This is a genomic window from Leucobacter faecis, assembly GCF_054456695.2.
In genome coordinates this window covers 228,843-286,513 of record NZ_JBTJER020000002.1, presented here as the reverse complement: position 1 = coordinate 286,513, position 57,671 = coordinate 228,843, and the positions used below count along the sequence as shown (strand labels likewise).

At 63.5% G+C, this 57,671-nt stretch carries 49 protein-coding genes, 2 tRNA genes and 1 pseudogene (2 of these 52 cut by a window edge); 30 read left to right on the top strand and 22 right to left on the bottom strand.

Annotation, left to right across the window (positions count from 1 at the left end; all coding sequences use genetic code 11):
- The 3 genes from secA to ACXR2W_RS03330 all read left to right on the top strand — a co-directional run.
- Positions 1-539, top strand: partial view of a preprotein translocase subunit SecA gene (gene secA / locus ACXR2W_RS03340; RefSeq protein WP_458811943.1) — the end only. Its footprint begins 2,197 nt before the window's first position; only the last 539 of its 2,736 coding nucleotides appear in the window; its start codon lies off the left edge, out of view; its stop codon occupies positions 537-539.
- A gap of 54 nt (positions 540-593) precedes the next feature.
- A complete protein-coding gene (locus tag ACXR2W_RS03335; RefSeq protein WP_458811941.1) occupies positions 594-1,577 on the top strand; it encodes a DsbA family protein in 984 nt (327 codons plus the stop codon).
- A 36-nt stretch (positions 1,578-1,613) separates the two neighbouring features.
- Positions 1,614-1,689, top strand: a tRNA-Thr gene (locus tag ACXR2W_RS03330).
- A 313-nt stretch (positions 1,690-2,002) separates the two neighbouring features.
- Here ACXR2W_RS03330 and ACXR2W_RS03325 read toward each other — a convergent pair.
- The gene (locus tag ACXR2W_RS03325; RefSeq protein ID WP_458811938.1) at positions 2,003-2,551 is read right to left on the bottom strand and encodes a nitroreductase family protein; all 549 of its coding nucleotides are present in this window, start codon (positions 2,549-2,551) and stop codon (positions 2,003-2,005) included.
- Entirely contained in the window at positions 2,548-2,979 is a 432-nt protein-coding gene (msrB, locus tag ACXR2W_RS03320) for a peptide-methionine (R)-S-oxide reductase MsrB (protein ID WP_458811935.1), read from the bottom strand. Before msrB ends, ACXR2W_RS03325 begins: the two co-directional genes overlap by 4 nt.
- Positions 2,980-3,291: 312 nt before the next feature.
- On the opposite strand from msrB, the gene ACXR2W_RS03315 reads away from it, so the two are divergent.
- The 3 genes from ACXR2W_RS03315 to ACXR2W_RS03305 all read left to right on the top strand — a co-directional run bounded on the left by ACXR2W_RS03315 (position 3,292) and on the right by ACXR2W_RS03305 (position 9,596).
- On the top strand, positions 3,292-5,298 hold the full coding sequence (locus tag ACXR2W_RS03315; protein ID WP_458811932.1) for an S-layer homology domain-containing protein: 2,007 nt from the start codon (positions 3,292-3,294) through the stop codon (positions 5,296-5,298).
- A gap of 105 nt (positions 5,299-5,403) precedes the next feature.
- Positions 5,404-8,625, top strand: a complete 3,222-nt coding sequence (locus ACXR2W_RS03310) for an HtaA domain-containing protein (protein ID WP_458811929.1) — start codon at positions 5,404-5,406, stop codon at positions 8,623-8,625.
- Between the two features lie 86 nt (positions 8,626-8,711).
- Positions 8,712-9,596 carry an HtaA domain-containing protein gene (locus tag ACXR2W_RS03305; protein ID WP_458811926.1) on the top strand — a complete coding sequence of 295 codons (885 nt, stop codon included), beginning with the start codon at positions 8,712-8,714 and terminating at the stop codon, positions 9,594-9,596.
- 102 nt (positions 9,597-9,698) lie between these two features.
- Here ACXR2W_RS03305 and ACXR2W_RS03300 read toward each other — a convergent pair whose 3' ends face one another.
- Both ACXR2W_RS03300 and ACXR2W_RS03295 read right to left on the bottom strand, forming a co-directional pair.
- Positions 9,699-10,514 carry a heme ABC transporter ATP-binding protein gene (locus ACXR2W_RS03300; RefSeq protein ID WP_458811923.1) on the bottom strand — a complete coding sequence of 272 codons (816 nt, stop codon included), beginning with the start codon at positions 10,512-10,514 and terminating at the stop codon, positions 9,699-9,701.
- On the bottom strand, positions 10,511-11,578 hold the full coding sequence (locus ACXR2W_RS03295) for a FecCD family ABC transporter permease (protein ID WP_458812203.1): 1,068 nt from the start codon (positions 11,576-11,578) through the stop codon (positions 10,511-10,513). The genes ACXR2W_RS03300 and ACXR2W_RS03295 overlap by 4 nt, the downstream gene beginning before the upstream one ends.
- A gap of 222 nt (positions 11,579-11,800) precedes the next feature.
- Between ACXR2W_RS03295 and ACXR2W_RS03290 the strand changes: the two genes are divergently transcribed.
- The 5 genes from ACXR2W_RS03290 (at position 11,801) to ACXR2W_RS03270 (ending at position 18,896) form a co-directional block, all read left to right on the top strand.
- Positions 11,801-12,940, top strand: a complete 1,140-nt coding sequence (locus tag ACXR2W_RS03290) for a heme/hemin ABC transporter substrate-binding protein (protein WP_458811920.1) — start codon at positions 11,801-11,803, stop codon at positions 12,938-12,940.
- A gap of 134 nt (positions 12,941-13,074) precedes the next feature.
- A complete protein-coding gene (locus ACXR2W_RS03285; RefSeq protein WP_458811917.1) occupies positions 13,075-13,758 on the top strand; it encodes a LytR C-terminal domain-containing protein in 684 nt (227 codons plus the stop codon).
- A gap of 195 nt (positions 13,759-13,953) precedes the next feature.
- Positions 13,954-15,573: a chaperonin GroEL gene (groL, locus tag ACXR2W_RS03280; RefSeq protein WP_458811915.1), complete on the top strand. Its 1,620-nt coding sequence runs from the start codon at positions 13,954-13,956 to the stop codon at positions 15,571-15,573.
- Positions 15,574-15,729: 156 nt separating this feature from the next.
- Positions 15,730-16,575, top strand: coding sequence for an FHA domain-containing protein (locus ACXR2W_RS03275; RefSeq protein WP_458811912.1), 846 nt, complete (start codon positions 15,730-15,732; stop codon positions 16,573-16,575).
- Complete coding sequence (locus ACXR2W_RS03270) at positions 16,572-18,896, top strand: ATP-binding cassette domain-containing protein (RefSeq protein ID WP_458811909.1); 2,325 nt, start codon at positions 16,572-16,574, stop codon at positions 18,894-18,896. Before ACXR2W_RS03275 ends, ACXR2W_RS03270 begins: the two co-directional genes overlap by 4 nt.
- A gap of 1,050 nt (positions 18,897-19,946) precedes the next feature.
- On the opposite strand, the gene ACXR2W_RS03265 is transcribed toward ACXR2W_RS03270, so the two are convergent.
- The 5 genes from ACXR2W_RS03265 to ACXR2W_RS03245 form a co-directional block, all read right to left on the bottom strand.
- A complete protein-coding gene (locus ACXR2W_RS03265; protein WP_458811906.1) occupies positions 19,947-21,479 on the bottom strand; it encodes a sensor histidine kinase in 1,533 nt (510 codons plus the stop codon).
- A gap of 8 nt (positions 21,480-21,487) precedes the next feature.
- The gene (locus ACXR2W_RS03260) at positions 21,488-22,189 is read right to left on the bottom strand and encodes a response regulator transcription factor (protein ID WP_458811903.1); all 702 of its coding nucleotides are present in this window, start codon (positions 22,187-22,189) and stop codon (positions 21,488-21,490) included.
- Positions 22,190-22,258: 69 nt separating this feature from the next.
- Entirely contained in the window at positions 22,259-23,953 is a 1,695-nt protein-coding gene (locus tag ACXR2W_RS03255) for a DNA repair helicase XPB (RefSeq protein ID WP_458811902.1), read from the bottom strand.
- A gap of 11 nt (positions 23,954-23,964) precedes the next feature.
- The gene (locus ACXR2W_RS03250; protein ID WP_458811900.1) at positions 23,965-25,893 is read right to left on the bottom strand and encodes a helicase-associated domain-containing protein; all 1,929 of its coding nucleotides are present in this window, start codon (positions 25,891-25,893) and stop codon (positions 23,965-23,967) included.
- A 4-nt stretch (positions 25,894-25,897) separates the two neighbouring features.
- Positions 25,898-26,221 (bottom strand): hypothetical protein, encoded by a 324-nt coding sequence (locus tag ACXR2W_RS03245; RefSeq protein WP_458811897.1) that lies wholly within the window; start codon positions 26,219-26,221, stop codon positions 25,898-25,900.
- 134 nt (positions 26,222-26,355) lie between these two features.
- On the opposite strand from ACXR2W_RS03245, the gene ACXR2W_RS03240 reads away from it, so the two are divergent.
- Both ACXR2W_RS03240 and ACXR2W_RS03235 read left to right on the top strand, forming a co-directional pair.
- Positions 26,356-26,745 carry a cold-shock protein gene (locus tag ACXR2W_RS03240; RefSeq protein ID WP_458811894.1) on the top strand — a complete coding sequence of 130 codons (390 nt, stop codon included), beginning with the start codon at positions 26,356-26,358 and terminating at the stop codon, positions 26,743-26,745.
- A gap of 25 nt (positions 26,746-26,770) precedes the next feature.
- Positions 26,771-27,394: a DUF3027 domain-containing protein gene (locus ACXR2W_RS03235; RefSeq protein WP_458811891.1), complete on the top strand. Its 624-nt coding sequence runs from the start codon at positions 26,771-26,773 to the stop codon at positions 27,392-27,394.
- A 121-nt stretch (positions 27,395-27,515) separates the two neighbouring features.
- Here ACXR2W_RS03235 and serC read toward each other — a convergent pair whose 3' ends face one another.
- Positions 27,516-28,628: a phosphoserine transaminase gene (gene serC, locus ACXR2W_RS03230; RefSeq protein ID WP_458811888.1), complete on the bottom strand. Its 1,113-nt coding sequence runs from the start codon at positions 28,626-28,628 to the stop codon at positions 27,516-27,518.
- 104 nt (positions 28,629-28,732) lie between these two features.
- Between serC and ACXR2W_RS03225 the strand changes: the two genes are divergently transcribed.
- The 7 genes and pseudogenes from ACXR2W_RS03225 to ACXR2W_RS03195 all read left to right on the top strand — a co-directional run bounded on the left by ACXR2W_RS03225 (position 28,733) and on the right by ACXR2W_RS03195 (position 36,114).
- Positions 28,733-29,425: an iron-dependent transcriptional repressor DtxR gene (locus ACXR2W_RS03225; protein WP_458811885.1), complete on the top strand. Its 693-nt coding sequence runs from the start codon at positions 28,733-28,735 to the stop codon at positions 29,423-29,425.
- Positions 29,426-29,528: 103 nt separating this feature from the next.
- Positions 29,529-30,881 carry an NADP-specific glutamate dehydrogenase gene (gene gdhA, locus ACXR2W_RS03220; protein ID WP_458811882.1) on the top strand — a complete coding sequence of 451 codons (1,353 nt, stop codon included), beginning with the start codon at positions 29,529-29,531 and terminating at the stop codon, positions 30,879-30,881.
- Between the two features lie 184 nt (positions 30,882-31,065).
- Entirely contained in the window at positions 31,066-31,776 is a 711-nt protein-coding gene (locus tag ACXR2W_RS03215; RefSeq protein ID WP_458811879.1) for an NlpC/P60 family protein, read from the top strand.
- 122 nt (positions 31,777-31,898) lie between these two features.
- Complete coding sequence (locus tag ACXR2W_RS03210) at positions 31,899-32,486, top strand: hypothetical protein (protein WP_458811876.1); 588 nt, start codon at positions 31,899-31,901, stop codon at positions 32,484-32,486.
- Between the two features lie 115 nt (positions 32,487-32,601).
- A tRNA-Arg gene (locus tag ACXR2W_RS03205) sits at positions 32,602-32,674 on the top strand.
- Between the two features lie 346 nt (positions 32,675-33,020).
- Positions 33,021-34,453 (top strand): annotated as a pseudogene (locus ACXR2W_RS03200) (integrase core domain-containing protein).
- A gap of 665 nt (positions 34,454-35,118) precedes the next feature.
- On the top strand, positions 35,119-36,114 hold the full coding sequence (locus ACXR2W_RS03195) for a hypothetical protein (protein WP_458811870.1): 996 nt from the start codon (positions 35,119-35,121) through the stop codon (positions 36,112-36,114).
- Positions 36,115-36,676: 562 nt separating this feature from the next.
- Here the strand turns inward: ACXR2W_RS03195 and ACXR2W_RS03190 are convergent.
- From ACXR2W_RS03190 to ACXR2W_RS03170, 5 genes are all read right to left on the bottom strand, one after another.
- A complete protein-coding gene (locus ACXR2W_RS03190; protein ID WP_458811867.1) occupies positions 36,677-36,979 on the bottom strand; it encodes a hypothetical protein in 303 nt (100 codons plus the stop codon).
- Entirely contained in the window at positions 36,976-37,587 is a 612-nt protein-coding gene (locus ACXR2W_RS03185) for a hypothetical protein (protein WP_458811864.1), read from the bottom strand. The genes ACXR2W_RS03190 and ACXR2W_RS03185 overlap by 4 nt, the downstream gene beginning before the upstream one ends.
- A gap of 651 nt (positions 37,588-38,238) precedes the next feature.
- Positions 38,239-39,156, bottom strand: coding sequence for a type II toxin-antitoxin system HipA family toxin (locus ACXR2W_RS03180; protein WP_458812200.1), 918 nt, complete (start codon positions 39,154-39,156; stop codon positions 38,239-38,241).
- A 449-nt stretch (positions 39,157-39,605) separates the two neighbouring features.
- The gene (locus tag ACXR2W_RS03175; RefSeq protein WP_458812197.1) at positions 39,606-39,833 is read right to left on the bottom strand and encodes a helix-turn-helix domain-containing protein; all 228 of its coding nucleotides are present in this window, start codon (positions 39,831-39,833) and stop codon (positions 39,606-39,608) included.
- A 188-nt stretch (positions 39,834-40,021) separates the two neighbouring features.
- Positions 40,022-40,633 (bottom strand): hypothetical protein, encoded by a 612-nt coding sequence (locus tag ACXR2W_RS03170; protein ID WP_458811861.1) that lies wholly within the window; start codon positions 40,631-40,633, stop codon positions 40,022-40,024.
- Between the two features lie 62 nt (positions 40,634-40,695).
- On the opposite strand from ACXR2W_RS03170, the gene ACXR2W_RS03165 reads away from it, so the two are divergent.
- From ACXR2W_RS03165 to ilvA, 6 genes are all read left to right on the top strand, one after another.
- Complete coding sequence (locus ACXR2W_RS03165) at positions 40,696-41,508, top strand: CYTH domain-containing protein (protein WP_458811858.1); 813 nt, start codon at positions 40,696-40,698, stop codon at positions 41,506-41,508.
- The gene (locus ACXR2W_RS03160) at positions 41,505-41,723 is read left to right on the top strand and encodes an HPP family protein (protein WP_458811855.1); all 219 of its coding nucleotides are present in this window, start codon (positions 41,505-41,507) and stop codon (positions 41,721-41,723) included. Before ACXR2W_RS03165 ends, ACXR2W_RS03160 begins: the two co-directional genes overlap by 4 nt.
- Positions 41,724-41,831: 108 nt before the next feature.
- Positions 41,832-43,253 carry an NAD(P)/FAD-dependent oxidoreductase gene (locus ACXR2W_RS03155; protein ID WP_458811851.1) on the top strand — a complete coding sequence of 474 codons (1,422 nt, stop codon included), beginning with the start codon at positions 41,832-41,834 and terminating at the stop codon, positions 43,251-43,253.
- Complete coding sequence (locus ACXR2W_RS03150; RefSeq protein ID WP_458811848.1) at positions 43,250-43,624, top strand: cupin domain-containing protein; 375 nt, start codon at positions 43,250-43,252, stop codon at positions 43,622-43,624. The genes ACXR2W_RS03155 and ACXR2W_RS03150 overlap by 4 nt, the downstream gene beginning before the upstream one ends.
- Before the next feature lie 76 nt (positions 43,625-43,700).
- Positions 43,701-44,891 (top strand): AI-2E family transporter, encoded by a 1,191-nt coding sequence (locus tag ACXR2W_RS03145; protein ID WP_458811845.1) that lies wholly within the window; start codon positions 43,701-43,703, stop codon positions 44,889-44,891.
- Positions 44,888-46,135 carry a threonine ammonia-lyase gene (gene ilvA / locus ACXR2W_RS03140; RefSeq protein WP_458811842.1) on the top strand — a complete coding sequence of 416 codons (1,248 nt, stop codon included), beginning with the start codon at positions 44,888-44,890 and terminating at the stop codon, positions 46,133-46,135. Before ACXR2W_RS03145 ends, ilvA begins: the two co-directional genes overlap by 4 nt.
- Here ilvA and ACXR2W_RS03135 read toward each other — a convergent pair.
- The 3 genes from ACXR2W_RS03135 to ACXR2W_RS03125 are packed head-to-tail and all read right to left on the bottom strand — an operon-like array spanning position 46,132 to position 49,156.
- Entirely contained in the window at positions 46,132-48,066 is a 1,935-nt protein-coding gene (locus tag ACXR2W_RS03135; RefSeq protein ID WP_458811839.1) for a DUF6541 family protein, read from the bottom strand. The genes ilvA and ACXR2W_RS03135 overlap by 4 nt on opposite strands.
- Before the next feature lie 2 nt (positions 48,067-48,068).
- Positions 48,069-48,449 carry a DUF2304 domain-containing protein gene (locus ACXR2W_RS03130; RefSeq protein ID WP_458811836.1) on the bottom strand — a complete coding sequence of 127 codons (381 nt, stop codon included), beginning with the start codon at positions 48,447-48,449 and terminating at the stop codon, positions 48,069-48,071.
- Positions 48,450-48,460: 11 nt separating this feature from the next.
- Entirely contained in the window at positions 48,461-49,156 is a 696-nt protein-coding gene (locus ACXR2W_RS03125; RefSeq protein WP_458811833.1) for a glycosyltransferase family 2 protein, read from the bottom strand.
- A gap of 69 nt (positions 49,157-49,225) precedes the next feature.
- On the opposite strand from ACXR2W_RS03125, the gene ACXR2W_RS03120 reads away from it, so the two are divergent.
- Together ACXR2W_RS03120 and ACXR2W_RS03115 are read left to right on the top strand one after the other, a co-directional pair.
- Positions 49,226-50,338, top strand: coding sequence for a DegT/DnrJ/EryC1/StrS family aminotransferase (locus tag ACXR2W_RS03120; RefSeq protein WP_458811830.1), 1,113 nt, complete (start codon positions 49,226-49,228; stop codon positions 50,336-50,338).
- Between the two features lie 73 nt (positions 50,339-50,411).
- A complete protein-coding gene (locus ACXR2W_RS03115) occupies positions 50,412-52,175 on the top strand; it encodes an ABC transporter ATP-binding protein (protein ID WP_458811827.1) in 1,764 nt (587 codons plus the stop codon).
- Positions 52,176-52,337: 162 nt separating this feature from the next.
- Here ACXR2W_RS03115 and ACXR2W_RS03110 read toward each other — a convergent pair whose 3' ends face one another.
- Positions 52,338-53,420: a glycosyltransferase gene (locus ACXR2W_RS03110; RefSeq protein WP_458811824.1), complete on the bottom strand. Its 1,083-nt coding sequence runs from the start codon at positions 53,418-53,420 to the stop codon at positions 52,338-52,340.
- A 154-nt stretch (positions 53,421-53,574) separates the two neighbouring features.
- Here ACXR2W_RS03110 and ACXR2W_RS03105 point away from each other — a divergent pair, with 154 nt between their 5' ends.
- Both ACXR2W_RS03105 and ACXR2W_RS03100 read left to right on the top strand, forming a co-directional pair.
- Positions 53,575-54,006, top strand: coding sequence for an acyltransferase family protein (locus tag ACXR2W_RS03105; RefSeq protein ID WP_458811821.1), 432 nt, complete (start codon positions 53,575-53,577; stop codon positions 54,004-54,006).
- On the top strand, positions 53,993-54,730 hold the full coding sequence (locus tag ACXR2W_RS03100; protein WP_458811819.1) for an acyltransferase family protein: 738 nt from the start codon (positions 53,993-53,995) through the stop codon (positions 54,728-54,730). Before ACXR2W_RS03105 ends, ACXR2W_RS03100 begins: the two co-directional genes overlap by 14 nt.
- Here the strand turns inward: ACXR2W_RS03100 and ACXR2W_RS03095 are convergent.
- The 3 genes in view from ACXR2W_RS03095 to ACXR2W_RS03085 are tightly spaced (each overlapping or abutting the next) and all read right to left on the bottom strand, a layout consistent with a single transcriptional unit that may run on beyond the window.
- Positions 54,699-55,925 (bottom strand): glycosyltransferase family protein, encoded by a 1,227-nt coding sequence (locus tag ACXR2W_RS03095; protein WP_458811817.1) that lies wholly within the window; start codon positions 55,923-55,925, stop codon positions 54,699-54,701. The genes ACXR2W_RS03100 and ACXR2W_RS03095 overlap by 32 nt on opposite strands.
- A complete protein-coding gene (locus ACXR2W_RS03090; protein ID WP_458811815.1) occupies positions 55,922-57,130 on the bottom strand; it encodes a glycosyltransferase in 1,209 nt (402 codons plus the stop codon). Before ACXR2W_RS03090 ends, ACXR2W_RS03095 begins: the two co-directional genes overlap by 4 nt.
- Positions 57,130-57,671: the final stretch of a glycosyltransferase gene (locus tag ACXR2W_RS03085; RefSeq protein WP_458811813.1), read on the bottom strand. Its footprint extends 631 nt past the window's final position; only the last 542 of its 1,173 coding nucleotides appear in the window; the start codon falls outside the window, past its right edge; it ends in the stop codon at positions 57,130-57,132. Before ACXR2W_RS03085 ends, ACXR2W_RS03090 begins: the two co-directional genes overlap by 1 nt.

The following is a 57,671-nucleotide window of genomic DNA, read 5'->3' as shown; positions in this document are numbered from 1 at the left end:
AGATCATGTCTGACGCCGAGGTCGCATACGCGAACCGCGAAGAGGCGCTGGGTACCGAAGCGATGCGTGAGCTTGAACGTCGCGTGGTACTCGCCACGATCGACCGCCGCTGGCGCGATCACCTCTACGAGATGGAGTACCTCAAGGAGGGCATCGGACTGCGCGCGATGGCGCAGCGTGACCCCCTCGTCGAATACCAACGTGAAGGCTTCAACATGTTCGAGGGCATGATGGGTCAGATCAAGGAAGAGTCGATGGGCATGCTCTACAACCTTGAGGTGAAGGTACGCCCCGCAGAAGGTCCCCAGGATCACGTGCACTTGGAGGGTGGCGGACTCGAAGATCAGTCTGCGCCTGATAAGTCCAAGCTCAGTTACACGGCCCCCGATGAAGACGGTGCACCCGCTGAGAGCGGTGCTGAGGCCGGGAAGAAGAAGGCCGCTCCCGCACAGCGAGGCGCCTTTGGGCAGCAGGTTGCTGGCGATGATGCGGCCGAGCCGCAGAACCGCGCAGAACGCCGCGCTAACAAGAAGAAGTAGTAGGCATCGGCTTAACCGCAGTCTCCGCGCGAGCGGGCTGAACTGGAGAATTTTATGGCAAACGAATCTAATACGCGCCTGACGAAGAACGAGCGGCGCGAACAAGCACGCGAGCAGGCTCGCCAGGCACGCGAACAAGAGAAGAAGCGTCAGAAGCGCAACCGGCTCTTCTTGCAGGGCGGTATTGTGCTTGGCGTGCTCGCGGTGCTCGCGGTCGTGGCCCTCGTGGTCATGACGAGCATGAAGCCCGCGGGCCCCGGCCCGGCGAACATGGCGTCGGGCGGTGCGGTGTTCACGAAGGACCTTAAGGTCGTTGAAGGGCCGGCGCTGCCCGCAGACGCTCAGCGTGAAGCCCCCGAGGTGGACCGTAAGAAGCTGCCCCTCGATGTCACCGCGTACGTTGACTACATGTGCCCCGCGTGCGGCAACTTCGAGCAGCAGTACGGCACGATGCTCGAGAACTACGTCGGCACCGGCGACGTGAACCTGCAGGTGTACCCGATCAACTTCCTCGATGGGCAGTCGCTGGGTACGAAGTACTCGACGCGCGCCGCCAACGCCTTTAGCTGCGTGGTCGACCAGCAGCCCGAGGTGGCGTTCAAGCTGCACAACCGACTGCTGAGCGCAGAGGTGCAGCCGGCCGAAGGCACGACGGGTCTCACCGATGATCAGCTGCTTGATCAGGCTAAGGAGGCTGGCGCCGAGCTGACCACTGAGCTGAAGCAGTGCGTCAAGAACAAGGAATTCGCGAGCTTCATCGACGGTAACTGGAAGCAGGTGAGCGAGACCGGCGTGCTGGGGCTTGCGAAGGGCGAGTTCATGCTCAGCTCTGACGGTGTGACGCCGCAGCCCGAGGGCCCGCAGCGCCTCGTGTCGACGCCCACCGTGATCGTCAACGGTAAGCAGTGGAACCAGGCCCGCGACGGTGACCTGGAGTCGTACCTGCTGAAGGTTAAGGGCGAGTTCGAGCAGAAGGATGACGCGAAGAAGGCCGACACGAACAAGGCCGATTCGAAGAAATCGACTGACTCAGAGTAGAATCTCTAAGGGCGGTCACGCAGTGACCGCCCACATGCCGCCTTAGCTCATCTGGTAGAGCAGCAGCCTTGTAAACTGCAGGTGATCGGTTCGAGTCCGATAGGCGGCTCCAAGAAGAAGTCGAAGCGTTTTTCGCCGGAGCCGCGCGCTCACAAGCGCGTATCTCCCCACGTCATCCTGCGCAGCACCTCCCGCGTCATCCTGCGCGACGAAGGAGTCGCAGGATCCACTCTGCTGGTCAACGGGATGTGGATTCTGCGACTCGCAAGCTCGCTCAGAATGACGGGAATGGGCGGATTGCGCAGAATGACGGGAGTGGGCGGATTGCGCAGAATGACGGGAGCGGGCGGCTCGCGCAGAATGACGGGAGTGGGCGGCTCGCGCAGAATGACGCGAACGAGCAGCCTGGGGACTGCGGGGCAGGCCTAGAGCGCCGAGAGGTGCTGGCCCATGTCGAGGGGTTTGCGCGGCTTGGAGGGCTTGCCCTGATCCGGAGCTGTGCCAATGTACAGCCAGCCGAGCAGATACTCGGCCTCGCCCAGCAGGTGCGCCGCGTGCACAGCTGGGTCGCGGGTGTACGGCCCGGTGCGCCAGATAACGCCCCAGCCCGCCTCGTCGAGCAGCAGCGAGAGTAAGTGCGCGACGCCCGAGGCGACTGCCTCCTGTTCCCAGAGCGGCACCTTGTCGCTCTTGCGCGGGCTTACGACAAGCGCGAGCACGAGCGGGGCGCGCTGCGCCTTCGCGATGAGCTTGTCGCGCTTGTCTGGCTTGCCCGCGGCCTCTGCGAGCGCCTCGCCCAAGACGCTGCGCGCGTCGCCACGCAGCTCAATAAGGCGCCAGGGTCGCAGACCCGAATGATCAGCGACGCTCGTCATAGCTGCGACGAGGCTCGCGAGCTCTTCGGGCGAGGGCGCCGGATCAGTGAGCTTGGAGCGAGATCTGCGTCGCTGCAGCGCCTCAAGGGCGGTCGTCACGCGTCCGCCTCAGGCGTGAAACCGAGCGCGACCGAGTTCATGCAGTAGCGGTCGCCGGTGGGCGTGCCGAAGCCGTCGGGAAACACGTGGCCGAGGTGTGAACCACAGTTGGCGCAACGCACTTCGGTGCGCACCGTGCCCATTGAGGTGTCTTCGAGGTACTGCACTGCGCCCGCGCGCACGCTCTCGTAGAAGCTGGGCCAGCCGCATCCGGCGTCGAACTTGGTGCCGGCGAGAAAGAGCTCGTTACCGCACGCGCGGCAGGTGTAGAGACCCGCGCGTTCTTCGTCGAGCAGCTCGCCGGTGCCGGGGCGTTCGGTGCCGGCCTGGCGCAAAACCTGGTATTCGGCCGGGCTGAGGCGTGCTCGCCACTCGTCGTCTGACAGCTGGAAGGGGTAGGGGTGATTGGTATCGGGGTGCTGCGTCATGGGGTTCCTCCTGTGCGACGGTCTGCGCCCAGTGTACGCGCGCATGCCACGCGAACACACAGGCTTGACCGCGATGCTCGCGGCCTGAGTGTTAAGCGCGCTTGTCGTGTCTGTACTACGAATTGTGCGATTTGTAGTGGAGACCAGTGAGGTGAGGCTGCGTGCGAAGCCAATGTTTGCCTACGACTTGCATCATCAGATGATATTCGTCAGACTATACAACGGCCTGCCTCAGTAAGGGCAACCTAAGTTAAGTCGGATGAGCGGCAAGTGTTGATAAGTCGCTCAAGAATACAAAGGAGTGCGCTCGGAATGAGTACACAAAAGAGCGTGAGGAACCGGTTTACCTCCGTGCTCGCGACGGCTACAACTGCGCTGGTAGTGGCCAGCGGGTTGGCGCTCGCGCCAACCGCGGCGATGGCAGCGCCGGTGGGTGCTTTCGGGGCCGTAGTTGAAGGTGCTTCAGCAGAAGCAGCGGCTACGACGCTTACGGCTAGTGTTACCGAGGCCACGAGCACTGGCCTCACTATTTCGGGCGCGCTTACGGGCATTACGGGCGCCAACGGTGCGTACGTCGCGCTCATCGAAGAAGGCACATCGTCTGAGCTCAGCCAGTCCAACATGGGCATCGCAGTTGACTGGGTGACCAAATCTCGCTTGCCCGATGGGGCTGGCACGGCAACGTTCAACGCGAAAGCTGCAGATCTCGACCGCACCAAGTCGTATGAGTTGATTTCGTGGCAGGGACACACGCTTCCATCGAGCGAAACGATCTTTAATGTTGCACCGCTGACGGTCACCGCTGCGCAGTGGGAGCAGGTGTTCGGGCCGGTCACCGAAGTACAGCCGACTGTCACAGTGACTTCGAGTGTCACTGACCTCGACCCGACGGTTGCGCACGAGGTAACGGTGAAGGGCGCAGGTTTCTTGCCCAAGGACCCCGAGACCACGGGTAAGCGTCAGCCGCTGCAGGGTAAGTTCACCGGCGCGTACATCGCTTTTGGTTCGTACCTGAACACCTGGAAGCCGAGCGAGAGCGCGCCTGCAAACGCTCGTAAGAACCTCGATGTGAAGTGGGGCGTGCACGCCTCAGAATTGCCTATCATCTCGACACAGCCCGGAGCGATCGAGCTCGCGGCAGATGGCACCTTCGAAACCACGCTTACAGTTGAGGCCAACGCTACCGAAGCGCTCGAGGGTGGACAGTACGGCATCGTTACCTATCCCGGTGGCGGTGCTACATACGCGCCGTTTGAGACCTTCACGCCCGTCACCTTCGCGTCAACCGACGAAACTCCTGATCCGGAGCCGGCGGTAGACCCGGCAGTAACTGCAACCGTCACCAGCGCTACCGAGGCCGGTATCAAGTTTGAAGCCACGGTTGAGGGCATCACACTGCGCGAAGCAGCAGATGTCACCGACACAGGCAAGGCTGATGCCGGGGTGTACCTTGCGCTTATCGAGCGTGATAACGTAGCGGCTCTGAGTGAGGGCGCAGACGCTGCCGCAGCCGTAGACTTCGCGTACAAGACGTTCATCGCCAATGGCGCGGTGACGCGCACGATTTCGGCTGAGGCTAAGAAACTCGATCGTAACGAGAAGTACGCGGTCGTTTCGTGGCGCGCGCACGGCAATCTGAATGACGATCGCTTCCTGGCCCAGACCGACCTAGAGATCACCGACGCACAGTGGGACGCAGTCTTCAAGAAGGACGAGACGAAGCCCGAGGTCACCATCCCCTTCACTGACATGAAGAAGGGTGACAAGTTCTACAAAGAGATCGCCTGGATGTTCACCGAGGGTATCTCGACCGGCACGAAGCAGCCAGACAACTCTGTGAAGTACCTCCCCAAAGAGTCCGTGACGCGTGAAGCGATGGCCGCCTTCCTCTTCCGTCAGTACGCGCCAGCGAATTACAAGGAACCAAGCTCAGTGAACTTCACCGACGTGAAGAAGGGCGACAAGTTCTTCAAGGAGATTGCTTGGATGGCCGCGTCTGGCATTTCAACAGGCACGAAGCAGGCGAATAACACCTACAAGTTCGATCCCAAGAGCGAGATCAGCCGCGAGGCGATGGCCGCCTTCTTGTACCGCGCCGATGAGACGACGAAGCCCAAGCCGCTCACCGCGTCTCCCTTCGCAGACATGAAGAAGGGCGACAAGTTCTACAAGGAGATCCTCTGGATGAGCCAGATGAACATCTCGACGGGTAACGCGAACGGCACGAAGAAGCCGAATTACCTACCCAAGGCCGACGTGACCCGCGAGGCGATGGCCGCCTTCCTCTACCGCGCGCCGAAGCCCGACGCCGCAAAGTAACTCGCGACGCAGAAACACGCGCACGAGGTGCGTGCGCGAGCCAGCTCAGGCTCGCGCACGCACCGTTTCACCGCTGTACCCACACACTTTCTAGGGGAGTCCCGCATGTCTGCACGATCACGCCTGGCCCGGCTCGGATCTGCCGCCCTCAACTCTGCGCTCATCGCTGCTCTCATCGCGAGCGGGGCGCTGCTGGCGGCCCCCGCCGCCCACGCAGTGGGCGACGCACCAGGCACGGTGCAGGCGGCCGAGACCGCGCAGCCTCAGGTCGATGCTTCGCTCGCTCCGGATCAGGCCGTGCCCAGCGACCAGGCCGAGACTCCCACTGAGCACACCCAGGCAGCCCCCGAAGCGCAGGCCACTGAATCGCCCGCGCCCGAGGCCCCCGCGCCTGAGACTTTCGAAGAACTAGCGGGCGCTGGTGAACACGCGGCGCAAGAGGAGAGTGACCAGGCAGGCCCAGCTGCGCCTGCACAGGAGACGGCGCAAAGCGCGGCGCAGGCCCGTGCAACAGAGCCCAGCGCAGCTCAGTCTGAGGTGCAGGTTGCGGCGGGGTCGCTGACGTGGGGCGTGAAGAGCTCCTTCCGCAACTACATCTACAACTTTGCGGCATTCGAGGGGCGCAGTGAGCTGCTCGGCGGGGCGGTCGCGCAGCCGACGGCGAAGGGTGAGTTCGTCTGGTCGGCCGGTACCGGCACCGCCGGAGGCGCCGGCGACCTAGCAGACATTGCCTTTCGTGAGGGTTCGGGCGTGCACTTTCAGTCGCACCCCATGCAGGTGAACGGCAGCACCGAATACGCGCTCGATCTCGCATTCACGGCGCCGCGCGTGGTCGTCACCTCGCCCACCACGGGTGAGCTGCGGCTCGACGTCAGCGGGCGAGACTATGTCAGCCCGACCGAGGTGGGCTCTCCCTTCACTTTCACCGACGTCGTGTTTGCGACGCTCGACTTGCCGCAGCCACACGTCGACGGTGACCGGCTGACCTGGTCGAGCGCGCAGGCAACGCTCACCCAGGCCGGTAGCGACGCGTTCGGTGGCTTCTACCAAGCGGGTGAGTCTCTCGACCCGCTCACTTTTTCAACCACGGGCGGCGAAGACACCGCAACACCGGGCCCGAGCCCGGTAGCGACCTCGCTTGACCTCACCGCGTCGAGTCCCAGCATTGAAGTGGGCGCGAAGGTGACATTCACCGCCACGGTGACACCCGAGGACGCAGCGGGGCGCGTGCAATTCTTCACCGGCGCGACAACGCTGGGCAATGCGCAAGTGAGCGGCGGCACTGCCACGCTTGCGACAGCGCAGCTTGCGGCGGGTACGCACGAGATCTCGGCAGAGTTTACGCCCGCGAACGCGCAGGCGTACACCCCCGCCACCTCGACGAAAACGACGCAGGTGCGGGTGACCGAAAAGCCCGCAGGGCCAGTCACCGGACCGGTCTCCAAGGCAACTCTGAGCTGGGGCATTAAAGAGTCATTTCGCAGGTACATCACGGGAACCATTGCGCACGGTTCAATCTCGACGCTGGGCAGCACAACCCAGGCGAGCAAAAACGGCGTGTTCACGTGGACGGGCGGCACCGGTACTGCGACCTCAGACGGTAGCAAGGCAAACGTTTCATACGGCGAAGGCAACGGCGCATACCTGCGCGGCCACGAAATGAATGTTGACGGAAAGACGGCCTACGCCCTCGACCTCGCATTCACGAACCCCCGCGTCGTCGTCAAGTCGGCGACGGTGGGCGAGCTGCGCATGGACGTGTCGGGGCGCGAGTTCGCAGGGATGACGAGCGTGGGCGATGAGATCGACCTGAAACAGGTAACCGTCGCAACACTCGACCTGCCCGCCCCCGCAGCGACGGGTAAGACCCTGAGCTGGACAAACGCACCCGCGACCCTCACCAAGGCGGGCTCGAGCGCGCTCGGCGAGTTTTACGGCGCGGGTGAGGCACTTGACCCAGTCTCGTTCTCGCTGCCCATGAGCGAAGCGGTGACGGGCAAAACTCCCACAGCGACGACATTGCGCGCCTCAGCAACCTCCGTCAACTCGGGCGCTGCCGTCACTCTCACCGCGGCGGTCAAACCGAACCTCAAGGGCACGGTCGAGTTCGTGTCGGGGGGTAAGCGGCTGGGAGGCGCGGTACAGACCCCTAACGGTCAGGCGACCACCACTGTCAAGCTTGCAGACGGCGCCCACTCGGTCATCGCAACCTTTACCCCCGACAGCGCCGACTACGGCCACTCCGTCTCGAGCGCCGTGAAGATCACGGTAAACAAGAGAACACCCGACGTTGCACCGCCAGCCAGCAACGGTTCTCAGGCCGCGGGCTCCCTGGTCTGGGGCGTTTCGACCGCCTTCGCGAACTACGTCACCGGCCCGATCGCAAAGGGAGAGGTGACCACGAGCGGTGTCGGTTCCTCGGGCGGCGCCTACCTGTTTCCGCAGGCCACGGGCGGCAGCTGGGACGCGGCCACGCACACCGGGTCAGTGCAGTACACGGGGTCAGTCACCTACACCGGACACCACGGGCTGCTGCGCGAGGGCGTCACAAACCCCATGATTCGGGTCACCGGCCCCACGAGCGCGGTGCTCTATTCTGGCGGAGCCCAGTGGGCCACCCTCGACCTCGGTGCCGCGTCTAAATCGGTGGGCGCGGGCGGCGAAGTCACCTGGAGCGGTGTGCCCGTGAGCGGTGGCTTTAGCGGCGGCGCCGACGGCGGCAACAGCTACAGTCTGCCCGCTGACGGGCTGACCTTCACCGTCGGCGCCGCGAGCGGCGCTAGCTACGGTTCAACCTCCGTGAGCAATGCCTCCAAGAAGCGCACCGTCGCTGCGGCTGCACCCACCACGGCAGGGATCCGGATCATCACGCCCGCGGCCAAAATTACCGCGGGGGCCGAGCTCGAGTTCGCCGCAGACGGATTCGAGCCGGGGGAGCGCGAGATGATCGTGGCACTGTACCCGGGCGTTACCGTGCTCGACGAGGCGGCAGGCGCAAACGACGCCGGCACCGTGAACTGGCTCGGCAACCTACCCGAAGACCTTAAACCGGGGGAGTACACGATCACAGTGCAGGGCAGCACAGACGCGGGAGCCGTGTTCACAGTGCTCGACGCCGACGAGGTGAAAGCCGAGAAGAAGAAACAGCAGGCGGCAGCTCAGGCGAAGCTGGCCCAGGGTGTGCAGTCAGACGCCGTAAGCTCCGCGGGGATCGGCCCGGCAGGTTCAGGCCCCGAGTGGCTGTGGTGGGTGGGCGCCGGCGCACTCCTCATCATCGCCGCGGCGATGGGCGGCCTGGTGGCGCTGCAGCGCCGCGGCGGGCAGTAGCGGTGGCGCACCGGGCAGCCGTGCCACACCCAGCAGTACCCCATAGCATTGACAAGAACCCCAACGCTCTACAAGGAGAACCTCGCGTGCCAAGCACTCCCCGCCCCCGTCTGACCCCCGCCGCACGACTCATGACAGGCCTCGGCGCGGGTGCGCTCGCCGCAGTGGCGCTTGTAGGCCCGGCCTATGCCGCGCCGGTGCAGCTTGCTCCGGCGATGCCCTTGCAGACGAACGACGTTGCCGCTTGCAACGTCACCGAGGCGTCGTTCACCTGGGGAGTGAAAGAGAGCTTTCGGTCGTACATTAGCGGCAGCATCGCTAACGGCGAGTGGACCGTGAGCGACGATATGCGCTACGAGACCCCGAGCTTTATCTGGGATAAGGCGCAGGGTAGTCTCGCGCCCGAACTCGACGCGGGCGAGATCGGTTTCACCGGTGCGGTGCACTTCACCGGCCATGATGGCGCAATGACCCTCGACCTGGCAGACCCAAAGGTCGAGTTTGAATCAGACGAGACCGCCTACCTGGTACTCACGATCGGTTCGTCTGACACGACGAGTGGGGGCGAGAGCGTCGCGCAGACTCCCGTGCGCGCGGCGAAGCTCGACCTTGAGGGCGCGGTGACAGCGGGCGGGCAAGACCTTGAAATCGACGGCGTTGTGCCGCGGCTCACCGCCGAGGGAGCGGCCGCGCTCAACGGCGCCTACGGCAGCTACGTGGCGGGCGAAGAACTCGACCCGGTGATGCTCAAAGCAACGGTCGCAGGGTGCGAGCTCGGCGCGCTCACCGCAACTGATCAGCCGGTGCAGCAGGAGCCCGACGACGGTCTGATGCCGCTTGACTCCGAGACCGACACGACGGCGGGCGCCGAGATTCCGTGGCTGCCGATCGGCATTGGCGCGGTCGCGCTGCTCGTGATCGGTGTGACCGGCGGCATGCTGCTCGGCGGCAAGCGCAAGGGCAAGAACTAACCGGATCGCCCCGTAACTGCCACGAGACGGCATTGAAACGACGAGTCGGCCCGATAAAAACGTATTTATCGGGCCGACTCGTCGTTTCGATACTGAGTCGCGCTAGTGCCGCTTGGGCATCACGATGCCCTGTCCCGTCACCGGGTGCTTGATCACCTCAACGGGCGTGCGGTAGACGTGGCTGACGATCTCGCTGGTGAGCACCCGCTCGGGGGCATCACAGGCGATGATCTCGCCGTCGCGCAGCAGCGCGATGCGGTCGGCGTAGGCCGCAGCGAGGTTCAGGTCGTGCAGCACGACAAGCACGGCGTCGCCCGCGAGGGCGCGGTCGCGCGCGAGCCCCAGCACCGACTCTTGGTGTCCAATGTCGAGCGCGGCGGTGGGCTCGTCGAGCATCAGCACGCCCGTGCGGCCGGCGGTTACCCGCGCAAAGGCGACGCGGGCGCGCTCACCGCCAGACAGCGACGGCACTCTCCGGTTACCGAGGTGGGCGATGTCGGCCGAATCGATGGCTTCGCTGATCGCCTCGTTGTCTTCGTCTTCGCGTTCAGTACGCCGCCAGGGCGCTCGCCCCATCTCAACTACCTGGTGCACCGTGAACGGAAACAGCAGCTGGTTGTCTTGCAGTAGCACGCTGCGGCGGCGCGACAGCTCGACGAGGGACCAGTCGTGAATGCCGCGATCGCCAAACTGCACGGCGCCCTGATCCGGCGTGACATCGCCAGAGAGCACGCTCAACAGCGTGGACTTACCGGCGCCGTTGGGGCCGAGCAGAGCGAGCACCTCGCCCGCGCGCAGCTCGAGCGAGACATTGTCGAGCAGCGCGCGCCCGCCGCGCGATAGGCTGACGCCCTGAGCCGCGCAGACGAGTGCGCCAGCGCTCGCGCGCTCGGGCAGCGTGATGTGACGGGCGATCATCCCCAGCCTCCACTCCGTTTGCGGGTTCTGCGTAGTAGCCAAAAGAAGAACGGGCCACCGACGAGTGCCGTGAGCATGCCGATTGGCATCTCGGCCATGGGTACGAGGGTGCGCGCGCCGAGATCTGCGAGGGTGAGTAGCAGTGCGCCGCCGAGCGCCGATCCTGTGACCAATGGCAGGTGCGCAGGTCCCAAAATCATGCGCATGAGGTGCGGAATCACGAGGCCCACGAACGAGATGATGCCCGCGAAAGCAACCGAGGCGCCCACGAGTAGCGCGACGATCACGATCATCACGATGCGCAGAGCCTCAACGTTCACGCCGAGATGGCGGGCGTTGCGCTCACCGAGCGCGAGCAGGTCAAGCCGGTGCGCGGCCGCGTACGCCGCGACGAGACCGAGCACGATGACGGGCGCGGTGACGAGCACCTGCGACCAGCCGGTGCCCTGCAGACTGCCGAGCTGCCAGAAGACAATCTGCTCGCGCGACTGCGTATCGCCAAGAAAAGTGAGCAGCGCGATCGCCGCGCCACCGATCGCGTTCACCGCGATACCGGTGAGCACGAGCGTGACAACCTCAGTTTTGCCGTCGGCGCGGCTCATCGCATACACGATGAGCGTCGCCACAAGCCCCGAAGCAAAGGCGAGCACCGCCGTGGTCCACGGGCCAAAAATAGTGAGCCCAAACACGATTGACAGGCCAGCGCCCACGGCAGCGCCAGACGAGATACCGATCACGCCGGGCTCGGCGAGCGGGTTACCGAAGATCGCCTGCATGATGAGACCCGACACAGCGAGACCCGCGCCCACGAGCACGGCCATCGCGATGCGCGGAAACCTGATGGTCCAGAGTGTCGCGTCGCCAGCCGGGTGCGTGGGCATGGGGAGCCAGTCGATGCCAATGCGGTGCAGCAGCGAACCGAGCACCTCTTGGGGCGGTATTTCAAGCTGCCCGGTGCCAGCCGATATGAGCACCGCAGCGGCGACCGCGAGTGTCAGCGCCGTGAACAGGAGGGTGGTCTTGACCGTGTGCCGTCTAGCGGGCGTCCTGTCGATTGGATTCATGCGTCCGTTGGGAGCTTTCTTCGGGGTATCGGGGGTGTGCGTGAGCGCCTGCGATTCTCGGCAGGCGAAATTTCGCACATTCACACTTCATCATACCTTTACTAGGTTAGGCTAATCTGCGTGCGGCGCCGGAGCCACGGTGTTGCGCTCTGCGATCGCCGTGCTGGGCTCGCCCATCCAGCCGCCACGAGGCCAGCTCGCTCACGTTTTCAAGGGGATTGTATGCTCAAGCACCGCTCATCACGCGTTAAACGTGCTCTCGCGCTCGTACTGCTGAGCGGGCTCGTGCTTACCGGGTGTCAGAGCGGCGCCCCGGCGAGTACCGGAGCGGATGCGGTGACGCAGGTGGAGCTGCCGCCGCTTGACGAGATCACGCCGCTCGAAAACCCCCGCGCTTACCAGGGTGAGACGACCGCGATCATCGGCGGCCCGTCGATCACGCCGCTCGCGTCTGAGCCCACCCCGCAATTACCTGTCACCGTCGCATCTCACGACCGCGGCGGCGACGTCGACATTGAGGTGACCGATGTATCGCGCGTGCTGGCGCTGTCACTGAGTGGTTCGCTCGCCGAGACCGTGCACTCGCTCGGGCTGTCAGATAACCTCGTGGGCCGCGACATTTCGACCAATTTCCCGGGCGCTGAAGACCTCCCGGTCGTGACCCGCGAGGGTCACTCGATCGACGCCGAGGGTGTGCTGTCGCTCAACCCGAGCCTCATCATCACCGACGGCTCGATCGGACCGACTGACGTGGTGCTGCAGCTGCGCGAAGCCGGGATTCCCGTCGTCACAGTTGACCGAGCCGTCGACGAACCGACCACGTATGAGACAACCCAGCAGGTCGCAGACGCGCTCGGGGTGAGCGAGGTTGCGCTCGAGCGTAACGCCGAGCTCAAGGAAGCGATCGCTGCCAAGGAGGCCGAGGTAGCGAAGCTGCTCCCAGCCGACGAAGCAAACCTGCCGCGTGTGGCGTTTCTCTACGTGCGCGGTACTTCGGGCATCTACTACCTGTTCGGTGAGGGCAGTGGCATCGACAGTATGATCCGCTCGGTGGGCGCGATCGACGTTGCGGCCGAGATCGGGTGGAAGGGCGAACGCCCCATGACCGATGAGGCGCTCATCGCGATCGATCCCGATGTGCTGCTCGTGATGACTCAGGGGCTCGAGAGCGCGGGCGGGGTCGACGGCCTGCTCGCGGCCCAGCCGAGTATCGCCCTCACGACCGCTGGTAAAAACCGGCGCATCATCGACGTCGACGAGAAACTCTTGTTTGCGGGCGGCACTCGGCTGCCCGACGTGATCGACGGCCTCGCGCGCGCAATTTACGCGCCCGATTCGCTCGCTCCCCAGGCGCAGCAGTAACAAGCGACTCCGGATCAAGCCCGCGTTACCCCGTGGTTCTTCACCGCGTTTGCAGTCGTTGCACTGTAATGTAGGGGCGAATCGCCGGTGTCGTGTCACCACCTTTGGCGCCGGCTAGTTACTTGAGGAGCAGTGTGGGGCAGAAATCCGCAGGGGTAGGGGAGCGTCAAAGCTACCCCGAGGACCGCTTCGATCGCGTGCAGCACACCGGTCGGGTGGGCGCGCATCGCGTCACCGCCCGCCCGCGCTATGTGTGGCATTTTGTGATTGCCGGGATCATTGGGTTCGCGCTGCTCACCGCCGTGGGTGTCTTTGCCGTGCACAACATCGGTGCGGCAGGCAAGCTACCGTTGCAGGACCCCGCGCCTCAGGTGGAGGCGCCTAAAAAAGTAGTGCCGCAGCTCAACCCAGAGGCAACGGTGGCGGTGCTCAACGGCAGCGAGACTGTCAACCTTGCGGCCGCCCTCGACAAGATCATTGCCGACGAACAGTGGGGCCAGATCTTGTTCTCGGGCGCCGCGGCGACACAGGACGTGACGATCTCAGCGGTGTTCTACAGTGACCCCGCCGACGCAGAGGCCGCGGCAGGGCTCGCGGCAAAACTGGGTGGTCTGTCTACCTACACGACGAGCGAGTACGACGAGTATGGCGCACAGCTCATCGTGTTGCTCGGTTCTGACTATGCAGGCCCGGGCATTGAAGAAGCGGCTGCCATGACGGCAACCGGCGGTGCCCCCGGTGACGTGGCCGACGGCGTAGCCGTTGATCCGGAGCCTGCGACCGACCCCGAGACGCCGGCCGAGCAGCCAGTCGAGTAGCCAGCGTAAGTAGCACGCAGTGCTACGAGCTGAGCTCAGCTTCTCTTTCGAGACGTGTTCGCTGTGCGCGAGCTGCTTGCACTCGCACAGCACGAGTGCCAGTATTGTTGTTAGCAGTCGGATCGACTGAGTGCTAACGGTGAAGACCCGCGTCGGCGCTCACCACTTCGAGACCGTCCGGAAGGGGCGAATTACATGGCAAAGATGATTGCGTTTGATGAAGAAGCACGTCGCGGCCTGGAGCGTGGACTGAACATCCTCGCCGATGCCGTTAAGGTGACGCTCGGCCCGCGCGGCCGCAACGTCGTGCTCGAGAAGAAGTGGGGCGCACCCACCATCACGAACGACGGCGTTTCGATCGCCAAGGAGATCGAGCTCGACGATCCCTTCGAGAAGATCGGTGCTGAGCTCGTCAAGGAGGTCGCTAAGAAGACCGACGACGTAGCAGGCGACGGCACCACCACCGCTACCGTGCTCGCTCAGGCGCTCGTGCGCGAGGGCCTGCGCAACGTTGCCGCAGGCAGCGACCCCATCGCGCTCAAGAAGGGCATCGAGAAGGCTGTAGCAGCTGTCTCGGCGCAGCTCCTCGCCAACGCCAAGGAGATCGAGACCACCGACCAGATCGCGGCTACCGCTTCGATCTCGGCCGCTGACGAGCAGATCGGTCAGCTCATTGCTGAGGCGATCGACAAGGTCGGCAAGGAAGGTGTTGTCACCGTCGAGGAGTCGAACACGTTCGGCACCGAGCTTGAGCTCACCGAGGGCATGCGCTTCGACAAGGGCTACCTGTCGGCATACTTCGTCACCGACGCAGACCGCCAGGAGGCAGTCTTCGAGGATCCCTACATCCTCATCGTCAACAGCAAGGTCTCGAACATCAAGGACCTGCTTCCCGTTGTCGACCCCGTCATCCAGTCGGGTAAGCAGCTGCTCATCATTGCTGAAGACATCGAGGGCGAGGCGCTCGCGACTCTCGTGCTCAACAAGATCCGTGGCATCTTCAAGTCGGCTGCTGTGAAGGCTCCCGGCTTCGGCGACCGCCGCAAGGCCATGCTGCAGGACATCGCTATTCTCACGGGTGGCCAGGTCATCTCTGAAGAGGTTGGCCTCAAGCTCGAGAACGCAACGCTCGACATGCTCGGCACCGCACGCAAGGTCATCATCACCAAGGATGAGACCACCATTGTGCAGGGTGGCGGCGAAGAAGACGCGATCCAGGGTCGCGTGACCCAGATCCGTCGCGAGATCGAGAACACCGACAGCGACTACGACCGTGAGAAGCTGCAGGAGCGCCTCGCGAAGCTCGCTGGCGGCGTGGCCGTCATCAAGGCTGGCGCGGCAACCGAGGTTGAGCTCAAGGAGCGCAAGCACCGCATCGAGGACGCCGTTCGTAACGCGAAGGCAGCCGTTGAAGAGGGTGTGCTCCCCGGTGGTGGCGTTGCCCTCATCCAGGCTGGCAAGACCGCGTTCGAGTCGCTCGAGCTGACCGGTGAAGAGGCTGTTGGTGCCCGCATCGTGCAGGTTGCCATCGAGGCGCCGCTGCGCCAGATCGCAGCAAACGCTGGCCTCGAGCCCGGCGTTGTTGCGAACAAGGTCGGCGAGATGCCCGTGGGCCACGGCCTGAACGCTGCGACCGGCGAGTACGGTGACCTGGTTGCCCAGGGTATCCTCGACCCGGCTAAGGTGACCCGCTCGGCGCTGCAGAACGCTGCGTCGATCGCAGGTCTGTTCCTCACCACCGAGGCCGTTGTTGCCGACAAGCCCGAGCCCGCTGCGGCACCGGCTGGCGACCCCACCGGTGGCATGGACTTCTAAGTCCGACACCACTGGGCGGCCGCGCCGCCCGAGAAGTTCGCGGGGCCACACTTTCGAGTGTGGCCCCGCGTTTTTCATTGGAGAAGATGGGCACACCCCGTGCGCTTGCAATGTACGATGGGGTGTTGCCCATCATGTGTCTTCGAGAGGCCGAGTATGCAGCCCCACTATGCCCAGGCGTTAGACCTGCGCCCAGATCTCACGCCGCAGCAGCTGCGCGACCTGTTGGCGAGCCAGCCAGAGCAGGCGCTCGCGGTGGCTGTGCACCCGCAAGCCGACGCCCCGCTGCGCGCTTGGCTGTGGGAGACGGGCGACGGGGCGATGCGACTGTCGATGTATCAGTTCTACCTCGCGCAGCGCGAGCGAATTGCAGCGCTGGGGCAGCCGCTGCCCGGCGATGCCGTTCGGTTCGACGAGGCCGTCGCGCGCACCTATGCGCAGTGGCAAGAGGGGCTGGTGGGGGCCCCGCACGAAGATTTGACCATGACAATGACGTCGACGAGTGGTGAGCACGCGCCGTCTCCCCAGGTATCGCCGCTCGCTAAGCCGGCGGCGCCCGCACACGCGGCGGGAGCCGAAGAGGGTGCCGAAGCCGCGGTGCCACAGGTTCAGCTACCCGCGGTTCAGGCACCCGCTGACGGGTACGGCGATGCGGTTGATCCGGCGCCGATTGCGTGGCTCTCGCTGCCCGATGGCGCGCAGGTGGCATTGACCGCGGTGACGGTGCTCGTCGGTCGGAACCCAGAGGTGCTGTACCCGAGTGCGCAGCTCGTGACACATGTTGATGAGCGCAGGCTTCTGTCGTCGACGCACGCGCTGCTTCGGCTACACGATGGGCACTGGTTTATTAACGATCTCGGGTCAACGAACGGCACGATTGTGGGGCGTGACCCCCGCACGCCTGCGCTCACTCCCGGGCAGACCGAGTTTTTGGCGGGCGAGTTTATGCTCGGCGGCCTGCCGTTTACGCTTACGATGCTTCACCCGGAGGGGATCCTGTGACCGCGGTAAACACAGTGCACGCCGTGCAGACTGCGCGCACCCAACTGGGCGCGACGGGCTCAGATAGCGGGCAACCAGCGCTCGAGCTGGTGTTTGAAGGCCAGCAGCGCGCGCTGTCGGCGGGCGATTTCTTTATCGTCGGGCGCACGAGCGGTGCTGATCTGCGCATCGACCTACCGATCGTTTCCAGGCGCCACCTCGTGGTCGGGTACAAGAATGGCTGGTTTGTCGAAGATCTCGGCTCCCACAATGGTGTGTTCGTCGATGGCCGCCGAGTCGAGCGCGTCGCACTGACGGAGGCGACGCAGGTGCGGCTTGGTAACGCGACGAGTGGACCGCTGCTCGAACTGCGCCCAGACGCTGCCTCGGTATCTGCCGCAGCGACGCGAGCCCTCACACCGCACGAATTTGGGCAGATGCTCGGCACACTGACTCCGCCGCCGCTGCTCGTTGACGCTGGTTTTGCTGCCGAGCCTGGTGTTGGTGTTGGTGTTGGTGTTGGTGTTGGTGTTGGTGTTGGTGCCGGTGCCGGTGCCGGTGCTGGCGTTGGCGCGTGGGCGCCACCCGTGAGTGCCACTAGCAACCTTAACGCGCAGGCACCCGTCACAGCTACCCTCACCGGCGGGCTTGAGGTGCGCGGTCTCGGGTTTACAGTCGAGGGTGGCAAACGACTGCTGCGCGATGTCACATTTGACGCGGGCAGGGGTACGCTGACGGCGATTGTCGGGCCCTCGGGGGCGGGCAAATCGACCTTCGCGCGCGCCGTGTCTGGCCTCACGAAACCCAGCTCAGGGCAGGTCACCTTCGACGGCGTCGACGTGCATGCACAGTACGACCGCGCGAAGTCGATGATCGGCATGGTGCCACAGGAAGACGTGATTCACGGGCAATTGACGCTGTTGCGCGCGCTGCGTTATGCGGCGCGACTACGGCTCGGCTCGGGCATGAGCGCGAGTGAACGCGAGGGCCACGTGCAGCGTGCGCTGGCACAACTCGACCTTGAAGCCCACGTCAATACGCGCATTTCAAAGCTGTCGGGTGGCCAGCGCAAGCGTGCTTCGGTCGCGCTCGAGCTGCTCACGGAGCCCGCCTTTCTGATCCTCGACGAGCCGACCTCGGGGCTTGATCCGGCGCTCGATCGCCAACTCATGAGCGAATTTCGCGCGCTCGCCGATGGCGGTAGGACGGTGCTCACGATCACACACTCGGTGGCATGCCTTGACGTGTGTGACCAGGTGCTCGTGCTTGTACCGGGCGGTGCGCCCGCGTTTATCGGTAGCGAACAGGGCGCATTCGCCTATTTCGGCACCACCGACTGGTCAAATATTTTCGACCTGTTGAAGGATGACCCCCAGGGCTGTGCTGAGCGCTGGTTGGCATCGGTCGAAGCGCGCTCGCTCGCGGTAGCGCACGCGCTCAAGCCGTCGCAGCCGTCGCAGCCGTCGCTCACTGAGACACCTCCCGCTCCGTCGACCAGCAGGCCCGCGCAGTTCTTGACACTGATGCAACGACAGCTCTCGTTGATGCTCGCCGACAAGGGATACACAGCGTTCTTGATCGCGCTGCCGTTTGTGATTGGGCTCTTACCGCTCGTGGTGCCAGGCGAAACCGGGCTGACCCGTGTGCAGCAAGCGAAAGACGCTCAAGAGCCGCAGATGATTTTGACGCTGCTCACGATCGGTGCGGTGTTCATGGGTATCTCGATGAGCATTCGAGATCTCGTTGGTGAACGAAGCATTTATGCGCGGGAGCGAGCGGTCGGGCTCAGCACATCGGCCTATCTCGCAGCAAAGATTGTCGTGTACAACCTGCTGGGCCTGTTTGGTGCTGTGGTGATCGTCGCAGTGTCTGGGCTGCTCAAAGATGCGCCCACCGGTGACGGTGTCTTGGGGCTCGGTGCTCGGATCGAGCTCACGCTCGCGATTGCGCTGACAATCTCCGTTGGGGTGCTGATTGGCCTGCTGCTGTCGGCGCTCGTGAGTTCTCAGAACCAGGTGATGCCGGTGCTGATCGTGGTGCTGATGGTGCAGATGGTGCTTAACGGCGGGTTGATTCCGCTCGTCGACGCTGGCGTGCTGAACTGGATCTCGATGTCGGTGCCAGCACGCTGGTCAATGTCGCTCGGGGCCGTGAGCATCGACCTGCATCATCTGCTCTCGATTGCCGACGAGGTGGAGCGTGTGGCGGCCGAGGCCTCCATGCCCGAGCTCGACTCGATGTGGAACCCGAGCGCACTGCGCTGGTGGTTTGGTTTCTGCATCTTGAGCGGCATGGCCGCGCTCATGGCTGTAGCTACGTGGTGGCGAACGCGCACGCGGTAGCTGATCGACGGTGGCGCGGGGCGAGGGGACTGGGGCCGCAGCTCTCCGGTCGCGTCGGCTGCGCCGCCGCTCCTGCCAGCCCCAGCCAAGCAGCCGCCCCAGCCCCCTCGCCCCGCGGGTTGCTCAGCACGGGCTACCGGTGGGTGTGCGCCGTCAATTTGCAGTACGAGCCAGTCTTCCACCAAGAAGTCGACGTGGTGCCCGAGGATCCACGCCTGCGGAATTACCTTCAGACGGAGTGCCCGCAGTCGACGCAGCACAAAACTTTCGAGCCCCGAGTCAGAGAAGACCGAACACTCGTTGGCGAGCTGCAAGGCTGCACCGTGCAAAGGTAGCTGCAGCAGTGTTTCACGTGACACCAGCTCCCGCCGCAGTGCCGACTCCCAGACTGCAAATGCTTCTTCATACGGTTGACAATGTGCCACATAGTTGAGTGCATTTTCGAGTGAGTCGACGAGTGCGAATGGTTCACGTCGCACAAGCGGAACTCTCCAGTGCGTGACCGCGCCCACTCTGCCGTGGTGCGCGCTCGCAGACCTTGCGGCGACGTGGTATCCAGTCCTGTGAGTCGACCAGAGTTTTAGTCGCTGCACCAGTGTCATGCAGGTGAGAACCACCCTGTGCTGAGCGGCGAATATGAGTTGTGGGTCTGCGTGCGGTAACGCGAGCCATCCGCGGTGGGGCCGTATGAGTCGTTGCTCAGCTATGAGCTGCGCCTGCTTATATCGACTTACGCCGAGTTCTTTGAGCTTTTCTGCGCGCATCACCCCGCCCGCCTGCTTCAGATGCTGGTAATAGTTCATGCCAACAGCATGGCTTGCGCGCGCAGCTAATAGGGCGCTGAGTCTATGTATGTGGATAACTCGCGCGATCTGGTGATAATGGCGCCCTGTGAGCGGCGGGAACTCGAAAGGGACTTGTGCTCACACAGGAGATCAGCACTCGTGCAGGATCAAAACCCAGTTTTGATCCTGCACGAGTGCTGATCTCCTGCACGAGTGCAAACACTCGGTAGGGCGCGGACGCGCGGGCGCCCAGGCGCGCGGGTGGCTATCGCGGGCGCCGCACGGGCACAGTGTCGTCCGTGTCGTCCGTGTCGTCCGTGTCGTCCGTGTCGTCCGTGTCGGGCTCGCTTGGAGCTCCCGGCAGGTCGACCCTAAATGTCGCGCCACCGCCCGGCGTCTCATGAATACTGACGATGCCTCGGTGCGCGTCGACAATCGACTTGACGATTGCGAGGCCGAGGCCAGAGCCGCCGGTCTCGCGGTTGCGCGATGTGTCGGCCCGCCAGAAGCGACCAAAAATCTTCTCGCGAATCTGCGCGGGCACACCCTCACCGTGATCGATGATCTCGAACCGCGCATACTGCCTGCCGTCGGGGTCTGGCAGCAAAGCTGACACGGCGATCTCGATGGGACTGCCGTCGGGCGTGTGTCGCATCGCGTTACCGATCAGATTGGTCATCAACTGTCGTACCTTGTGCTCATCGCCGACCACCGCAGGGGCCTGCGGGTCTTCGATGACAGACACGACGCGATCCGGCGCTTGAGCACGCGCATCGAGCGCAGCATCGCTCGCGAGTTTATTGAGCGGCAGCGCCGCGAGTTCGAGCGGCCGACGCTCGTCGAGACGGGCGAGAGCCAGCAGATCCTCGACGAGCGAGGTCATGCGGATCGCTTCTTTCTCGATGCGCTCCATAGCCTGTCCCACCTGCTCGCGGTCTTGTAGCGCGCCCATACGGTACAGCTCAGCGTAGCCGCGCACCGACACGAGCGGAGTGCGTAGTTCGTGGCTGGCGTCGCCGATGAAGCGGCGCATCTGCTCGATCGTGTGGGCGCGGTCTTCGAGCGATCCGTCGAGACGATCGAGCATCGCGTTGAGCGACTCGCCGAGATGCCCCACCTCGGTGTGCGGGCTCGCCACCATGATGCGCTTGGAATAGTCACCGCGCGAAATCTCGAGAGCCGTCTGCTCAACCTCGGCGAGCGGCAAGAAGGTGGTCGTCACGAGCAGCCTGGTGAGCGCGGCACCCAGCAAGATCACCGCGATGCCAAAGCAAGTGAAGATGATCACGTACTGCGCCACCATCAGGTTAATGGGGGCGGTCGACACCGCTATGAGTAGCGTGCCGCTTGGTCGGTCGCCGACGTTCACGGGCGTAGCGACCGCCCGCCAGTCGGTGCCGTCGGCGGCGACCAAACCAAACAGCGCGTCGGGCTTATCGATCACCGTTTTTAGCGTGATGCTCGGTACGACGGGGGTGCTCGCATTGTGCACCCCCTGCGTGTTGTCGTACTGCAGCGCGCCGTCGGCATCGAGCACCGCGACATAGTATGCCTGGCTCGCGTACAGCACGTCGTTGCGCGACAGGTCTTTCGGGTTGGCGCCCGTAGCGAGCGCGGGGACCGGGTCGTTTCGCAGCTTCGACAGCGTGCTCTCTTGATTCGAGATGAGCATCGGTCGCAGCACCGACAGGGTGCCGACGCCCGCCACGATCAAACCGAGAAACAGAATGAAGACCGTGACACCCGTGATCTTCGCACGCAGCGAGACGTCGGCAAAGCGGTCGCCGAAGCGCGACATGAAACCCGTTACTTCGCTTCGGTCTTGAGCATGTAGCCGAAGCCGCGCTTCGTCTGAATCAGCGACTCTTCGGTCAGCGGGTCAAGCTTGCGGCGCAGGTACGAGATGTACGATTCGACGATGCCGGCGTCGCCGTTGAAGTCGTACTCCCACACGTGGTCGAGAATCTGAGCCTTCGAGAGCACGCGGTTCGCGTTCTGCATCAGGTAGCGCAGCAGCTTAAACTCGGTGGGCGAGAGCTCGACAGAAGCGCCCTCGACGTTGACCTCGTGGGTGTCTTGATCCATCGTGATCGGGCCGATTGACAAGACCGAGTCTTCGTCTTCTTGGATCGTGCGGCGCAGCACAGCCTTGATGCGGGCAATAATCTCGTCAAGGCTGAACGGCTTGGTGACGTAATCGTCGCCACCCACGGTGAGCCCCTCGATCTTGTCTTCCGTGTCGTCTTTCGCGGTGAGGAAGATGATGGGTGCGGTGTAGCCGGCCGAACGCAGCCGTTTGGTCACGCTGAAGCCGTTCATGTCGGGCAGCATGACATCGAGCACGATCAGATCGGGCTCTTCTTCGAGTACTGCAGAGATGGTCTGCGCGCCGTTAGCGACGGAGCGCACACCGAACCCAGCGAAGCGAAGGCTCGTTGAGAGCAGCTCGCGGATGCTGGGCTCGTCGTCGACGATAAGAATCCGGGGTCCCTTTGCCTGAGTGTTCATGACACCAGTCTCTGATCGTTTGCTATGAACTGGCTGGGAGTGTGTGGGAAACGGCTAAGGGTGAGCGCTCTACACCTCGTCGGCGTTCAGAATCGTGTAGGCGTACCCCTGCTCGGCCAAGAACCGCTGCCGGTTCTGCGCGAAGTCTTGGTCGACGGTGTCGCGCGCGATGAGCGTGTAGAACGAAGCGGTGAGGCCCTTCGCCTTGGGGCGCAAGAGCCGCCCGAGGCGCTGCGCCTCTTCTTGCCTGGACCCATACGAGCCCGAAATCTGAATGGCGACCGACGCATCGGGCAGGTCGACCGAAAAGTTGGCGACCTTCGACACCACAAGCGTTGTGATCTCGCCCGAGCGAAACGCCTGAAACAGCCGCTCGCGCTCGTCGACGGGGGTTTGCCCGGTGATCAAATCACATGACAGCGCTTCTGCCATCGCCTCGAGCTGGTCGATGTATTGCCCAATCACGAGTACGCTCTCGCCTGGGTGCTTGTCGATGATGCGCTGCGCGAGCCCCTGCTTTTCGGGCGTCGAAGACGCGATCCGGTAGCGATCTTGATCTTCGGCGACCGCGTACTGCATGCGTTCTGCCTCGGGTAGATCGACCCGCACCTCGAAGCACGCGGCGGGGGCGATGAACCCCTGCGCCTCGATGTCTTTCCATGCCGCGTCGTAGCGCTTCGGCCCGATCAGGCTGAACACGTCGCCTTCGCGGCCATCTTCACGCACGAGCGTCGCAGTGAGCCCGAGGCGGCGGCGAGCCTGCAGCTCGGCCGTCAGCTTGAACACGGGGGCGGGTAGCAGGTGCACCTCGTCATAGACGATCACGCCCCAGTCTTGGGCAGACAAGAGCGAGAGATGCACGTACTCGCCCTTTCGCTTGCTGGTGAGGATCTGGTAGGTGGCGATGGTGACGGGTTTCACCTCTTTTACCTGCCCTGAGTACTCGCCAATCTCGTCTTCCGTGAGTGATGTGCGGCGCACCAGCTCGTCGCGCCACTGCCTGGCCGACACCGCGTTCGTGACCAGGATCAGCGTCTTCGCGCCGACGGCGGCCATCGATGCCGCGCCCACGATTGTCTTGCCCGCGCCACACGGCAACACGACGACGCCCGAGCCGCCACGATGAAAAGCGGCGGCAGCTTTTGCCTGGTAGTCACGCAGCTTCCAGCCGCCCGGTTCGTCGCTCTGGGCGAGCTCGATCGGGTATGGCTCGCCGGGCGTATAACCCGCGAGATCTTCGGCGGGCCAGCCGCGCGCCACGAGCTGCTGCTTCAGCTCACCGCGCGCCCACGGCTCGATCGGGTAGGTCTGGTCATCGAGCTTATTGCCCAGGAGCGGCGCAATCTTCTTTGCGCTCGTCACCTCACGCAGAATCGCGGGGTCGTCGCACCGCAGCACGAGCAGCGGCGGCTCACCCTCACCCAGGAGCGGCTGCGCCGAAGGATCATCGGCGCCACCGTCCAAGCGCTCGATGGTGAGCCGACCGTAGCGCCGCATCGTGTCGCCAATCTCGCTCGCGACGCCGCTGGGCACCGGAAACTTTGCGTACTGGTTGAGTGTTGCCAGGATCTCGTCGGCTGTGTGTCCTGCGGCGCGCGCGTTCCACAGCCCAAGCCGGGTGACGCGGTAGGTGTGAATGTGTTCGGGCGCGCGCTCAAGCTCGGCAAACACGGCGAGCGCGTGCCGCGCGTCCTCCGCGTCGGGGTGCGCCACCTCCAACAGCACGGTGTGGTCGCTTTGCACGATGAGAGGCCCAAGAGTCATAACGACCTAGTTTACGCGCTGTCGACTGCCACAATCATGGACACGGGCAGCGTGCGCTCCACGCCTGCCCCAACATCGGTTGCCCGCAGCCGCCCGTCGGTGAGCGCGACGGGCGTGAGCGTGAACGTGCGCCGCTGCCCGCGAGCCTCGGCCGTGACGCGCACGGCCGCCCGATCTCGAATGGCGAGCTCGAGCCTGCGCGTAAACGCGGCCGCCGCGGGCTCGGTGTGCGCGGCCGCAAACACGCGCTCGATCATGGCCTCGATGGGCCCGGGCTCTGCGTCTGCCGCGGCTGCACCTGCGGCGGCATGATCCGGATCATGGCCCGACAGGGCTGGACCCTCGTGCGCTGGGTCAGGGGCGTCGCTCGCGAGCGACGCGTGATATCGGGCCTCGTTGAACGCCGAGACGACGTGTTCGGGGCGCAGCCTGGAAAACAGCACAACGGTGCTGGTGGCACCGTCAGTGTCGGCGCCGTTAGTGTCGGCCCGGCGTTCCACGGTGTTGGGGGAGCGTGTGAGCTGCAGGTGCTGCAGCTGCCGGTCGACGAGCACCGTTTCTGCGAGTGCCTGCTGCGCCACGCGAATGCGACTGCGACCGGCATCGCCCGAGTGCTCGAACACGACGATGCGACCGACCCGTTCGGCGACGTTGCGCAGCAGATACTCGAGCGGCTGCGGCACGCCCGTGAGCGACAGCCGGGCAAACATGTCTGCGGCGCCTTCGGGGGTGACCCCGCGCTCGAACGCGGTTGCGAGCGACGCCTCGGTCACGCGCCGCATCGAAGCGGGCCCAATCTGCTCGGGTCGCGTGAGTTCGGCGAGCTGGCTTTCAGCCGCCGGATCGAGCGGGCCCGGCGCGAGCACCGTGAGATCGGGTTGTAGGTAGACGCCAGCGGCGGCGGCAGGGAGCAACGCGGCCGCGTCTGCCGGGGTGATGGGTTCGTGGGCGCGAATGCGCTGCGCGATCGGGGTGAGCTTGCCGGTGACGGTGAGGCCTAGGTCTTCGGCGTCGAGCACATACTGTCTGGCAGTGGCCAGGTCTGCCGCGGGCAACAGCGGAAACTCGTCGCCGAGTCGCGCACCCGCTCCCCCGAGATCGGCGCCTGTGGCAGCGCCGTCGGCGCCGTCGGCACGGTTGGCGGCACTGCTGGCGGCGCTGGCGGCGCTGAGTCTGCCGACGCGGTCGAGACTGTCGCATAGCGGGCGGGGCATCTCAGCAAGAAACGAGCGAGCGAGCATCAACCAGCGGTTTGGATGCGGTGAAGCGAGCCAGTCGCCAGCCGCTGCGGCGGGCACCAGGCGCGAACCTGCGGCGACCGTGAGGTGCGCGTAGTCGAGCTGGCGCAGCACGAGCACCGCGGCGGACTGCGCGATCGCAGCGCGATCTGCAAGTTCTCGGGCGGCGGCCACCCCCACGCTTCCGCTGCGGTTGAGGCGCAGCCCGTCGCGGCCGATGACGCGCAGACACTCGGCCACCTCGCCCACGAGCGTGAGTGCAGGGGTGAACCACGAAGCCGCGGGTGCCTCGCCTGGCTCGCATGGCTCGAGAGCGAGCGTGTCACGGCCGACCGCGACATCAACATCGAGCTCGAGCGAAACATTGACCTCGGCGAGTGCGGCGCGCAGCGCGTCGTCTACCTCGGGCAGCGCGATGGGGTGGTCGTGCGACGTATCTGCCCCCACGAGGCCGAGTGCGCGCAGCCGCTCGGTGATCCGGGGCGAAAAGAGCCAGTCGCGAGCTGCCAGCACCCGCAGCGTGGCACGGTCGAGCGGTGCGAGCGCTCGCGCGATCGATTCAGGCCGCAGCAGCTCAGTCGCGAGCCCAATCGGGTCGGCGACCCCGCTTGCGGCGAGGGGGCGGCGCGCCTGCACGAGGCGTGCGAGGCCCTCGCGGTCGTTGGCCGCGATCGCCGAGGCCAGTGCTAGCGTGCCGCTCACGGGGTTATCCGCGAGATTTGCGCTTGGGGTTGCCGCTGCGCTTGTTCGAGTTCTTGCCGCGCGACTGCGTCTCTTCAGCGAACTCGCGCTTGCGTCGGCGCTGCGCCACGATGAGCAGGGCGACGAGCAGCACGAACCCAACGGGCAGTGCGTAGATCGAGACGCCGTAGACGATGGGCAGCCAGCCCTCAGCCATCGCTTCGCGGTTATTCAGCCCAATAATGAGCGTCACGAAGTACGAAAGCAGTGCGGCGCCGATGATGCTGAGCGAAGCGATCGCGAGGATGCGCTCGACAAGTGACGGGGTACCGGAATCTGAGGTGGACATCTTCACCATTTTATCTGGCCGGGGTCGCCAGGTGGGCGCCGCGGGTGCAGCCTCGGGCGGTAGACTTGCGTGGATACGCGGGCGCGGCCCGCTCATCAGTGTGTGCGGGGTGACCCCGCGAGAAAGGGCGAGGCATGCCAAACGGCAAGGTCAGGTTCTATGACGAAGAGCGTGGCTTCGGGTTCATTCAGGGCGACGACGGCGCGCAGGTGTACCTGCACGCCTCGGTGATTCCCGACGGCGCCGAGGTGCAGCAGGGCACGCGCCTCGAGTACAGCGTTGCCGACGGCCGCAAGGGCCCCCAGGCGCTGTCGGTGCGAGTGCTCGACACCCCACGGCTGCCCGCCCGCAACCGTAACCGCAACCGCAAGTCGGCCGACGAGATGGCCGTGATCGTCGAAGACCTCGTCAAGCTCCTTGACGGTCTCGGCGGCCGGCTCAAGGGCGGGCAATACCCCGAGCGCGCTCAGGGGCGCACCGTCGCGGCGCTGCTGCGCCGCGTCGCCGACGACTTCGATGCGTAACTCCCTAATGAAAGGCGGGCAAGACGTGACTGCTGCTGATGTAGTGCCGGATCCGGAGCTGCTCGCGGCTCGCGCTGTAGCGCGTCGCGCGCTCGAGGAGATCACTGATGCGCGCTCGATCGGCGCTGAATCGGGCCACGAGGTGCACGAGGAGCGTCTCGTGACGCTGTTTTTTGAGTGCAGGCTCGAGGGGTACCCGGGGTGGCGTTGGGCGGCGACGCTCACGCGAGTGGACAGCGACGCAGAGGTGAACGTGCTCGAGGTTGAACTGCTGCCCGGTGAGGGTGCCGTGATTGCGCCCGAGTGGGTGCCGTGGTCTGAGCGCCTGGCGCAGTTTCGTAGGGCGCAGGCCCTGCAAGCTAGTGAGGACGCAGCCGAAGACGCCGCGAGCGAGGCGGCTGAGGCCGAGGCCGCCGCTTCTGAGCTGAGCGAAGAAGACGACGCCGAAGACGACCTGCTCGACAACGACTTCAGTGACTTCGACGACGAGCTTGACGGTGTCGACATCGATGATGATGATGATGATGATGACGAAGACGACTTTGACGATGAGTCTGATGATGATTCTGACGAAGACGATTCAGACGATGATGCAGATGCAGATGCAGATGCAGATGCAGATGGCGACGTTGACGAAGAAGACGAGTAGCGATAACTTGTCACCCTGCGCGGCCACCCGTTCTTGTCATCCTGCGCGAGCGTAGCGAGTCGCAGGATCCAACGAGTAAGGCCTGGGGCATGTGCCCCAGGCCTTACTCGATTTCGATCGCTTAGACGAGGCGCTCGAGCACGTAGTCGATGCACGCGGTCAGCTGGCGCACGTCGGCCGGCTCGATCGCGGTGAACGTGGCCACGCGCAGCTGGTTGCGGCCGAGCTTGCGGTACGGCTCGGTGTCCACGACGCCGTTTGCGCGCAGCACCTTGGCGATCGCGGCAGCGTCGACGGAATCGTCAAAGTCGATGGTGACGACGACCTGCGAGCGGTGATCCGGGTTCGACACGAAGGGCGTGGCCACCGTGGTTGCTTCGGCCCAGTCGTACAGCACCTTCGACGATTCGGCCGTGCGTGCCGCGGCCCACGACAGGCCACCCTGCTCGTTGATCCAGCGCACCTGCTCGTCCATGAGCGCGAGCGTAGCGAGGGCCGGGGTGTTGAGCGTCTGGTGCTTGCGCGAGTTCTCGATGGCGCCCTGCAGGTTGAGCGTTTCGGGAATGTAGCGGCCCGAAGCGGTGACGCGCTCGATGCGCTCGATCGCGGCGGGCGACACGAGGGCGAACCACAGGCCGCCGTCTGAAGCGAAGTTCTTCTGCGGCGAGAAGTAGTAGACGTCGGTTTCGGCCGCGTCGAAGTCGATGCCGCCCGCGCCGCTCGTTGCATCGACGACGGTGAGCGCGTCACCCGCGACGCGCTTGACCTCGGTCATCACGCCGGTCGAGGTCTCATTGTGGGGGTAGGCGTAGACGTCAATGCCGTCGACAGCCAGGGTCTCTGAGCGTGAACCGGCGGGGGCCTCGCGCACATCGGGATCCTGCAGGAACGGGGCCTGCTTCGCGGCCTTCGCGAACTTTGCGCCGAACTCGCCGAAGGTGAGGTGCTGGCTGCGAGTCTCGATCAGCGAGTGCACTGCCGAGTCCCAGAACGTCGTAGCTCCTCCGTTGGCGAGCAGAATCTCGTAGCCCTCGGGTGCGCGAAACAGTTCGGCGAGGCCGTTCTGCACGCTTGCGACGAGGTTCTTCACGGGAGCCTGGCGATGCGAAGTTCCGAGCACCTCGGGCTGCAGGGTCGAGAGGAAATCGAGCTGTGCGCTGCGAACCTTCGAGGGGCCGCAGCCAAAGCGACCGTCGGCGGGCAGAAGATGGGCGGGAATAGTGATGTCGGCCATACGCACGATTCTAGCGGCGCGTTTGGAGCGCAATTGCGCGCCGGTGACGCGAGCGGGGGTCAATATGCCGTAGGCTGGGGCAGGATACAGCGGAGAGGACAGTGATGGCGGATCTTATCGATACGACGGAAATGTACCTTCGCACTATCCTCGAGCTCGAGGAAGAGGGGATCGTGCCGCTACGCGCACGCATTTCTGAGCGTCTCGGTCACTCTGGCCCCACCGTCTCGCAGACGGTCGCGCGCATGGAGCGTGACGGCCTCGTGGTTGTCACCGATGACCGCAGGCTCGAGCTCACGGTAGACGGGCGCGAGAAGTCGGTGCGCGTGATGCGCAAACACCGCCTCGCAGAGCGGCTGCTCGCCGACGTCATTGGGCTCGAATGGCCCTACGTGCATGAAGAGGCATGCCGCTGGGAGCATGTGATGAGCGAGCGGGTCGAACGCAAACTGCTCGCGATCCTCGATCACCCCACCGAGTCGCCCTACGGCAACCCGATCCCCGGTCTCGAAGAGCTCGGTGAGACGCGCGCCGGATCATTCCAAACGGGCGTCGTGGGCTTAGGCGAGCTGCTTCTCGAAGCCGACCGCACTTCAGCCGCGCGCATTAAGCGCCTGGCCGAGCCAGCTCAGGTTGATCCGGAGCTGCTGCAGGAGCTTGCCGCCGCTGGCGTCGTTCCTGGCAACCAAGCTTCCTTCACTCGTCGCGGCGACATCGTGCGCGTCGAGGTCGAAGGAATGAGTGACGCGATCGATCTTCCCATGGAGATCGCCGCTCACATATTTGTCTCGCTGTAGAGACGCCGCTCGTGTGCGGCTTGCCCGCGCGCGGGCACAGCAATGAGGTGCTGGCTCAAATTGGGCTGCCCGCAACGGAGTTGATAAACACAAGGAGTCAAAGTTGTCCCTTCTATCCCCTGAAGCACACATCCGTGCAGTAACGGAGACCGTAGAGGCGCGCAGCAACGGCGAGCCCGAGTTTTTGCAGTCGGTGCACGAGGTCCTTGAATCGCTATCTCCGGTATTGGCCGAGCACCCCGAGTTCATTACGGGTGGCGTGCTCGAGCGGCTCGTGGAGCCTGAGCGCCAGCTGATCTTTCGTGTGCCGTGGATCGATGACCAGAACCGGGTGCGCGTCAACCGTGGGTTTCGCGTGCAGTTCAACTCGGCACTTGGTCCGTACAAGGGTGGGCTGCGGTTTCATCCGAGTGTGAACCTGTCGGTCATCAAGTTCTTGGGGTTCGAGCAGATCTTCAAGAACGCGCTCACTTCGCAGCGCATTGGCGGCGGCAAGGGTGGTGCAGACTTTAACCCGGCGGGCAAGAGCGACGCGGAGGTGATGCGGTTCTGCCAGAGCTTCATGATGGAGCTCGTGCACCACATCGGTGAAGACACCGATATTCCCGCTGGCGACATTGGCGTGGGCGGCCGCGAGATTGGTTATCTCTTTGGCCAGTACCGCCGCAGCACGCAGCGTTACGAGTCGGGTGTACTCACCGGTAAGGGCGTGGGCTGGGGTGGCGCCGAGGTTCGCACCGAGGCCACCGGTTACGGTGCGGTGTTTTTCGCCGAAGAGATGCTGCTGCGCGTGGGCGAGGCGATCGAGGGGCGCCGAGCCGTGGTCTCGGGCTCTGGCAATGTCGCGACGTATGCGATCGAAAAGATTCAGCAGTTGGGTGGTCTCGCGATCACCGCGTCTGACTCGAGCGGCTACGTCGTAGACGAGGCCGGTATCGATCTTGAGCTTCTGAAGCAGGTCAAGGGCGTCGAACGTGCCCGTATTGAGGAGTACGCGAACCGGCGTGCGAGCGCGCGATTTGTCGCGGGCGGGTCTGTCTGGGATGTGCCCTGCGATCTCGCGTTTCCCTGTGCGACGCAGAACGAGCTGCACGAGGCCGACGCACGCACCCTCATTAAGAACGGTGTGCGCGCTGTCACCGAGGGCGCAAACATGCCCACGACTCCCGAGGCTGCGCTGCTGCTGCAAGACGCGGGCGTGCTGTTTGGCCCGGGTAAGGCAGCGAACGCGGGCGGCGTCGCAACATCGGCGCTCGAGATGAGCCAGAATGCGGCGCGCTCACGGTGGGATCGTGACACGAGCGAGAACCGACTGCACAAGATTATGCGCGACGTGCACGAGGCCACCTATGCGGCTTCTGCCCGGTATGGGCGGCCGGGTGACTATGTGCTGGGAGCCAACTCGGCGGCGTTCGTGCGGGTCGCGCAGGCCATGCTCGAGCAGGGTGTCATCTAGTTCGAGGTCGAGAGAACCGGCAATCAATTTCACCCGTGATTGCTTGGTTCTTCAAGCCCTCGTGAATGATTTGTGACCCTAGCGTGACATTCCCGTTATCTTCAGTTACCCTTGAACGGTCGCGATCCCTCGTGGTCGCACCCCAATAGAGAACGTACGCAAATGAAGTTAGGCAGTTATTCTCGTGAGTTTTAACCACAGCACCGACCTCGTGGTGTCAGACGACACCCCCAAGCAGGCGAGCTTCAAGATGAAGCGCGCAGCACAGATGGCCGGCGCGGCAGTTCTGAGCTTTGGTCTCGTTGGCACGTTTAGCATTCCCGCTTACGCGACCGCACCCGAGGTGCAGGGCATGCCCGATGGATTTGCCAACGTGCAGACGCTCGAGACGGTTGACGCCGACTCCGCACCCCTCGCACTTGACGCACCCGAGGGTGTCGTCGACTCGGCGATCCTCGAGCAGGAGCGTATTGAGGCTGAGGCCAAGAAGGCTGAAGAAGAAGCAGCGGCAGCCGCTGCAGCAGCGAAGAAGAACTCTGAGTTCTCTGGCAAGGATGTTCCCGCAGGCGTGGGTGCTCAGGGCATCGTTACGGCAGCGCTCGCGCAGCTCGGCGATATCCAGGACTGCACCGCGCTGGTTGAGCGCGCACTGCGTGCTGTGGGCATCCCTGCGGGTGACCTCGGCACCCAGGTGGGCGAGTACACCGGGCTGGGCGGCACCCTCGTCACGAGCGGTGACTACGCACCGGGCGACGTGCTCATCTGGTCGGGCCGCCACGTGGCAGTTTACATCGGCAACGGCCAGGCCGTTCACGGTGGGTACGGTGGCAACCAGACGGTCGTCGCTGGTGCATTCATTGACGGCTCGCCCGACGGCGTCGTACGCTTCGGCTAACACGTACTCGGGTTCGCCCGAAACACACTAACTTCACGCGAGTGGGCGGGGCTTCGGCTCCGCCCATTTGTGGTTGTACGGGTCGTGCCGTCGTAACAGGCGCTCACTGTTAGGGTGATTTTATGGAGCCGGATTTCGAACTGACAGATGTGCCACCGGAGTCGAACCGGTCTACCGCGGGCAAACTGCTGACGATTCTGGCGATCAGCGTCGCTGTGCCGCTCGTGCTGGCTGGCGCGGGGGTGTGGGCCTGGACCAGCTTCGTGTTTCCTGCCTCCGACAGGGGCACCTGTCTCGCCTCTGACCCCGCCTTCTGCATCAGCCTCTCTGCGTCGACGGTTGAAGAGATTGGGTCCGTTGTGCTGCCTGACGGCGCAGAGGTGATCGGATCGGGGTCTGAAACGGGACTGCAGAGTGGACGGGCATGGGCGCTCGTCAGGCTCCCCGCAAAGGAAGACCTCGAGCTCGGCGCGGGTTATGTTGACGTCAATGCTATGAATGAAGTCCCCACGTTTGGAAGCGGGGATTCCTTTCTCGAGGCAAAGGGCTTCACAGTGTTGAACTCCGTCTCTATGAAGGACGACGGCCCCAAGAGTTATCGCAAGGTCTACCTCGGGTTGAATGCGGCAGGGGAGCGGCTCGCCTACATCTTGCGGTGGCAGGAGTATCCCGGCGGCCTGTTCGAACCCGACCCGGTCGCCGCGGAGTGATGCATGCTTCATGAGACGATACGCGAGTGCCGACACGACGCGTCGCTCAGGTGCGGTACCTCACGCGCGGTTTGCGATAGACTCTCACGGTGGCGAAGCTGAACTGCTCGCCCACGCCTTGGTAGCTCAGTGGATAGAGCGCTTCTCTCCTAAAGAAGATGTCGGAGGTTCGATTCCTCTCCAGGGCACTTAGCTTTAAGGCCGTAACTTCCGCATAATCATGCGGAGGTTACGGCCTTATTTTGCTTCTTGGGTGTCCGTGACAACAGATTTGACAACAATTGATGCATCAGTTGTTGCATCAATTGCGTTCTTGTTTAGCCGAGTCATTCGGTAGCGCCTGTGGGTGCACCCGGTGTGTAACCTCGCAACATCGTGGACACCAAACCTCACGACTTCATGGACACCGAATCTCACGACTTCGTATGCCATGTCTCAAAACATCGTGGACACACGATCTCATGACATGGTGGACACCATGTCTCAACACATCGTGCACAATTTTGACAGCACGGTTCTGCCACGGTCATGGACATGTCAAACGCTCTTTCGCCTCGTATACGTGCCAGCATCATTAATTTTGACCCCACCCAACCAGACGCTCTCTCCGTCCAAGGATTCTGCAAGTCCCTCGGCATCTCCCGTAGCGCGTTCTACAAGATCCGGGCACGTGCCACAGAGGAGTCCGCCGCCCTCCATCCCAAATCGCGCGCACCAAAGCATCCCGCCCGTAAGTTCGGGAAAGAAGTCATCAACGAGCTCGTGCGCCTGCGCCGGCAACTCCGCAACGACGGATGGGATTATGGCCCCCGTTCGATCTACTACGAAGCCACCCAACATGAGCACTTCCCCGGAGGCAAGGTCCCATCGATCGCTTCAATCGCGCGGCTTTTGGCAAGTGTCGGCCAAGTGGACGCGTCACCTAAAGAACGACCCAGGTCCTCATACGTGCCCTTCGCGCGGTCAACAGTCATGGCGTTGTGGCAGCTTGACGCGTTCGAGTATCGACTCTCCGACATGACGGTGGTAACGATCTATCAGCTCTTGGACGACGCGACCCGTTTCGACGTTGGAACGGATGCATATCAACGGCCTGAAAACAGTGCCGACGCGAAACATCTCCTCACTCAAGCGATTACCCGTTACGGAGCACCACAAGAGCTGCTCTCAGACAATTCGTCCGCGTTTAACCAGCTGCGTCAAGGCCGCATCGGCGCCGTTGAAGTGTACCTCGCGTCGCAAGGAACCATGCCGATTACAGGACTTCCAGGCAGACCCACGACGCAGGGGAAGAACGAACGCTCGCACCAGACTTTGATGAAGTTCTTAGACGCGCAGCCCCTGGCCACCCTTGAGCAGTTGAAACGACGTATTGCAAAGTTTCGCGAGCACTACAACTATCGACGGCCACACCAAGCTCTCAAAGATGCGACCCCGGGAACCGCGTGGGAGCTTCTCGAGCACACTCCTGCGGAGGAGCCTATTCCTCTGTCAGTGCTTGAAGCGCGTGCTGCCGAATATCAAAACAAACGTCGTTTGCGACAGCAGGGGCACCTGCGGGCAGACCTGATAGTCATGAAAGATGGCACTACTGCTGGTGTGGCAGCCGGCATTGCCTGTGCTGATCAGGGCGCGAACGAGGCCATTGTAGGAATCACGAGAGACAACCATCAAGTGTATTTTCATGGGCTGCATGTGAAACTCCCCGCAAAGTACGGTGGACGCGAGTTCTACCGCACGATCACTGCTGATGAGTTTATTCTGGCGGATCCGCGGACAGGGGAAGTGGTGTTCTCGTTTCCGTTGCCGTTGACGGCGTTGCGAGTGCGGGGCCGATATGTGAACTCGTACGCCATTCGTGGGTGTTCCTGGCAGAGCCCGGCGCGCATTGGCAACGCAAGCAGGAAGAGAGTCAGACATTGTTTGAACAGCGTGGCGACGACGCTGAAGAGCTATTCGTCAGGTAAATGCTTCGATGGGGGCGGGTGCTGGTAGCTGTGTACGAAGTCGTGAGATTCGGTGTCCATGAAGTCGTGAGGTTTGGTGTCCACGATGTTGCGACGTTACACACCCGATAGGTGGACTAGCTGTTTAGCCGACTTGTTCGGTAGCGCCTGTGGGGGTACCCGGTAGCGTGCGTGGGTGCACCCGGTAGCGCTCCGGCGGTCATGTCTGAGAGTGGCCATCAACCGTGACCGATTAGGGTCTTGGCGGGTGGAAGGATCTACACGTATGGCCGACTACCAACATGATGCGTCACTCAGCCAGCAACGTCCCTATCGACAGGTCGAAGCGATCACACACTGCTCGCGTCGCGCGATCGCCATTGGTGACCTCGCAATTCGTTCCTGTGGACTGGGATAAGTCCCTCCACGACGCCGTCATCGCAGAATCCGCTATCAACTGGATCGTCTCGAACACGGGAGTCGTGCAGTCGAACGGCCTGAACGTGCGCCGCCACCGAGCCGATATCAGCGGGCCAACCTAGCGCGGGCCGGCAACGCGGGCGCGTGACCGCTACCGGGCACTCCCACGTCTGCTACCGGGTCAACCCACCGGGTCAACCCACAGGCGCTACCAAAAGGGACGGCTAAACACTAGCGCTACGGGATACGGCTATTCGCCAATCCGGTTGCAGGACGAGTACCGGAAACTCGCTGGTGTTTTTGAGGAGGGCGGCGCTTCACTTGACATTACGACTGAGGCAGGCAGCAACACGGTGAAAGCGCTCCTCGATGTGGCATCGGCGGCGAATCAGTCTGCTGGGGCGACGATGCTGATGACGGGTGATCAGGAGGCTGCGAACGCGATTCTTGATGAGGGCCGGCAGCGGGTGATTGATATGCGGGTTGCGTTGGGTGAGGATCCTGGCGTGGCTGCGGCGTGGGCTGACGGGCTGGTGTCGTCGTCGGCTGAAGTGGAGCAGGCGATGCAGCAGGTCGCGGCGGCGGTGGATGGGATTGCGCCGGAGAAGATTGTGCAGGTCGATGCTGAGACTGCTGACGCGCTCAAAGATATTGACGGCGTGAATGTGGTGAAGATCGATGACAAAACTGCGTACGTGTACGGCGACAACAAGGACGCGAACGCGAAGATCGATGAGATCGTGGTGAAGCATATGCCGGGTAAGTCGACGGCGATCACCGCGAATGACAAGAGTTTCTGGGATTCGTGGTTCGCGATCCAGAACGCTCAGATGCGTGACAAGGTGGTGAACATTGTGAAGAATGTGACGGAGACGTTCTCGAGTCTGGGCACGCCGAAGTCTGCGGACGGGAACCTATTCACCTTCGCAAATGGTGGCGGTCTTGATACCGGCATTTATGCGGGCGGTCCACCGATCACGCGTTTTGCTGAGCCTGAGACTCAGTGGGAAGCGTTCATCTCGGGTAAGCCGGATCAGCGTGACCGTAACCGGCAGATCTGGGCCGAGACCGGCAACCGTCTGGATGCGTTTTCGGGACTCGAGTCCCGTATCGCGGAGATCGTGGTTAATCAGGGAATGCCGTCAACGCTGGTGGTGCGGGACGTGAATGAACGGCTGATTGGCACGATGGCTGTCGTAGCTGATCGAAAGATTGATCAGTTCGTGGAGCAGCAGGCGTCGGAGCATCGTCGCAGTTGGTAAACAGTATTGCCCCTCTCTGGTTTCGGCCAGAGAGGGGCAATACGGGTTTCTATGCAGCTATGCCGATAGCGGCTCTAAAGTGTTAGTTTGAGGCCAAAGGGATTCATGGGCGTCGAAACCGGAAGTAAACTTCTCAAAGAGCTCCTGCCGTGGCACTGAATCCGGAGAGCGCGGCTGCCTCACTGATGTCCACCATTGTGCAGTGGCTGACGGGGCCACAAAAACGAACATTGAGGACCACGGACCTACCGAAGAGGTCACCTGACTCTTCCTCCATTCCGATCCGACGTAGCTATGCGCTAGCGACCTTGTAAGAAGGTGAGACTTTGCGCAGGACGTTGATTCGGTGCTATCGGCTAAGAGAACGGTGAGGGCGAGCGCGGAATTCACCATTTCCTGTAAAGCCTCCGCCAGTTCTGTTTCCTGCTTCCGCTCCCGAATGCGGGCCGCCACGGCAGAACCAAGTGCGAGCAGAACAATGACTAGTCCCGCGACAATTACCACCACTTCAGAAATAATAATCATCACGAAACCTCCTCCTGGGCCTCAGGATATCCTAGATTCATTTGCGTGTGTTGTGACGCACTTCATCAAGCTTTTCATTCATTGAAGCTGTCGTCTTCTCGATCGAGATGAGTGATTTGTCGAGCAAACTGTGTACGGAGTCAAGAGCCGTCTTGGTGGTGGTGACAGACTCACGGGCAATCTCGTTCAATGTCTGATCTGATGGAAAGAGCTTCTTGATCAGGGGAGGTCCAGCGACCATGATCACCGCAGTCAAGAAAGATACGACCGCTGCGATAACCGGGAGTGCTGAACCCGAAGAACCTGATTCGGATGTAGCTTCTTGTAAGAACCAGATCAATGTTCCTCCAGGTTCAGAACTGAAATATCATTACCACCACATTCAAACTTGGCAACTGAGGCAGACAATTCTGCAATTTCTTCAGAAAGCTGTCGCAGCTCCGTGGGCGTAATCTGGAAATTGATTGTATGCCCTCCTGAAGCGACTTGATCGTCAAACCCGAACCGTGCGGACACTAAGGGAAGGACAGCTGCGTGCTCTGCCTTGGAGTCAATAACGCGAAGATCTATTGCAAATTTAAAGAATCTGAGGAGAGGGGAAATTGCGTCTCGCCCTTCGATGGCCTCTAGCTTGAGCATTTGTGCTGAAGCGTCACGTAGGAGGGATCGAATACGGGACGTCTTAAGGTCATCAATTTCAGCTTTTGATTGGATGTCCTGAAGCACTTTATCAACGCCGTCTCGAATGCCGGCATCGTACAGCAAATGTAAAGATCGGACCCGTAAATCGAGCTTGGATTCCACAGCATCCAAGTTCTGCTGTGTATGCATGTACTCACTTAAAACCGTTGAGCAAATGACTTCAAACTCGGCAGCGGGTAGCTCTAAGGTCTCCAGGAGCGTCTCTAGATAAGATTCCACATCCAAATAAGGGGCGAGGCGAGTCATATGGTCAGCCTAGTCGAGTTCTACTACTTTTAAATGGGCTATTTAGCTGCCAAATGATGGATGAAGTGGGAACCCTAGGAGCGACAATTGATCGGGCGAGAACTCCCATCATCACCGCGCCATCAAATCATGGGTGATCTCACAAACTCGATCCGGAGCTCGTGCGCGTTTACTTCAAATTGTGACCCTAGGAAACTCCACTTCTTCGCATTTGCTGCATTCCCACCAAGCTTCCCACCAGAAGAGTGTTCCTTGTCGGCATTTGGGGCAGGAGCCGTTGGTGATGAGCTCGGGATCGTCTTTGATCATGTGGTGACCATATCGTTGGGTCCAACAAGATGATGACAATTGGCCAAGGGGGGTGCGGTTCACACGCCCCCATCCCGCATTTCAGGTGCGAGCTGCACATGTGTAACACGTGTCCAGGTCCACCCAGCATGATCTGACAACAAATCTGACAACAATCGCCCCGAAAACGTGCAGAATGAACCAATCCCCAGTAATCCAAAAGGGTTGAGACGAAGCCACATTTATAGATGCTGACCAGGTGGTTTAGCTCCGAGGAGGTTCGATTCCTCTCCAGGGCACTTACTTATTGGGGTATCGTGCCGCCCGCACGCTGCCGGGTAGGTGCCGCCACAGATGCAAAGCCTACGGCGATTCCGCGTCCCGATTGTTATCGACTTTCGTGTAACGGCCATGTTTGTCACGCACCTGTCCATCGCCAGTGCTCTGAGCTGTAGCGGCGGCTGACTTCTCAACGAGTTCTTGAGCCGCAGCGATACGGTCCGCCCCAAAAACGATGTCAAACAGATCTAGCTCCCGATCGGTCGCGCCAAGCTCACTTGCGTATCTAGGTATGCGGGTTGCTGCGTCGGCCGCCTTAGCAATAGCTTCATAGGCTTGATCGATGGTTATTGCGTAGCGGTCTCGATCAGCGATGAGGAGCCGCAGATCGCGGTCGTGAGGGTCGTCCTCCCAGTTAATGGGAGTGCCCTCGAGCTCGCCTGGGTGCGGGTTCACATCGAAAGCAGGGGAAGCAGCCCAGTCGGCGCTTGTGCGGAGAAAACCATGGTTGCGGGCGTGGTCGTCGGCATTATTGACCAGGACGGTAAAAGCGACGCGTCGAAAGAGCTCGGCTCCAAGCTTTACTTTGTTCTCTGAGACAGCGAGTGCTTCAGATGCAAGTTGAGCGTAGGTGAAATCTGTTGCATCAGAGAGTTGCAAAAGGCCGGCGGCGCTTCGGTACCCGATGCGCCAGCCGTTCTCGTCCCGGTCAAATCGCTCCAGCAACGAAACACCATCAGAGCCACCTTGGCCGGGCACATACTTCATTCGGGCCACGTTGATCCCTGCGTGTGCTGCGGCTCGCGAGGTCGCTACCTCCCAGCGTGCGACATCCCACCTGTCGTCTCGGCTGGGCAACTTCGCTAAAGCTAGGCGACCTGAGTCAAGCCTCACTGTGAACTTTGGTCGAGCTCCGCCCGCGCCGGTGCCGGTCGGGAGCAAACGGAGAGCTTGCTCGTCGAGTTCCTCTTCGGTTTCGACTCGTCCTGTCACCGTAGCCATCCATGGGAGGAAATCTGTATCGACGATATTTGCTGCTTGTTCCGCTGGTGATCCTGGGCGTGAGAAGCGTAGCGCACCCTGCCTGGTCTCATCAGGAATTCGCAGAAGTATGTCGAGGTCGGTGAGTCGGCGCGGGCGCCGGCCCTCCTTGCGCGCGGTGCGGCGCTCGGCAGACTCAATCAGCCTGGTGCCCCACCGGTCTGGCTGCACATCACGAAACGCGAAGAAAGTGTTGAGGTGTACCGCGGGGACATGTAACGCTGTATCGAGTGGAAGGTCAGGGGATAGTGCGTACCGGAGCGGGTCAGCAAGGTAGGACTGTGAGTAACGAAACGTCATAACCGGCTGACGGCGCGGCTTAATGAGGAGCTGTTCAATGCAACCAGCATTTACCTGCCTCCCGTCAGGCAGCTGCACCTCTACCTCAACCCGCTCAGATTCGGTGGCGTTCATGAACGGTGCCCGTCAAGGAACGCGGCAAGCCGTGCTCGACCCTGGGCCGACTGCAGCGGGTCAGCGCCCGTGACGACAGGGTCAAGCAGGCCGACAGCGCGGAGAATCTCGAGAGCCGCAGCGAACCCAATGTTCTCTCCCCGCTCAAATTTCCGTAGCGTGGTCAAACTCACGCCAGCGCGAGCTGCTGTGCGTTTCGCGGTTAGGCTGTTGAGCTTCCGCATCGTGGTGACGTGTTCACCCACTGTCTCCATTGCACGTTGTACGGGCGCAGAGGGAACCACCATAATCACTTCCCTTCAGAACTACCAGAATAGTAACACTTTTGCGTTAAAGCTGACAGATTGCTGGCACCTTTGCGATGGATCTTGCTGCATCGTGAACCGTGTCACGAGCTCGATCGGCTGAGGCATTAGTCGCGTGAGAACGGTGGATGCACGAGCAGATCGACGCGCTCCGTGAGAAACGCAGCGAGGGTTTGTGCCCCGGCGAGCGGGGCGCCCGCGCGCCAGCGCACTCGCACCTCGCCGTCGGCCAAGCCGATTGGCAACTCGCTGTCTGCACCGGCGCTGTCTGCATCGACGCGGCCCGCAACGGCACGATCCGGATCAAGATCAGGGGTGAGCGCGTTAGTGGGCGCGCCCGCGGCCGTCATGAGCGGCACCGCATCGAAGCTCACGGGGGAGCCGACTGCGTAGCCGCCGCGCAGTGCGGCGGCCGCGATCTCGCGGCGCTCCTCGCGTGACTCCGACTGAAAGCTGGGGCGGCCCCGCTCGGCCGCGCGTGTGGAGTGGCCGTGCGCGTAGAGCGCGCCGTCGTCGCCCAGCAGCAGCGTGCCGAGACGCCAAGCCTCGCCGAGTGGCTGCATCGTCGCTTTGCGGCGCCACAGAAATGTGCCGCGCTCGGGCACGTACTCGGCGAGCGCCTCGGGCGCGATGCTAGCTTCACGCAGCGCCTCAGCGGCCGCGGCGCACGCGAGCGCGGCACGCTGCCACGCCTCGCGCGTCTGTTCGTCACTCGCCATGGGGCAAGTTTATCGCGCGCGATGCCCCGCGCCCCGGCGAGCGCGGCCCATAAACTGGGGGCATGAGCATACACGAGGCGGCAAGCACCGGCGCGGCAGGCACGGACGCGGCAAGCACCGGCGCGGCACGCAACGACGGCGCCGAATCCATCGAGGTCGAGCGCAAGTATGAGGTGCCTGAGCACGCGGTCATGCCGCGGGCCGAGGCCTATGCGGCGCTCGGGCTCACGCTCGATGCGCCCGAGACACACGAGCTGCGGGCCACCTATTTTGACACTCCGGATCGCGCCCTCGCCCGCGCCGGCATAGCCGTGCGCGAGCGCAGCGGTGGGCACGACGCAGGGTGGCACGTGAAACAACGGCTCTCGGGTGGCGTGCGGGAGGTCGCCTGGCCACCCGCGCCCGAGGCGCCCGAGGCGCTGATCGCGAAACTGCACGAGCTGCTGGCGGGTAACACGGGTGAAGCGGGTGCAGCGGTCGCTGGCCCTGTGGTCGCGACGCTGCAGCTCGAACCGCTTGCGCAGATGCGCACCACCCGAGTGACGACGCTCGTGCGGCAGGCGGGTAGGCCGGTGATCGAGCTCGCAGACGACCGTGTGCTCGGCATCGATCATACGGCTGGCGGGGCGCGCAGAGCCTGGCGCGAGTGGGAGGCCGAGCTGGTGCTGGGGGAGGACCCTGCGGTGCTTGCCCTGGTGGAACCGCTGCTGCTCGCAGCCGGGGCGGTGCCGTCGCTCAGTTTCGCGAAGATCGCTCGGGCCTCGGGGCAGCTCGTGGCGGTCGCCAAGCAGCGCGGTGCGAGCCCGGCGCAGATCAGTGCGCTCGAGGCACTCGACGCCGATGATCAGGCGCGGGCGCGTACCCTTGAAGTATGACGCGCAGCCCCAAGAACAACAAGCCCAAGCAGCCTGGCAGTAAGGGCGATGAGCCGTCGCCCGAAGCGAAGCGCAAGCAGATGTTTGTGGGAATCGGCATGGGGTTGGCGATGGGCCTCGTGCTCAGTCTGCTCACTCAGTTCTGGCTGTGGCTTCCCGCCGGCCTCGCAATGGGGCTTGCGACGGGTGCGATCATGAAGCCACCCGCCGAGTAGCGGCGCACACGCGCCACAAAATGTCAATGTCACTTGCGTTGACATTGGCATTTACAGATCGTCCGAGGTGTGCAATGATCGTGAGTGGACATCGACGACGAGGACTCCATGAAACCCACCATTTTTGAAACGAACCGCCCCGCAGCCAAGATCGTTGAAGACGCGCTCGCAGGCACAAAGCTCGGCTGCTTTTGGATCGACGACGTCGCGGGTACAGCCGCGCGCTACCCCGTACTCGCTCACGACGCCCGCGTCGATGACGTGGTCGTCGGCGGCGGATACGCGGGCCTGTGGACCGCGATCAAGCTCAAGACCGAGCACCCCGACCGTCGGGTGATGCTGCTCGAAGCCGTGCAGGTGGGCTGGGCGGCCTCGGGCCGCAACGGCGGGTTCTGCGAGGCGAGCATCACACACGGCGAACCCAACGCCGAGTCGCGCTGGCCTAACGAAACCGGCACCCTGCGCCGCCTGGGCTACGAGAACCTCGACGCGATGGAGAAGTTCTTCACCGACAACAACTTTGATGTTGACTTCGAGCGCACCGGCCAGCTGTCGGTTGCGAACGCGCCGCACCAGGTCGGCTGGCTCGGTGAAAGCGACGACCCCACCGTCGAGGTGCTCGATCAGGCTGAAGTGCAGGGCCGCATCAACTCGCCCACGTTCTTAGGCGGCGAGTTCGCCCCCCGCGAGAACGCCAACCTGCACCCCGCAAAGCTCGCCGCAGAGCTTGCGCGCCACGCCGCCGAAATCGGCGTCGAGATTCACGAGGGCACCCCGGTACAGCGGCTTGACGGCTCGGCAGATACCCCAATGCAGCTCACCACAACAGGCGGTACGGTCACGGCCGAACGCGTCGCGCTGTGCACCAACGTGTTTCCGTCTCTGTTGAAGCGCTACCGGTTTCACACGGTGCCCGTCTATGACTACGTACTCATGACCGAACCGCTCACAGCTGAACAGCTCGCAGCGATCGGCTGGGACGGCCGCGAGGGCCTCGCCGACATGGCTAACCAGTTTCACTACTCGCGCCTCACCGCCGACAACCGCATTCTGTGGGGCGGCTACGACGCGGTCTACTTCTCGGGCGGCAAGATCAAACGCGAATACGAAGACCGCATGGAGAGCCATCGCAAGCTCGCGAGCCACTTCTTCACCACTTTCCCGCAGCTAGCGGGCGTCAAGTTCAGCCACCGCTGGGCGGGCGTCATCGACACGTCGACGCGGTTTTGCGCGTTCTTCGGCCAGGCTCACGGCGGCCGCGTGCAGTATGTCTCGGGCTTCACCGGCCTGGGGGTGGGCGCGACCCATTTCGCGGCCGACGTGCTCGTTGACCGCTTCGAGGGCCGCGTCACCGAGCGCACCGAGCTCGAAATGGTCAAGCAAGTGCCACTACCCTTCCCGCCCGAGCCCGCCGCCGCCATCGGCATCAACCTCACCCGCTGGTCGCTCGATCGCGCCGACCACAACGACGGCAAACGCAACGTGCTACTTAAAACGCTCGACGCGCTCGGCCTGGGGTTCGACTCGTGAGCGCGGCTGAGCTGCTGCCCGAGGGCCGTAACCACGCGGTCAGCGCGCTGACGGCGGGCGTCGCCTTCGAGGCGGTGCCCGAGGCCGACACCGTTGCGGGCGATCCGCAGCAGGGCGTCACCGAGCTCGGGACCGTAGCGGGCGCCGAGCTTGGCATCTGGGAGCTGCGCGCGGGCGTCGTCACCGACACCGAGGTCGACGAACTCTTCGTCGTACTCTCGGGCGAGGCCACCATCGAGATCCTGTCGGGCGCAGAAGCGGGCCGCGAGATCACGGTGCGCGCGGGGGACGTGATGCGCCTCGTCGGCGGCACGCGCACGCGCTGGAACGTGCGCGAGCACATCCGCAAAATCTATATCGCGGCCGAGTAACCTGCCAGGCTTTTGATCCGGATCGCCCGCTGCGCCGTATTCCTGGCGTACAGCGGGTGATCGGTAGGATTGTGACGTGGAAGAACACAGAGGTGAGATAGGCCCCGCCGGGGGCGCGGAGCAGGAGCTCCCCCTCGGAGTGCGCGTCGCCGCGGCCTGGTCATGGCGGCTGATGCTGATCGGCCTGGCGTGCGCCGGTTTCTTCTGGCTCATCGTGCAGGTGCGCATCATCGTGATTCCCATCTTTGTGGCGATCTTGCTCACCGCGCTGCTTGCGCCAGTCGTGCACTGGTTTGAACGCCACGGGGTGCCGCGCGGCGTGGGCATTCTCGTTGCCCTGGCCTCGTTCGCGGCATCGGTGTGGGTGCTGGTGTGGCTCATTGTGACCCAGATGCGCAACGGCTTTGACGACCTGGCCGCGCGCTCGACCGAGGTATGGAAAGAAACGCTCAAGACCGTCGAGGGTAACTCGTTTGGCTTCTCGGCCGAACAGGTCGACGGGTTCATGGCGCAGTTCATGAAAACGGTGGAGGGGCACCAGTCTGAGATCTGGAACGGTGCGCTCGGTGTCGCCACCTCAGCCGGCCAGTTCATCGCTGGCATTTTGCTCACCCTGTTCTCGCTGATCTTCATGCTGATCGACGGCAAGCGCATCTGGTACTGGGTGCTCGGGTTCTTGCCGTCGAAGGCACACGCCCCCGTCGACGCCGCGGGCAGCGCCGGCTGGGTGTCGGTCGGACAGTATGTGCGCGTGCAGATTTTTGTCGCGTTCGTCGACGCCGTCGGCATCGGTGTCGGCGCCGCGCTGCTCGGTGTACCGCTGCCGATTCCCATCGCGATTCTCGTCTTTCTGGGTTCGTTTATTCCGTTTCTCGGTGCGATCTCGACCGGCCTACTCGCGACGTTCGTGGCGCTCATCTACAACGGCCCCGTCAACGCGCTCATCATGCTGGGCGTCGTGATTCTGGTAAACCAGATCGAGGGCCACGTGCTGCAGCCGCTCGTCATGGGCAGCGCCGTGCGCGTGCACCCGCTCGGCGTGGTGCTCGCGGTGTCGACCGGCGCGCTGCTCGCCGGGATCCCGGGCGCGCTATTCGCGGTGCCGCTCGCGGCCTCTGCGAACGCGATCGTCAACACATTCGTGAAGAAAGCGTGGACGCCGGGCATTGATCCGGTGGCCGAATATCACAGGCGCGCACACACCAGAACAGCGGCCAAGAAACGCGCCAAATCGTTTGCCAAGTTTATTCGCAAGGAAGGACAATGATGACCGAGGGCTACACCGCACCCACCCTGGCCGAGTTTGAACAGACCCTCGAGGTCGTGCACCGGGTGACGCGCCGCACTCCGCTCGAGTCGTCACGCTTCCTCGCCGAGAGCCTGGGCGTCTCGCGCGTCTACATGAAGTGTGAAAACCTGCAGCGCACGGGCGCCTACAAGCTACGCGGCGCCTACAACAGGCTCACCCAGCTCACCCCCGAAGAGCGCGAGCGCGGCGTCGTGGCGGCGTCGGCCGGCAACCACGCCCAGGGCGTCGCGTACGCCGCCCGCGAGCTCGGCATCAAAGCCACGATCTTCATGCCTCGCGGCGTCGCGCTGCCCAAACTCCAGGCCACGAAGGGCTATGGCGCAAACGTCGAGCTCGTGGGAGCGACATTCGACGAGACGAACAAGGCTGCGCAGGAGTTCGTCGCGCAGACCGGCGCCGTGTTCATTCCCCCGTTCGATGACCCGGCCGTGATCGCAGGCCAGGGCACCGTCGCACTCGAGATGCTGGCCGACGCCCCCGAGATCGAGACGTTCGTCGTACCCATCGGCGGAGGCGGGCTCATCGCAGGCATCGCGGCGGCCGCGAAGCAGTGGGCTGAGGCCAACGGCCGCACCATTCGGGTGATCGGCGTGCAGGCTGAGAACGCTGCGCCATACCCGGCGTCGCTCGCGGCCGGCGAACCCGTCACCATTCAGACGAAGTCGACGATCGCTGATGGCATCGCGGTCGCGCGCCCCGGCAGCCGCAACTTCGACGTGGTGAGCAAGTATGTTGACCAGGTCGTCACCGTGAGTGACGACGACATCGCGCGCGCCATCGTGATGCTCCTCGAGCGCGCCAAGCTGGTCGTTGAACCCGCGGGTGCCGCGGGCGTCGCCGCGCTCCTCGCGGGTAAAGTTTCGGCCTCGGGGGTCACCGCGACCGTGCTGTCGGGCGGCAACATCGACCCGCTGCTCTTGCAGCGCGTGATTGGCCACGGTCTCGCGGCCTCGGCGCGTTACACCAAGCTGCGCATTCTGCTGCCGGATCAGCCCGGCCAGCTCGTGCGCACCGCGACAATCGTCGCCGAGAACAACGCGAACGTTGTCGAGGTGATTCACACGCGCCACGCCACCGAATTGCCGGTCAGTGAGGTCGAGCTTGAGCTGCACGTAGAGACCCGCGGCCACGAGCACGGCGAGCAGGTCGCACAGGCGCTACGTGACGCGGGCTACGTGGTACGGGTGGGCGAGCGCTACTAGCAGTCAACCTTGTACAGGTGGGCGGCGCCCTCACGGTCAATCTCCGTGAGCGGCGCCGTCTTCTTGATGTCGTCGAGACCCTTAAACTGTGCGCCCCCACGGTCGTAGGTGGGGTCGTCTGAGCCAATAACGTGGGTCACACCGAGGTCGCTAATCAGCTTGCATGCGTCGGCGGGATTCAGATCCCTGAACGTTGCAGCGAATTCCATCGCTTCGGCCGTGTACAGGCCCTTGAGGTGCGGAAACAGTACATGGCGGTCGCCGACCGCGTAGGCGAGCCACGACCCGTTCCACGGGTTGCCCGCGATCAGTGCATCGTCGGGGGTGGTGTCGCCCAGGCGTGACATGAGCGCGAACTCGTCGCTCGAGACCATGCCCGAGCCATCGGTCAGCGTAAACATATCGCTCACGTCGTCGCGCACGGCCTCCATGCTCGGCCCCCGGGTACCGGTCAAAATGACAAGAAGTACGAGAGTTGCGGCAGCCACCTGCCGGGCCGGGCTCGAGAGCTTCAGCGGGCTGACCCACTGCGCGTCAGCAGCGCCTGAGCGGGCCAGGTCGAGCATCACGCCCGCGCCGTAGACAGCGAGCGGCATCGCCGTGATGGGCAAGAGGAACGCGAGTCGATTCACGTCGTTGTACCAACCGATCGTGAACAGGTCACGGAACGGCCCGGTAGTGGAGGCGACAATGACGTAGAGCATCACTGTGATGGCGTAGGAGACGACCAACCAGCGGTGTTTGCGGCGCACCCAGATCATCACGATACCCACGAGCATCAACACGGTGACAAACCACGCTGTGGCCCGGGTGATGGGGGAGTTGGTGACCGCGCCGAGCGCCGCCACCACAAAGTTGGCGTTATAGGCGCGGCTGCTGTCGCCGGTCTTGATCTGTGACCACATGACACCCATCGCGATGAGCGTGAAGGCAATGCCAGCCAGCCGCCACCATGCCGCACGGCAGCTGCCCAATCGCTTGAAGTTCTCGCGGGCGACCACAATGAATAGCGGCACCGAAATGGCGACCAGACCGAGCGCGGCGTTGGGGTGGGCGAGGGCGGCCGCCCCGAGCGCACCCACAAACCCGACCCACACGGCGGCGATACGACCGGTTTCGGCGAGGGCGTGGTGGCGCAGCGCCGCGTGCAAGAAGCCCAGGGCGATGGGCAGTAGCGCGACCGACAGCAGGTTGGGGTAGAGGATGCCCCAGGAGAACAGGTGATACGGGAATGCCGAGAAAGCGGCGGCAAGGATGCCGGCCGCGAGGATAGTCGCAACGTTCGATTTAAAGAAGGGGCGCGCAAAGAACAAGATGGCGATCGGCCACACGCCAGCCGCGGTCACGAGGCTCACCGCATTGGTGGCGAGGGGAATGGAAGCGCCGCTCAGACTGGTGACGAGCGAGACCACGGCGTGCCAGAGCGTAGGGTAAAACGACTGGCTCGCCTCGGGCGTCACCATGGTCATTGCCAGCGGTGACGCGTTGCCGGTCTCGAGGATCCACGCGACCGCGTTGATGTGAAACGCGTTATCGTACGACTGCGAGAAGATCTCGGGCTGCCCGATCGCGCGCACCAGCACGAACGAGATCAGCGCCGCCGCGATGAGAAAGGCCGCGATATACGCGAGGCGCCTGGGTTTCGCGGCACCCTCATACGCGGGTACCGGCCTGCGGTCGAACAGCCGCACAGCGAGAGCCAAAGCCGTCACCGCCGCGGTCACAATAGCGATGGTCACAAGCCCCCAGCCGAGGCCCACGACGGGGGCCGCGAACGACGCGAGCGCTATGACCGCGAACGATGCAGCTACTGATCCGGCCACGAGGGAGAGGCCGCGCAGCCGCAGTGCGGCAGCGATGGGCAGGCCTGGCAGAATGGCGAGAGCAGCGGCGACGCTAAACGCCGGGACGATGTGCAGCCAAGCGATCATCTCTAGATGTCTTCTTTGTCGGTGTCGGTGTCGGTGTCGTTGCTGCGGTGTTCGAGCGCGCGCGCCTCCATCAGCGCGACCGCTCGTGCCAGATCAGTGACCCGGGCATCGCTGCGCGCCTTCGCCCGCACAGTGGCGACCGCGAAGATGAGCATGGCCACAATGAACAGGTAGAGCAGCAGGTCGGTGCCGCGGCCGATGCCAAAGAAGTTGGCGATGCTGGTGAGCACGGTGGGAAACAGGATCGCACAGACCGCGGCGATGACGAACAGGATCGCAAAAATGCGCTTGAGCGCGAGCGAACGCTCACCGGGCAAGAACCGTACTGCCAGCACGGCGGCAACAATGATGACCGCAATGAGGAGAAACTGAAAGAGAGTCACGCTGCGGGCCCCTACCTGATGATCAGATCGACGAGAATGTTCACGGAGTTCAAGAGCGACTGGCCCTTCGCTTTCGAGTAGTCGGTGTAGATCACTTCGACCGGGTACTCAGCGTAGGGCAGCCCGGTCTTGCCGAGCTTCACAACGATCTCGGTGCCGTGAGCCATGCGGTCTTGTCGCAGTTTAAACATGCGCAGCGCGTCGGCACGGATCACGCGCAACCCGTTGTGGGCGTCGGTGAGCCTGGTGCGCGTGGTGATGTTGGTGACGGCGACGGCCGTCTTGAGCACAATCTTCTTCAGAATGCCGGGCTTTGTACGGTCATCAAGAAAACGCGAACCAAACACGATCGCCAACTTCTCAGCCTGAGCGCGCTCGAGCATCGCGTGTGCGTCGATGACTCGGTGCTGCCCGTCTGCGTCGAAGGTGACAACGTACTCGGCTCCGCGTTCAAGCGCGTAGTCGAAACCCGTCTGGAGCGCCGCTCCCTGGCCGAGATTAATCGGGTGGGTGACGATGTGGGCGCCGGCGGCACGCGCAATCGCGCCAGATCCGTCGCTCGAACCGTCATCGATGACCACGACGTTGGGAAAAACGGGAAGCAGATCATGAATCACGCCTGCAATGACGGTTGCCTCGTTATAGAGCGGAATAACCACCCAAGCTGTGGCGGCAGATCCGTCGTGTGCCGCGGGTTCAAAGCTCATAAGGGTATTCTGGCAGACGATTGTGTGCGTATTCCTGTTGTCAGCGCGCACGCGAAAGGTGAAAACTATATGTCTGTCGACTTTATCCCCGCTGCGAAGCCCATCATTGGTGACGAAGAACGGGAGGCCGTCGACCGTGTGCTGCGTAGTGGCATGATCGCACAGGGCCCCGAAGTCGCGGCGTTTGAGACGGAGTTCGCCGCACACTTTGTGCAGGGCCGCGAAACGGTCGCCGTAAACTCGGGCACGAGCGGGCAGCATCTCGGGCTGCTTGCCGCGGGTGTAGGCGCGGGCGATGAGGTCATTGTGCCGTCGTTCACGTTCGCTGCGACGGGTAACTCGGTCGCACTGACGGGCGCGACCCCCGTGTTCGCTGACATCGATGCGCGCACCTTTACGCTCGATCCGGCATCGGTTGAGGCCGCGATCACCCCGCGCACCAAGGGCATCATGCCCGTGCACCTGTATGGCCACCCGTTCTTGGTCGACCAGATCGAGGCAATTGCACAGAAGTACGGCCTCGCGATCTACGAAGATGCGGCGCAGGCGCACGGTGCGTCATGGGCGGGTCGCCCTGTCGGCACGCTGGGTGACTTCGCGATGTTCTCGCTCTACCCGACAAAGAACATGACTTCGGGTGAGGGTGGCATGGTCACCTGCGCCACGGCTGAGATTGCACGCAACATGCGCCTGCTGCGCAACCAGGGCATGGAGACGCAGTACGCCAACGAGGTGATCGGGTTTAACACCCGCATGACCGATATTCACGCCGCGATCGGGCGCGTGCAGCTCACCAAGGTGAATGCGTGGACCGCGCAGCGCCAGGCGAATGCCGCGGCGCTGAACGACGGGCTTGCGGGGCTCGACGGCGTGGTGACGCCGTACGTCGCGCCCGAGGCGGTGCACGTGTACCACCAGTACACGATTCGTGTTGATGCGGCAGAGCGCGACCACCTGCGCGACGCGTTGAAGGCCGAGCACAACATTGGGGCGGGCGTCTACTACCCGATCCCCAACCACCGTCTGCCTTCGCTCGCAAAGTTTGCGCCCGGCCTCGAGCTGCCCGAGACCGAGAAGGCTGCCGCCTCGGTGCTGTCGCTGCCCGTGCACCCGTCACTGGGTGAGGGCGACGTTGATCGCATTATCGCGGGCGTGACCGCGGTTCTTACGGCGGGAGCGTAACGAGCAGCGTCTCGCACGAGCGAGCAGGTCTCACCACATTATGAAAGCAATTTGGCGCGTACTTCGGCAGCTCATGCCGTTGCTTCCGCGAGGCGCACAGCGCTATTTCGTCGGATACATCGTGGCGACGAGCCTCATCACCACGCTTGACGCGGTGGGCATGGCGCTGCTCGCAGTCACGATCGGCCCGATGCTGCTCGGCAACTCGATCACGATCCCGTTCATCGGGTCGCTCGGGCCCGACGCGGCACCGGCGCTGGTGTTGATCTCGCTCGGTCTCATGACGCTGAAGTCGTTCCTGAACGTCGTGCTGCAGTGGTTCGCCACACGCCGCTTCGCGAAGTACGAGCTGGAGGTCGGTGACCGACTGTTTCGGGCATACATTGGTTCGAGCTGGGAGCAGCGCTCTAAGCGCACCGTCGCAGAGATCACCCGTATCGCCGACGCCGGCATCGCGAACGCAATGGCCGGCTTCATTCTGCCGTTGATGCGCGTACCCTCATCGTTCTTCACGTTTATTCTCGTGCTCGGGGTGCTCGTGGTGGCCGACCCGATGACTTCGGTCATCGCGTTCGTATACCTCTCCCTGGTGATGATGCTGGTGCACTTCATCGTGACCAAACGGGCGCTCGAAGCCGGGCAAGTGCACCGGGACTACAGCTATCGGGTCGCCAACCTGATGACCGAGATGATCGAGGCGTTGAAGGAGCTGAGCCTGCGCAACAGGCTGGGCGAAGTCGCCGAACTCGTGAACGACAACCGCAAGCACGGCACCAGGGCGCGCGCCAACGGCTCGTTTCTGAGTGTGCTGCCCGGCTTCGCATTCGAGACGGCGCTGCTGGGTGGAATCGCGCTCATTGGCGGGTTCTCGTACTTTCAAGGCGGTATGGAGGCAGCGCTGGCATCGGTCGCACTGTTTGCGACGACCGGCTTTCGGCTGATCCCCGCACTCACGGGACTGCAGGGCGGCATCGTACAGGCGACAGCAAGCCTGCCAGGCGCCGTTGACGTGGTGGGTGACCTCATCGCCGCAGAAGAAGACATGCAGACCTCGCAAACGCCCGCTGATTCGGCCGAACTCTCTGAGACCCCGCGACGCCTCGTGCTCGACAATGTGAACTTTCGGTACCCCGGAGCTGAAAGCGATGTGATTCGTGGCATGTCACTTGACGTGCCGCTGGGCTCATCGATCGGCATTGTGGGGCCTTCGGGGGCGGGCAAGTCGACGCTCATCGACCTGCTGTTGGGGCTGAGTCAGCCCTCTGACGGGCAGATTCTGCTTGACAGCGAACCGCTGCAGAACGTGCTGCGCCAGTGGCGCGGGCGGGTCGGTTACGTGCCGCAGCGCGTCGCACTGTTTGATGGCAGCATTGCGCAGAACGTCGCCCTCACGTGGACCAACGAGATCGACGAAGACCGAGTGCATCGCGCACTCGAACGCGCCCAGCTTGCCACGTTGCTCGATTCGCGCGCCGGTGGAATCCACGAACCTATCGGCGAGCGAGGTGTCTCGCTTTCGGGCGGCCAGCAGCAGCGCTTGGGCATCGCTCGGGCTCTGTACACCGACCCACTCGTGCTCGTGCTCGACGAAGCGACCAGCTCGCTCGACACGAAAACCGAGGACGAGGTGACGAAGGCGATTCGCGACCTGCAGGGCGAGGTCACTCTCATCTCGGTGGCGCACCGGCTCTCGACGATCAAGGACTACGACCGCGTCTGCTACCTCGATGAGGGCCGGATCGCTGCGCAGGGAACCTTTAGCGAGGTGGCACTTGCGCACCCATCGTTTGGTGAGCAGGTCGCCCTCGCAGGCCTCGCAGGCGAGCTGAGCAAGTAGCCGCCACGCGTGTGGATTCTGCGACTCCTTCGTCGCGCAGAATGACAAGAGGATGCGGAGGCCTCATGACAAGAGGATGCGGAGGCCCCATGACAAGAGGATGCGGAGGTCTCGTCCTGTCATCCTGCGCGAGCTTGCGAGTCGCAGGATCCACAAGGGATCTCAGCCGCGGCGCATGATTTGGTAGCCTGCAAAGAGGGTGCTAAAGGGCGCCTGCGCGTGAAAGACCCGCAACGGGTTGCGGGGCAGCAGCGACGAGACTGAGAGATACACGTGCCGTCGGTCGAGGGCGTGCGCAATGTCGGCCGGTGTGCCGCCCTCGTCTGCGAGCACATCGAACACGCGTCGGTCAGCCCGTGAGAGCAACGCTAAAGCGCCGGGCGCGATGCGCTCGAATCGCGCCAGCAGTGCGAGGAGCCCCGCGCGGTTCGAGTCGAGATCGGCTTGTGTGCGCGCCCGCGCAAGAATCGCGTCGAACACGTGAATGCGTATGAGCTTCACGATGATCGCGACCCGATCTTGCCGGGGCGCGCCCGCAAACCAATCGAGTCCCTCAAGCTCGTCGAGAAACGCGAAGTCTTGCGCAATGGGGCGGGGGGCTGAGGTGACACGATCCGGCGCATCATCGTTGATCACATAGGCGGGGCCGCCCAGATCGTAGGCCAGATGCTTGCCGGTGTACCAGACCGTGAGCGAGTAGGTGAGGTCTTCGCCCGAGGGCAGCCCCTCGGTGAGCCGCAGGTCGCCAAAGCGGCGGCGATCGATGAGACCGAGCGGGGCGCTGCGGTAGGCCAGGCGGTCTTTGCGGCCGTCGAGGCGGGTGGTGCGCAGGCCCAGGCGCACAGGGGGATACGGGTCGGGGCGGCCCGTGGCGAGCTGAATACGAGCGAGCACTGCCTCTGCCCCCGTGGCGCGCTGCAGCGCGAGCCACGAATCGATCGCGCCGGGCGCGAGCTCATCGTCTGAGCCCATGACCGAGATGAACGGCGCGGTGGAGGTCGCGAAACCGTGGTTCATAGGGCCCGCAGGCGACGGAATACCGTCGCGCAGTTCGAGCAGGCGCAGCCTCGCGTCGTGCGCGTAGTCGCCGAGGTTCGCACGGATCACCTCGGGGTCGATATTGTGCGCTACGACGTTCACGCGCACGGCAGCGGTCGTGTGGTCGAGCACTGACGCGACCGCGCGTTTGATTGGTCGCGAAGCTGAGTGGACGGCAATTGTGAGGTCGACGAGCGGCTCGGTCATAGAGTCGATCGTATCGCGCGGCAGCCGCCCAGGCCGCACCAGGCCGCACCCGAACTACACAGGGGTCGTACGTCAAGAACAGCGTCGGGAAAGCTCGAGTACAGTGGAGGGCGGTCTTCACGGCATGCGTGATTCTTCACCCGATTGGACTTTGGTGGCATTCAACTCTTCGGCGACGCTTGCAGCGCCCACCCAGCGGCTCGACGCTTTGACTGGTCTGCGTTGGTGGGCGGCATTCCTTGTATTTCTGTTTCACATGCGTGTGTTCGCGCCGCTGCCGGGTCCGATAAACCTACTGTTTGACCAGGGATACCTGGGGGTGACGTTCTTCTTTGTGCTCTCGGGTTTCGTGCTCACCTGGTCGATGCGGCCGCGGGTATCGGTCTCGACGTTCTATTGGCGACGCTTTGCGCGCATTTGGCCGGCGCACATGGTTGCACTGGTGTTTGCGGTGTTGGTGTTTTATACGATGGCCCCGATCCCTGACGGTAGCTTTCTCAAACCGTTCGACATGGGCATTTTGCTGCTGTCTGTTGTGCTGCTGCAGGGATGGTCAGCAAACCCGGCCATTTTTGTTCTCGGGTAACCCTGCGGCCTGGACGCTCACGGTCGAAGCGCTCTTCTATGCGCTACACCCCTGGGTGTCTCGCGTGCTCGTACCGCTTGCGCGGCGCGGTGCGCTCGTATTTGCCGGGGTTGCACTCGTGTGGGCCTTCGGCTACCGGCTGGGGGTCTACCTCGCGCCCGAGTCGTGGCTCGCGCTCGTGCCGATGCCCATCACCCGGGTACCGGAGTTTCTGTTGGGTATGGCGCTGGCGTGGGCAATGCGCCGTGGCTGGCGACCACGGCTACACCCGGTGATCGGTGTGGGATCACTCGCGCTTGTGGTGGCGGGCATCGTCCTGGCCGCGGTGCGGCCGCAGTTCGCGCTGCTGGGGGTGTTTGGCAACGAACTATTCACCGTGGCAGTGGGGCTCTCAATCGTTTCGCTCACGTCGTGGTCGCTCGCAGGCCGCAGATCGCTCTTCGAAACGCGCTGGCAGGTGAAGCTCGGCGAGTGGTCGTTTGCGTTCTACCTCGTGCACGCGACCGTCATCTACTTGGCACTGCGGGTGCTGGGATACCAGGAGGCTTCGTGGCGTAACATCGTTTGGTTTGCCGCGATTCTCACCATCGACTTAGTTCTGGCGTGGGTGCTCTACCGCTTCATAGAGCACCCCACCGAACGCCGCATGCGCAAGTGGAAAGACGCCCGCGATGCCCGCGATGCTAGCGATGCTAGCGCGGCAGATCGATCCACTGTTCGATGAGCACGCGGGCGCTCATTGCGCCAGAGTGCACGCGCTCGACATACACTGGGCCTGCCGCCGCGATCTCGCGCGCCCGATCCGGGTCACTGACGAGGCCCGCGACGACCTCGCGCAGTGTATCGGGGGTCGCTTCAACAATGGGCAGCGATAGCCCGGTCTCGCGTTCAATGTGCGCACGCACCTGCGGCAGCACGTGCCCCACAACGACGCGACCGGCCGCCATCGCCTCGCACGCGGCGACTCCGTAGGAGCCCGCGCGAAACTGGTCGAGCACAATATCGCTCGCGGCAAAGACCCCCGGCATTTCGGCCGACGGCGTCGACATGATGAGCTCGTAGTCGATCGTGCCCGCGTCGATGAGCGGAGAGAGCGCGGGCTCGATGCGATCGCTGCCTTTTTGAATTGGGTTGCTCGACGCGTGAATCACCCGAGGGCGCGTCGCGTGTGAGAACGCTGGTGCGCTCGCGGCAAAGCGCGCTGCATCGACAACCACGGGGCACCACGTCGCCCACGCAACATCTGCGAGCAAGTCGGGGGTCGACACGAAGACGGGCCGCTTAAGGCGCTCCAGCAGCGCGAGGTTCTCACGCGCGTCACGCGCCAGCATCTTAGTTCGTGGGTCTTCGGGGTACGGTGACCACGGCGTGAGGGTCGCATGATTCTCCGGATCGCGAATATCTGTGCCGTGGCACAGAAAGGCGACGTGCACGCCTGCCTCGGTGAGTGCGAGCACCTCGGCCTCGAGCGAGCGGGCGAACCGCTTGCCAAACATCGATCGTTCGGCCTCGACGAGCACGTGGGTGAACGACCGTGCTGCCTCCCATTCGGCCTCGGCCCACTCGGCGGAGGCGTTGACCGAGGCGATGGGCACGAGGGTGTCTGCGGTGAACGCGAAGCCGCCGGGAAGCTCGACAGCCATGTTGCGCGCCGCGATGCGCGAGTCTGCGCGTTCGAGCGCACGCGCCCACTCGTACCCTTGGCCCGAGTAATTGGTGGGAGCGATGTAGACGCGCAGCGAGGCATCAGGCACCTGGGTGACCGGCGCGCTCCCGCCGCCCAAAAGCCGGGCGCTCAGCTGCCCGATCACGCCGTCGGGGTTGCGGGCAGCCTGCTCCATGACCCGGCCTACCCACCGAGGCATCTTGGAGCGGTGCTTCATAGCCCAGTTCACGAGACCCGAGGTGAACTTACTCATGCGTCGCCCCCAACTTCTTCGATCACGGTTTCTTCGATCACGGTTTCTTCGATCACAGTCGCCACGCGCTGCGCGACGGCCTGCATGGAGTGGTGCGCGGCAGCCCAGTGGGCAAGCTCCCGCCGTGCTGTTGGATCGTGCGCACGGTCGGCGGCCTGCCGCATCGCGGACGCAATGGCACCGGGGGTGTATTCGACCGCGGTGCCGAGCGTCGACGCGACCGCAGAACCTGTGGGTGCCTCGTCTATGGCGCGCCGAATGAAGGGCCCGGTGGGGCCGGGGCCCGCAAAGATCACGGGGCAGCCGGTGGCCAGCGAGGAATAAATCTTTGACGTGAACGCGTACTCATAGCCGCCGCCGGGGCGCAGCGTGGCGAGGCTCGCCACGGCGCTCGCGAGCTGTGGGCGAAGCTCTTCAGCCGTGACCGGGTCAGCAAACTCGACGGTGCCCTGAACACCCAATTCGCGCGCGCGCACGCGCATCTCGTCTTGGCCCGTACCGTTACCGATAAACCGCAGCCGGTAGCCGGGGTGGGTGCTGGTGAACTCGGCAAACGCGTCGATGAGCACCTGTGCGCCGTGAAGACCCGTGTAGGTGCCGGCATACAAGAACAGCTTCTGTGGCGGCTGTTCTTCATACCGAAACACCTCGGTGTCGGCACCAAACCCGGTCACGGTCATCGGAACGGTGACCCCGAGTGCACGCACCCGGTCAACGACCCCCTGGGAAATGGTGACGAGCTGCGCAGCGCCCCGCATCGCGAAGCGTTCGAGCGCACGCAACACCTTCACCACGAGGCCCGAACTCGTCGCGTGCCCGGCCGCGTCAGACCAAATGTCGGCAGCGTCATAGACATAGGGAATACGGCGCAGCGCGCAGACGACTCGCACCACAGCGCCCGTCGTCGGTGGCGGCTCGACAAACACGACGCCCGGGCGGCGAGCGAAGAGCAGCCGAAACGCGAGCGGCACATCAAAACTCATGTACTGCACGTAGCCGCGTAAATAGCCGCTCGCGTCACGCAGCACAGGGAATGTGCGAATGCGCTCACCGCGAGACCCCTCGCCCTGACCGGGGAGAGGCGAAGCCGTGAGCACCTCAACTTCGTGCCCGGCCTCGCGCAGCGCATCGGCGACACCGCCCAAAAACAGCGAAGCGGCAGCGGGTTCTGGCCGGTAGATTCTCGTCGCAATGATGACGCGCATTAGAGCTCCAAGAAGTTCTGCATGAGCACGTTGCGCGAGAAGTCACCGTTGTGCAGGCGCCGCACGAACTCGGGGCCCTGCGCTGCAATCTCGCGATAGTGCTCGCGCCTGGCAGCGATGTCGCGAATCATGTGCTCCAGATTGTCGGGATTCGTCTCGGGAATAGGGAGCGGCATGCCCGCGTGCCGCTCCACCTCAGACCGCACCTGGTCACTGACATGGGTGAGAACGATGCGGCCCGCGGCCATCGTCTCGCACGCCGCGACACCGTAATCGCCGGCGCGAAACTGATCGAGCACGATGTCGGCGTCAGCAAAGACCGCGGGCATCTGATCGTTCGGGATCCCGCTCAGCTCGACGTATTCGATGAGCCCCTCATCGTGCAGTTTGCGCGCAATCGGCTGGATCATCGTGGTGCCCTTGGGCACAGGGTTCGTGGGGGCATGCACGACCTTCAGCCTGTCGCGCACGAGCAGTGGTTCAGAGTTCTCCCACTTCGCCGGGTCAATGATGACGCCGAGAAAATGAGACTCGGGCAGGT

Bases quoted from the DNA above. Each gene is read 5' to 3' on its own strand.
- ACXR2W_RS03170 (WP_458811861.1), bottom strand. From the start codon at position 40,633: ATGGCGAGTGACGAACAGACGCGCGAGGCGTGGCAGCGTGCCGCGCTC.
- ACXR2W_RS03120 (WP_458811830.1), top strand. From the start codon at position 49,226: ATGTCTGTCGACTTTATCCCCGCTGCGAAGCCCATCATTGGTGACGAA.
- ACXR2W_RS03300 (WP_458811923.1), bottom strand. From the start codon at position 10,514: ATGATCGCCCGTCACATCACGCTGCCCGAGCGCGCGAGCGCTGGCGCA.
- ACXR2W_RS03245 (WP_458811897.1), bottom strand. From the start codon at position 26,221: ATGTCCACCTCAGATTCCGGTACCCCGTCACTTGTCGAGCGCATCCTC.
- ACXR2W_RS03135 (WP_458811839.1), bottom strand. From the start codon at position 48,066: ATGATCGCTTGGCTGCACATCGTCCCGGCGTTTAGCGTCGCCGCTGCT.
- ACXR2W_RS03155 (WP_458811851.1), top strand. From the start codon at position 41,832: ATGAAACCCACCATTTTTGAAACGAACCGCCCCGCAGCCAAGATCGTT.
- ACXR2W_RS03175 (WP_458812197.1), bottom strand. From the start codon at position 39,833: ATGCGGAAGCTCAACAGCCTAACCGCGAAACGCACAGCAGCTCGCGCT.
- serC (WP_458811888.1), bottom strand. From the start codon at position 28,628: ATGGCCGACATCACTATTCCCGCCCATCTTCTGCCCGCCGACGGTCGC.
- ACXR2W_RS03260 (WP_458811903.1), bottom strand. From the start codon at position 22,189: ATGAACACTCAGGCAAAGGGACCCCGGATTCTTATCGTCGACGACGAG.
- groL (WP_458811915.1), top strand. From the start codon at position 13,954: ATGGCAAAGATGATTGCGTTTGATGAAGAAGCACGTCGCGGCCTGGAG.
- ACXR2W_RS03275 (WP_458811912.1), top strand. From the start codon at position 15,730: ATGCAGCCCCACTATGCCCAGGCGTTAGACCTGCGCCCAGATCTCACG.
- msrB (WP_458811935.1), bottom strand. From the start codon at position 2,979: ATGACGCAGCACCCCGATACCAATCACCCCTACCCCTTCCAGCTGTCA.
- ACXR2W_RS03290 (WP_458811920.1), top strand. From the start codon at position 11,801: ATGCTCAAGCACCGCTCATCACGCGTTAAACGTGCTCTCGCGCTCGTA.
- ACXR2W_RS03210 (WP_458811876.1), top strand. From the start codon at position 31,899: ATGGAGCCGGATTTCGAACTGACAGATGTGCCACCGGAGTCGAACCGG.
- ACXR2W_RS03295 (WP_458812203.1), bottom strand. From the start codon at position 11,578: ATGAATCCAATCGACAGGACGCCCGCTAGACGGCACACGGTCAAGACC.
- ACXR2W_RS03255 (WP_458811902.1), bottom strand. From the start codon at position 23,953: ATGACTCTTGGGCCTCTCATCGTGCAAAGCGACCACACCGTGCTGTTG.
- ACXR2W_RS03160 (WP_458811855.1), top strand. From the start codon at position 41,505: ATGACGCGCAGCCCCAAGAACAACAAGCCCAAGCAGCCTGGCAGTAAG.
- ACXR2W_RS03110 (WP_458811824.1), bottom strand. From the start codon at position 53,420: ATGACCGAGCCGCTCGTCGACCTCACAATTGCCGTCCACTCAGCTTCG.
- ACXR2W_RS03240 (WP_458811894.1), top strand. From the start codon at position 26,356: ATGCCAAACGGCAAGGTCAGGTTCTATGACGAAGAGCGTGGCTTCGGG.
- ACXR2W_RS03225 (WP_458811885.1), top strand. From the start codon at position 28,733: ATGGCGGATCTTATCGATACGACGGAAATGTACCTTCGCACTATCCTC.
- ACXR2W_RS03115 (WP_458811827.1), top strand. From the start codon at position 50,412: ATGCCGTTGCTTCCGCGAGGCGCACAGCGCTATTTCGTCGGATACATC.
- ACXR2W_RS03315 (WP_458811932.1), top strand. From the start codon at position 3,292: ATGAGTACACAAAAGAGCGTGAGGAACCGGTTTACCTCCGTGCTCGCG.
- ACXR2W_RS03165 (WP_458811858.1), top strand. From the start codon at position 40,696: ATGAGCATACACGAGGCGGCAAGCACCGGCGCGGCAGGCACGGACGCG.
- ilvA (WP_458811842.1), top strand. From the start codon at position 44,888: ATGATGACCGAGGGCTACACCGCACCCACCCTGGCCGAGTTTGAACAG.
- ACXR2W_RS03095 (WP_458811817.1), bottom strand. From the start codon at position 55,925: ATGAGTAAGTTCACCTCGGGTCTCGTGAACTGGGCTATGAAGCACCGC.
- ACXR2W_RS03310 (WP_458811929.1), top strand. From the start codon at position 5,404: ATGTCTGCACGATCACGCCTGGCCCGGCTCGGATCTGCCGCCCTCAAC.
- ACXR2W_RS03265 (WP_458811906.1), bottom strand. From the start codon at position 21,479: ATGTCGCGCTTCGGCGACCGCTTTGCCGACGTCTCGCTGCGTGCGAAG.
- ACXR2W_RS03185 (WP_458811864.1), bottom strand. From the start codon at position 37,587: ATGACTCGCCTCGCCCCTTATTTGGATGTGGAATCTTATCTAGAGACG.
- ACXR2W_RS03335 (WP_458811941.1), top strand. From the start codon at position 594: ATGGCAAACGAATCTAATACGCGCCTGACGAAGAACGAGCGGCGCGAA.
- ACXR2W_RS03125 (WP_458811833.1), bottom strand. From the start codon at position 49,156: ATGAGCTTTGAACCCGCGGCACACGACGGATCTGCCGCCACAGCTTGG.
- ACXR2W_RS03180 (WP_458812200.1), bottom strand. From the start codon at position 39,156: ATGGCTACGGTGACAGGACGAGTCGAAACCGAAGAGGAACTCGACGAG.
- ACXR2W_RS03090 (WP_458811815.1), bottom strand. From the start codon at position 57,130: ATGCGCGTCATCATTGCGACGAGAATCTACCGGCCAGAACCCGCTGCC.